This window comes from Ruegeria sp. CDSB113, from assembly GCF_059611045.1.
Genome location: NZ_JBXWOU010000020.1, coordinates 1 through 54501, shown reverse-complemented (window position 1 = coordinate 54501; position 54501 = coordinate 1). Strand labels below are relative to the sequence as shown.

Sequence of the window (54501 nt, the reverse complement as noted above, 5' to 3'; positions counted from 1 at the left end):
GCGTCCGGCTGTCTCTCCAACCCGTCCGGCCGTCTCTCCGACCCGTCAGCGCCGCCTCAGCAGCGCCGGTGAAGGGGTATTTACGGATTAGGTCTGGGACCTGCAACCCCCATTTTGAAAAAACTTCACATTTCTCTGCAGAAACTCGCCCATGTTAATTAAAACAATAAGTTAGCTTAATAATTTGGGTAAGAAACTCGGCTGGGCGCTGCGTGATACGGGGGTTAGTCAAGGCTTTGGGCGGAATCGTACCCAATGCTTGGTATGCCCGCGGGATCCGATCCAAAGAAAACGCCGCCCGAGTCCCCTCGGGCGGCGCTATCTCTGCGATGATCGCCGGTTTACTTCAGATCAAAACGATCCGCGTTCATCACCTTGTTCCAGGCCGAAACAAAGTCGCAGACAAATTTACCCTCGGCACCCGTCTGACCGTAGACCTCAGCGAGCGCCCGCAGTTGCGAGTTTGAACCGAAGACCAGATCGACGCGTGTACCGGTCCATTTGACCTCACCGCTGGCGCGGTCACGACCTTCATAGACGCCCTTGCCGGCAGGTTTCCATTCGGTGCCCATGTCCAGAATGTTGGTAAAGAAGTCATTGCTGAGTACACCCACACGATCCGTGAACACCCCATGCTTGGCGTCACCGAAGTTGGCGCCCAGAACACGCAGGCCACCGGCAAGTGCCGTCATCTCTGGTGCGGACAAGGTCAACAATTGTGCACGGTCGACCAGCAACTCTTCGGGCGAGACGGTGTAGTCGGCCTTTTGGTAGTTGCGGAATCCGTCTGCTGCGGGCTCCAGGACTGCGACGCTGTCCACATCAGTCTGCTCTTGCGATGCATCGGTGCGGCCCGGGGTGAACGGAACCTCGACATCCTGACCGCCAGCTTTAGCAGCCTGCTCGATGCCAACGGCACCAGCCAGAACGATCAGGTCGGCCAGCGACACTTTCTTGTTGCCTGACTGCGCGCCGTTGAACGCCTCTTGAACGCCTGTCAGCGCATCCAGCGCCTTGGACAGTTTCATTGGCTCGTTGACGTCCCAATCCTTCTGAGGCGCAAGACGGATACGGGCGCCGTTGGCACCGCCCCGCTTGTCCGACCCGCGGAAGGTCGAGGCCGAGGCCCATGCGGTCGAGATCAGCTCGGACACCGACAGACCGGATGCAGCGATCTTGGCTTTCAAATCCGCTACATCGGCATCATCAACCAGGTCGTGATCCACCGCAGGCACGTTGTCCTGCCAGATCAACTCCTCGGTCGGGGCTTCCGAACCGATATAGTTCGAACGCGGACCCATGTCGCGGTGAGTCAGCTTGAACCAGGCGCGCGCGAAGGCATCTGCGAACTCTTCCGGGTTCTCGTGGAAGCGTTTCGAGATCGGGCCATAGATCGGATCCATGCGCATCGCCATGTCGGCGGTGGTCATCATGGTTTTGACCTTCTTGGTCGGATCACCGGCCGCCGGGGCCATGTCCTCTTCCTTGACGCCGATCGGCTCCCATATCCATGCGCCTGCGGGGCTTTTGGTCAGGTTCCACTCGTATCCGAACAGCAGGTCAAAGTATCCATTGTCCCATTTGATCGGGTTTGCGGTCCATGCGCCCTCGATGCCCGAGGTCGTGGTATCGTCACCGACGCCCGAACCGAACTTGTTGATCCAGCCAAGGCCCATCTCTTCGATCGGTGCCGCTTCGGGTTCGGGGCCGACCAGATCAGGATCACCCGCGCCGTGCGCCTTACCAAAGGTGTGGCCACCAGCAACCAGTGCGACGGTTTCCTCGTCATTCATCGCCATCCGGCCAAAGGTGTCGCGGATATCCCGACCCGAGGCCAGTACGTTTGGTTCACCATCCGGGCCCTCGGGGTTCACATAGATCAGACCCATCTGAACGGCAGCCAGCGGGTTTTCCATGTCGCGCTCACCAGAGTACCGGCTGTGCGGGTTGTCGGTGGGGGCAAGCCACTCAGTTTCGGAACCCCAATAGATGTCTTCTTCAGGCGCCCAGATGTCCGCGCGACCACCAGCAAAGCCAAATGTCTTGCCGCCCATGGATTCAATGGCGCAATTGCCGGCAAGGATCATCAGGTCGGCCCAGGAAATCTGGTTGCCGTATTTCTGTTTGATCGGCCACAATAGACGGCGCGCTTTGTCGAGGTTGCCGTTATCCGGCCAGCTGTTCAGTGGCGCAAACCGCTGGTTCCCGGTCGAGGCACCGCCACGGCCATCCGCCGTGCGATATGTACCGGCGCTGTGCCAGGCCATGCGGATGAACAGACCGCCGTAATGACCATAGTCCGCAGGCCACCAGTCCTGAGAATCGGTCATCAGCGCGTACAGGTCTTCTTTCAGCGCCTTCATGTCCAGCTTCTTGAATTCTTCAGCGTAGTCGAAATCAGGCCCCAGCGGGTTCGACGCAGGCGAATTCTGATGCAGGATCGACAGGTTCAGCTGGTTCGGCCACCAATCCCGGTTTGACCGGGTTCCTGCGCCGTGCATTACAGGGCATCCGCCCGTTTTAGGGTTATCACTTCCGTCCATGTCGATCTCCAATCCTGGCTAAAATCCGGCTCGTTCGCGCGGTGAGAAACGCGGGCGATCAAGAACATATATAGATGACACTTTTACCTCTTTTAGATGCGCGGCTTGGATTGCGCGCATTCTGTCAAAGGTATCGGCGACTCTTGTCTTGTCGCCGCCAGACCTAGCAAATTCGAACCATGCAAATAAGTTTTCTTTATGGATGGTTCTGATAACCAAAAACTATCACTAAGCATCCGGGCGCATCACCGCAAATCAGGGCGATAGCTCAGTCACCGGTCATCAGCGACCGCAGCCCGACCCGATAGTTCGGATACATCAGGTTTACACCCAGCTCATCCTTGATCCGATCGTTCCTGACCCGCTTGTTCTCATTGTAAAAGCTGCGCGCCATAGGGGTCATGTCGGCCTCGTCAAACGGTACTTCGGGCGGCAATGGCAATCCCTGCAATTCGGCCGCATAGGCGATGACATCCTGCGGTGGAACGGGTTCATCATCACATACGTTGTAAATCGCCCCCGGATTAGGCGCAGACATGGACGCAGCAAGAACCTGGGCAATGTCGGCGACATGAATTCGGGAAAAGACCTGCCCCGGCTTGATGATACGTCGCATACCCACACGCTTGAGCTTGGAAAACGGCCCACGCCCGGGACCATAGATGCCCGCAAGGCGAAAGATGTGTGTCGGCAAGCCGGGGATGTTCTGCCACTGCTCTTCAGCCTGCACCCGCCATTTGCCGCGCTGCGCCGTTGGCGTCGCAGGGGTGGCCTCGTCGACCCAGTTGCCCTGATGATCGCCATACACGGCCGTGGTCGAAAGATAGCCAACCCATTTGAATTGCGCCGCCCGTTCCGCAATCTCATCCGCCAATGCAGCCAGAACCGGATCTCCGTCCGCGTTTGGCGCAGCCGAGATCAAAAGATGCGTCACCCCATCCAGCTGTGGCACTTGCCCCGGCCAAATCACCGGCTCTGCGCCGGACGCCTTGACCACCTGCGATTGGGCCGGATCACGCGTCGTGCCCGAGATACGCCAACCATGGGGTTGCAACTGACGGGACAAAGCCTGTGCCGAGTACCCGTGACCGAAGGAAAATAGTGTGCCTGTCATACGCTCTTAGATGATCCGCAATTTCGCCAGATGCAAGAACTCTGCCAAGGATACTTGATTCGAATCCCCCAATGCGCCTTTCTTTTGGGTATGAGTGACAAAACACCAGACCTGCATGCCGCCTACGCGCTGGATTCCCCGGAAGACCACAAGCGTCTCTATGCTGAATGGGCCGGGGATTACGACGAAGGCTTTGCCACGCGCGAGGACTATCAGCTGCACATCCATACCGCCCGCGCCTTTGTCGGCTCCGGCGGGCAAGGGCCTGTGCTTGATGTAGGTGCAGGCACGGGCCTGTGCGGCGCGGTTCTGGCCCGGCTGGGTGTGGGACCGATAGATGCCACCGATATCAGCGCCGAGATGCTGGATCAGGCCATGCGTAAGGATATCTACCGCGACGCCATTGAGGCCGATCTGAACGAAGGCATCCCGGTGCCGCGCGAAAGCTACTCCGGGATCGTTTCATCCGGTTCGTTCACCCATGGCCACCTCGGGCCAGAAGCTTTGACTGCACTGCTGCGTGTGGCCCGCCCCGGTGCTCAATTCGCGCTGTCGATCAATGCAAAACACTATGAGAAGCTTGGTTTTGCCGAAGCTCTGCACCGGTTGGCGCAAGACCAGATCCGCGATCTGGCCCTGCCCGAAGTGCGTATCTATGGCGACCTCGCGTCTGGCCCTAATAAAGATGACACTGCACTGATCGCTCTGTTCGAGCGCGTGTAGGCTGACTTACCGTCCTTTCCAAACCGGGTCACGTTTTTCGGCAAAAGCACGAGCCCCTTCCAGATTGTCTTCAGAGCCATAGAGGGTATCAACCGTCGGCAATTGCCGTCCGGTGATCCGATTCATGGCATCCTGAAACTTGGAATCCTCGGCGTCGCGCACGATTTCCTTGATCGCGGCATAAACCAAGGGCGGACCGCTGGCCAAAACACGCGCCAGTTCCCACGCCCGATCCATCAGTTGATCACCCGGAATGACCTCGTTCACCAACCCCCAGTTCTTTGCCTCATACGGATCGAACCAGCGCCCGGTCAGCAGCAGTTCCATTGCTACATGATACGGAATGCGTTTGGGCAGTTTGACGCTGGCGGCATCAGCCACCGTGCCGGACCGGATTTCCGGCAATGCAAAACTGGCGTGATCCGCGGCAAGGATCATGTCGGCGCTCAGGGCCAATTCTAACCCGCCGCCGCAAGCAATCCCGTTGACCGCAGCGATGACCGGCTTGTTCATGTCCCGCAGTTCCTGCAGCCCGCCAAAGCCACCAACGCCATAGTCACCGTCGACTGCGTCTCCGTCAGCGGCTGCTTTCAAATCCCAGCCGGGGCAAAAGAACTTCTCGCCACCCCCGGTCAGGATTGCGACGCGCAGATCAGGATCATCACGGAAGTCACGAAACACCTCGCCCATGACACGGCTGGTTGCCAAATCAATCGCGTTCGCTTTGGGACGGTCCAAAGTGACTTCCAGAATTGCGCCATCGCGCTTGGTTTTGACCGGGTTCATATACTTGCCTTTCGGATCAGAGCATCCACCGCTATGGCACGGTCCGGTGTGCAGATCAGTGGGTTTATTTCAACTTCGCTGACATGGGTTGCGTTGGCAATGACGTAGGCCTGCACCGCATCGACAGCGTCCAGGATGGCCTCAATCTCTGCCGCTGGTTTGCCGCGATATCCCGCCAGCAAGGGAGCGCAGTTCAATTTGCCCAGCGCCTCTTTCACCGCGTTGCGGGAGGATGGGATCAAAAGTGAAACCGTGTCGCGCAGGATTTCAGTCCACACACCCCCTGCACCCAGCGTAAGAACAAAGCCATGCGCCGGGTCTCGGGTCACGCCGACCAACAATTCTGCCACGCCGCCAACAGCCATTTCCTCAATAAGGACGTCATCGGTTCCGATATCCGCCGCGACTTCAGCCACGGCGTCAGCGTGAACCCCTAGGCGCACGGCCGCATGTTCCGACTTATGCACCAGCCCGACGCCCTTAATCGCAAAAGGACCAGTCAGCGCGGCAGAGGCTTGTTTCGCCAGATCCGCCGACACCACAACGTTGTGCGGCACACACACACCGAAATCCGCCAGCGCCCTCTTGGCTTCTGCTTCGGTCAAAACATGATCCGCAACGGTATCCGAGGGCAACAGGACCGGTTCGGCCTCCGTTGCTTGCGGTCGCGCGGCTGCCTCAATTGCCGCAAGCGCTTCGTGCAACCCGGCAAACGGGACAACACCGCCATCGAGTAATCGCTGCGCAACGTCTTCGGGTAAAAGCTCCGGCAGGGTCGCTGTTACTGCAAAGGGACGCCCCGTCTGAGCAACGCAATTCAAGGCAGCCTGCGTGGCGCATTCCCAATCGGTCGCGTCCGTGTGCGGATAGTCGAGAATAGCCATAGTCAGGGCCTGTTCAGGGCTCATCATTGCTGACCATGCCCGTGTCATGGCTGGCGTGTCCCGCCAGATATAGGTGTGATAATCCAGCGGGTTCGCCAGTGCTACCATCGGTCCCAAGGTATCGCGCAGGTCAGCTTTTTGTGCTTGCGACAACGGCGGGAAGTGCAGGTCGCGCCCCTCGGCCATGTCGGCAGCCAGACTTGCCTCACCACCCGAACAACTGATCGATCCCAAACCGTTCGTATCCAACCGCCCGGTCACATGCAGCAGCTTGAGGCATTCCAGGAAACTGGGAATGTCATCCAACCGCGCGATCCCGAGCCGATCCAGAAATGCCTGCGCGCCCGCATCACCACCCGCCAACGAGGCTGTATGGGAAATCGTCGCCGCCTGTGCATGGGCGGACCGGCCCACTTTCAGCGCAACAATCGGCACGTTACGATCCCGAGCCTTTTTGGCCAGCGCCTCCCATTTACGCAGGTCACCGAACCCCTCGATATGGACGCCAATCGCTGTGATCCGGTCATCATCCAACAGGGCCGAGGCGATGTCGGCCTGATGGGTCTGCGCCTGGTTCCCACTGGTCAGCATAAAGGCCAGCGGCAAGGCCCGGCGCTGCATCGTCATATTGATCGCTATGTTCGAACTTTGCGTCAGGATCGCCACACCGCGATCTACCGGTCGCATGCCGTGCTGATCGGGCCAAACAGCGGCACGGTCTAGCCCGTTGACGAAGCCATAACAGTTTGGCCCGAGGATCGGCATCTCGCCTGCGGCCTGCACCAAACGGACCTGCAAATCTGCACCCTGATCGTCCTCGGCATGCGCTTCGGTAAATCCCGAGGCAAAACACACTGCACCCCCGGCCCTCATGGCCGAAAGGATCGCGATCGTCTCGATCGTTGCATGACGGTTGATGCCAACAAAGGCTACGTCGGGGGCCGCTGGAAGGTCCTCAAGGCGTGCAAAGGCACTCAGACCCGCGATTTGACCGGCTTTTGGGTGGACCGGCCAGATGTCGCCCTGAAACCCGAATTTCCGGGCCTGTTCGATCACTGAGACGCACCAGGCGCCGCCGCCAATCACAGCGATGGATGTGGGGTGCAAAACGCGTGACAGGGAAGACATCAGGCGGCCCCCTCCATCACGCACCGAGTGCCCTTAGAAGATCGCGACTGATAATGTGGCGCTGAATTTCGCTGGTTCCGTCCCAGATACGTTCGACCCGCGCATCGCGCCAGAACCGCTCAAGCGGGTAATCGTCCATCAGACCCATGCCGCCGTGAATTTGGATGGCGGCATCGGTGACCCGCGCAAGCATTTCCGAGGCATAGAGCTTGGCCGAAGCAATTTCGCGGTTGGCAGGCAGGCCTTTGTCCAGGCGGTCGGCTGCGGCCAGCGTCAACAAGTCCGCCGCGTCAATCTCGGTGATCATATCCGCGATTTGGAAGGACACGCCCTGAAACTTGCCGATCTTCTGGCCGAACTGTTCGCGCGTGGCGGAATAATCCAGCGCATAGTCGAAAGCCCGGCGCGCCCGACCTACGGACATGGCGGCAACCGTGATACGGGTCGCATAGAGCCAGGTGTTCATCACCTCGAACCCGCCATCAACCTCACCCAGAACCTGGGCATCCGGCAGACGGCAATCGTCGAAATCAAGAACCATGTTCTTGTAGCCGCGATGGCTAACCGATTTGTACCCGTCCCGGATGGTGAAACCGGGCGTTCCGCGATCCACCAAGAATGCCGTTATCCGCTTTTTCGGACCTTTAGGCGTCTGGTCCTCTCCGGTCGCGATGAAAACGATGATGAAATCCGCGTGCTCGGCGCCCGAGATGAAGTGCTTGGTGCCATTGACCACCCAGTCACCGCCATCCCGCACCGCGGCGCACTTCATTCCACGAACATCTGACCCGGCACCGGGTTCGGTCATCGCCAGCGCGTCCATCCTTTCACCGCGAACGGCGGGCATCAGGTATCGTTCGACCTGCTCGCCCTCACACGCCATCAGGATGTTCTGAGGACGCCCGAAGAAGTGGTTCAGCGCCATGGATCCGCGGCCCAGCTCACGTTCGACCAACGCGAACTCCAGATGGTTCAACCCTGCACAACCGACGCTTTCGGGAAAATTACAGGCATAAAAACCCAGTTCAATCGTCTTGCGCTTGATCTCATCCGCGATCTCTTCCGGGACTTCGCCGGTGCGCTCGACCAGCGCCTCATGCGGGTAGATTTCGTTTTCCACAAAGCTGCGAACGGTAGAGACGATCATCTCTTGTTCGTCGGACAATCCATATTGCATCGGGCGTCTCCACATCTGGCGTTGCGGCATATTCTGACGCGGCTTGTCATTTGAAACGTGCAGAAATAGAAGTTTACCATGCAAGAATGGACTAAATCACCCTCTGCACCGCAGCAAATCGGGGTTCTTCTGTTCGACGGATTCTCGAACCATTGCCTGGCCAACACGGTCGAGCCGCTGCGCGCTGCAAACACTCTGGCCGGACGTATTTTGTACGATTGGCAGTTCCTTGCGTTGGAGGGTGGTCCGGTGACATCCTCATCCGGGCTGCAGGTCGCGCCGCATCGCCCACTCCAGATCGCCAGTGGGGACATGCTGATGGTCATGCCATCTTATGGATTCCGCGCGCATGGCGGGTGGCGCACCCTTTCAGGCCTGCGTTCTGCGGATCAGCGGTTCAAAGTGCTGGCGGGCCTCGACACTGGCAGCTGGCTTTTGGCTCAAGCAGGGCTGTTGGACGGGCATCGCGCCACGATACACTGGGAAGAGCTGACCGGATTTACAGAAAGGTTCCCCGATGTCGAAGCCCACCGCGAGCGCTATGTCATCGACCGCAATCGCATCACCTGTTCCGGGGCCATGGCGGCCTTTGATCTGGTGCTTCATCTGATTGCACGGGATCAGGGACAGGCCCTGGCGCTGGAAGTGTCGCAACTGTTCATGACCCGCGATTCAGCGCGCTCGCATGCGGGCGGTGCCGGCGCGACCAGCGGTTACGTGAACAAGGCGCTGGCCTTGATGCAGGAGCATCTTGAAAACCCCTTGCCCGTATCCGAAATCGCAAATCGGGTTGGCCGATCGCAGAAAGCCCTGTCCGTCCGCATGCAGTCCGAGCTGGGCGCTGGTCCGGCCCAGGTCTATCGCCGACTGCGCCTGAACCTTGCGCGCAAACTGGTGGCGGAAACCGACCTGAGCATTGGTGAGGTTGCCCTGCGCTCGGGCTATGACGACCCCAGCGCCCTGACCCGCGCCTTCAAAGCCGAATTCGGGGTCACGCCGCGCGCGCTTCGGGCCAGCTAGGTATACATCTGTTTCTTGTACGCCCTTGTCCTGGTCGTCGCCTCGGCCGATCCGTCATGATACGTGCCAAACCACTTGTCGAACGGGATTTCAGAGGTGCCGTAGTTGCATTCAAAATACCGGTGGTGAAGCTGGTGAAAGAAATCACCGGCACGGGCGGCGTCCGTATCCCCGGCCTTTAGTTTTTCAAAACCGGAATGAGACAACACGGGGCTGACCTGCTGAAAATATGCGTGGAACAGCACATGCAATGGGTGCGACGGCACGATCAGGTGGATAAAATAGGTCGTGAAATACAACAGGTTCTCAAACCAATGGTTTGATATCCCCGACCAGGGCCCGGTGTTCACATTGCGATGATGCACAGCATGCACGTATTTGTAGAGCTTCGGGTGATGTTCCAGCCGGTGCACCCAATAAAAGTGCAGACCAGACCACATTGGGATAAACACCATCCACACAACGAACCAGACAGGCGCGCCGGACCATGTGACGGTCGGCACATACCCATTGGCCATCGCCCAGTAGATGATCCACTGATAAACGGTCGCGACGGTCATCGCGCTGCCTAGCGTCCACCAGATATTGTCCAGAACCTGATTGCGGAATGTGAAGGCACCATTGTTGCGGGTCAGGTCGCGGCGGTCGAACTTTTTGTACATGCCCTGCCCTTTTCGCATGTACAGCCACCAGTGCAGCCCACCTGCGACGAGTATTTGGGGCACCATGTTCAGCAGCCAAATGCGAAACATCCAACCCGGTGCAAAATTTTGCATACTTTCCAAGGACGGGAAAAAGAAAGCATAGGCGGTAACCGCCAGCGCAAGGCACAAGGTTAATGCCGTGATCTGCAGCCACGCCCCGCTGTACCATTTCAGCACAGCTGACGGACGTGGTGGCCAATTGAACAAGGGGTTTAACCCCACCGGACCTTCAGGATGATAGTGCCAGCGGGCGGATTCCGGATCCTGTGTAGTGTCAGACATGGTCGTTACCCTGATAAGGTTGTCATGTGGCGTAATCAGAGCCGCCATCGTCCAATATGGCCTTGATCTCTCGCAGATGAGCCTGGGCCTGATCGGGATAGTCTTCCAATTCTTGCGCAGTCTTTTCGGCAATATCATCTGGCAGGACGCGCAATGGCTGGCCGGTCTGCAGCGCTCGGATGTAGGTTTCCGCTGCGCGTTCAAAATAATAAAGCCTGTTAAAGGCATCTGCCGGGTCACTGCCGATCACAAGAACACCGTGATTGCCCATGATCATGACCTTCTTCTTGGGGTCGGACAGCATGGATGCACAGCGCTCACCTTCGCTTTCAAAAGCGAGACCTCCGAATTCCTGATCGATGACATACCGGTTAAAAAACGTGGCCGTATTCTGGTCGATCGGCGGCAACGTACTGTCCGCCAGGGAGGCAAGGACCGTCGCAAAGATCGAATGCACGTGCATCACACAGCGCGCATGCGGACAGTGGCGGTGGATCGAGCCGTGCAGACCCCAGGCCGTCGGATCCGGTGCACCGGGATGGCTCATCACTTTGGCGTCATTTGCGTCCAGAAACAGCAGATTTGACGCTTTGACCCGTGCAAAGTGCATCTGGTTCGGGTTCATCAAAAATTGCGTACCTTCCGGGTTCACCGCAAGGCTGAAATGATTGGCAACGCCTTCGTGCATGTTCAATCGCTCGACCCAGCGAAAGGTTGCAGCCAGATCAACTCGTTCGGCCCAGTGGTCGATATTGGCGCGCAGGTTTGTAACAGTCATTCCGGGCTCCTTTGCGGATAGCTGAGAACTTTCGGAAATCGTGCCTGTAGCGTCAAAAATTGACCAACGAAAAAAACGCAACTATTCCATTAGCTGAACTAATGGCAAGGTTATACGCATGCAAAAACCACTTCCTCCGCTGGGTTGGCTCCGCACGTTTGAGGCGGCGGCGCGGCACTTGTCCTTTACCGGCGCAGCCCGGGATCTGAACATGACGCAAAGCGCGGTCAGCCAGCAGATCAAGTCCTTGGAAGGGTACCTTGGCCAGCCTTTGTTTTTGCGTCGACCACGCGCGTTGGAACTGACCGAAGCGGGCATCACGTATCTTCCGGTGGTGCGCGAGGCATTTCGGACACTGGTTCGCGGAACTCAGGCCGTGACCGGCGCCCAGCAGAACGCGGTTCAGGTTCAAAGCAACATCACCTTTGCCGTGAATTGGTTGGCGCCCAGACTGCCGAAATTTCGGGTACAGCATCCCGAGGTGCAGCTGAATATCTTTACCGAGCTTTGGGAGCCGCGCGAAATGGCCGAAGGGGCCGCCGTCGAAATCCGTTATTCACTACGGCCGTCAGATACGGTTAGGACCGAATTGCTGAGAACCGATCATTATTATCCAGTCTGTGCGCCGGGCTATCACGTGACGTTGGACAACCTGCAACAGCACCCGCTTTTTGACTGCTCAAACCTTCTGTCGAATTGGCTGGGTTGGGCCGAGGAACAGGGTCTAAACTGGGAAAATCCTGCAATTACTTATTCGACCACCTACTTGGTCAGCCTGTCCGTAGCCATGGCTGGCGGAGGGCTGTGTCTGGCGCATGACACCATTGCCAGTGACCTGATTGAACAGGGTCGTTTGGTTGCTCCGTTTGCTCGTCGCGCGCCTATGCCCGAAGCCTATTACTTGCTGCTGTCGCCGAGCGCCGAAGAAAGCCCCGGCGCCATAGCGTTTGCCAATTGGGTTCGCCGCGAGCTGGAGCATGATACACAGAAATAACCGAGGGTTGCTCCTGCCCATCATCGATGCCCTGCCGGGCGTCTCTTCTGGTTGGGCAGTGCAGCGCTGACGCGCTGCGTGACGGTTTGATGATACCTGTTCACAAGGGGTTGAACCTTCCTGCGCATTCGGGAAAGTTGGGCCATGGAACACACACCCTTCCCTAGTTGGCCCGATGTCGCCCTCCGTTTGATTGCCGTAGCCGCAGGTCGTGAAGCTGCAGATTCGGTCATTCGCGGCGGAATCTGGGTGAATGTGCACAGCCGCGAAAGCCTTCCTAACCATGACATTGCCATCGCTGATGGGCGCATCGCTTACGTCGGACCCGATGCATCACACTGCATCGGCCCAGAGACTCAGGTCATCGAGGCCAACGGGCGCTATATGATCCCTGGCCTATGTGATGCCCATATGCATATCGAATCGGGCATGCTGACACCGGCTGAATTTGCCCGCGCTGTCATTCCGCATGGAACCACCAGCATGTTCACCGACCCGCATGAGATCGCAAATGTCCTTGGCCTGGACGGCGTGCGCATGATGCATGACGAGGCGTTGATGCAACCGGTGAACATCTTTACCCAGATGCCATCCTGCGCCCCATCTGCACCGGGATTAGAAACGACGGGGTACGAAATCACCGCCGAAGACGTGGCCGAGGCGATGAATTGGCCGGGCATCATCGGTTTGGGCGAGATGATGAACTTTCCGGGTGTCATCAATGGCGACCCAAAGATGCTGGCGGAAATCGCCGCCACGCAACGCGCCGGGAAAACCGTAGGCGGGCATTACGCTTCGCCTGATTTAGGGTCTGATTTTGCGGCTTATGTTGCCGGGGGTCCGGCGGATGATCACGAAGGTACCTGCGAGGCGGACGCGATCGCGCGTGTTCGGCAGGGGATGCGGTCGATGATGCGGCTGGGCTCGGCCTGGTATGATGTGGAAAGTCAGATCACGGCTGTCACGGAAAAAGGTCTGGACCCGCGCAACTTTATCCTGTGCACCGACGACTGCCACTCAGGCACGCTGGTCAATGACGGCCATATGAATCGCGTGGTTCGGCACGCCATCGCTTGCGGATGTGATCCGCTGATTGCCCTGCAAATGGCAACGATCAACACGGCGACTCACTTCGGGCTGGAACGTGAGATCGGCTCGATTACACCAGGGCGGCGCGCGGATGTCATACTCAGCTCGGACCTGGAAGAACTGCCCATCGAGACCGTGATTGCGCGCGGTCAGATCGTGGCCGAAAACGGTAAAATCACCGTAGATTGCCCGCACCTCAACTGGCCTGATACCGCACGAAACACTGTGCATCTGGGGCATACGCTGACCGCTGCCGATTTCGAAATCCAAGCGCCTGCAGGGGCAAACCGCGTGCAAGCCAACGTGATCGGCGTGGTGGAAAACCAGGCTCCGACCAAAGCGTTGAAGTCTGAACTGCCGATCATCGAAGGATTGGTCGAGGGCGACGACGATGTCTGCCAGATCGCGCTGGTTGAACGGCACCGGGCAACTGGCGGCGTGACGAACGCTTTCGTTTCCGGATTCGGATATCAAGGCAAAATGGCCATGGCCTCGACCGTGGCACATGACAGTCATCACATGATCGTAGTCGGCACGGATCGCGAACAGATGGCACTGGCCGCAAATCGGCTGGCCGAGGTGGGTGGTGGCATCACCATCTTCCGCGATGGGGAAGAACTGGCGCTGGTCGAATTGCCCATTGCGGGCCTGATGTCTGACAGCCCTGCATCACAGGTTGCTGCCAAGGCCGACGACATGGTTGCCGCGATGGTGGCCTGCGGGTGCACCCTCAACAACGCATATATGCAGCACTCACTATTGGCACTTGTCGTGATTCCGGAATTGCGGATATCGGATCTGGGTCTGGTGGATGTGCGCACCTTTGAAAAAATCGATCTTCTGGAACCACTTGCATGACAATAATAAAAACACCCGACGCACCTAAACCGGAACAATTCACCGACCCCAAGGCAGCGGTCGCTCGGTTGGAAGCGCTGTATGAACAAGCAACCCGCTTTCTGTGCGACAGTTTCTCGGCAGCCATTGAACACGGCGCACCTACTGCACGTTTCAGAGCTTATTACCCGGAAATTCGTATCAGAACGTCGTCCTATGCGCATGTCGACAGCCGCCTGAGTTTTGGCCACGTCTCGGAACCCGGTATTCATGCCACGACCGTTACGCGACCGGATTTATTTCGGTCTTATTTGACCCAGCAGATCGCGTTGCTGATCAAAAACCACGACCAGCCGGTTACGATTGGGCCGTCCGACACGCCAATCCCGGTGCATTTCGCGGTTGCCAACAATCCCGATCTGCACGTTCCGCAACAGGGCGCGGCCGGGTTCACGTTGCGCGATGTCTTTGACGTTCCCGACCTGACCACGACCAACGATGATATCGTCAACGGGGTGTACGACCACGAAGATGAAGCCGGTCCGCTAGCCTTGTTTACTGCCCAACGCGTCGACTATTCGCTGGCCCGGCTTGCGCATTATACCGCGACGGATCCCAGCCATTTTCAGAACCATGTCCTGTTCACGAACTACCAGTTCTACGTCTCTGAGTTCGAGAATTACGCGCGCGCGCAATTGGCCGATCCGGACAGCGGTTACACCAGCTTCGTCTCGACCGGGAATGTCGAGATCAAGGGCTCCGAAGAAGAGTTGCTCCAACCACTGAAGCTGCCGCAAATGCCAACCTATCACCTGAAACGCGAGGATGGATCCGGGATCACGCTGGTCAATATCGGCGTTGGGCCTTCGAACGCAAAAACGGCCACTGACCATATCGCGGTGCTGCGACCTCATGCGTGGCTTATGGTCGGCCATTGCGCCGGGTTGCGCAACACGCAGGCACTGGGGGATTTCGTTCTGGCCCACGCCTATCTGCGTGAAGACAAGGTGCTGGACGATGACCTGCCGGTCTGGGTTCCGATCCCGCCACTGGCCGAGGTTCAGGTCGCGCTGGAAAGCGCCGTGGCCGAGGTCACCGAGTTGGAAGGATACGAGCTTAAGCGGATCATGCGCACAGGCACCGTCGCCTCGGTCGACAACCGCAACTGGGAACTGCGCGACCAATCCGGCCCTGTGCAAAGGCTCAGCCAATCCCGCGCCATTGCACTGGATATGGAAAGCGCAACCATCGCCGCAAATGGCTATCGGTTCCGGGTTCCCTACGGCACGTTGTTGTGTGTTTCTGACAAACCGCTGCACGGCGAATTAAAGCTTCCGGGCATGGCATCTGCCTTTTATACCACCCAGGTCAGTCGCCATCTTGCAATCGGAATTCGAGCGATGGAACATCTGCGCGGCATGCCGTTAGAGCGTCTGCACAGCCGGAAATTGCGTTCATTCGACGAAACAGCCTTTCTCTGACGCAAAAAAGCAACGATTTCCCCATATTTTTAGGGTTTTCGGCGCTACTATTCGTTGTGTTCGACCACAATATCCCGTTACAGTTACGCGGTGAGGCCCTATGTATCGGGCACGTTAAGGAGACCAAGAAATGGCAAAGCCTATGACAAAGACTCAGCTGGTGGCTGCTCTCGCTGAGGAAATGGGAACCGACAAGAAAGCTGCGAACGCAGCGTTGGAGGCCATGACCGGCCTGATCACCCGCGAAGTTTCCGCCGGCGGCGCAGTGACCCTGCCTGGCGTTGGCAAAATCTACTGCCGCGAGCGCCCCGAGCGCATGGTGCGCAACCCCGCCACCGGCGAGCAGTTCAAGAAAGAAGCGGACAAAGTGGTCAAGATGACCATCGCGAAAGCTCTGAAGGACAGCGTGAACGGCTGATCTCAGTCTTCACTACAAACGATTGAGGGCCGCCGTTTGGGGGCCCTTTTTCTTTGTTCGCCTGTTGGAACGAATTTTGGCACACCCGATGGATTTCGATGTACTTTGCGGGTTACCCGTCTAGTTGTTGAATAACAACATCTGAATTCATCGATCGGTTTGCAAAACGTGGCGCACTTCTTTCCCAAAATCTCGCCTCTCGCGATTGCCTTTTCTCTAACCTGGACAACTCAGTTGGCTGCGCAACCCGTTGGTTTGGGCTTTCAGGTTGATGGGCTTGCGGCGTATCAAGGCAGCGCATCCCTAAGCGGAGGTGGCAATTTCTCTGCAAGTCGTGCCTTTATTCGTGGCGGTTCGCTGTATAATACTGGCGATGGTACGTCATTTGGCCTGTCCATAAGCCTTGGGCAATTTGACTACGACTTCAGTCAGACTGACAATCAACCATGGACCGACATACGCGATATCCGGATCTCGTTTCCGGTACGCGCGCGCGTCGGTGAAACGGCACAACTGTTTATATCCCCACAAATCAGATGGGATTATCAAAGTGGCATAGACGCGTCTGATGGGCGGACTTACGGGGTTTTTGCCGGTCTGGCTTGGGAAGTCAGTAGCCGCTTAACGATTGGACCTGCATTCGGCGTTTTTTCCCAACTCGAGGAAGAAGGCGTGGACTTTTTTCCGGCTCTTCTGGTGGATTGGGACATCAATGACCGTTGGAATCTGAATACGGGATCAGGGATTGGCGCAACCAGAGGGCCGGGGCTGACACTGAGTTATGCCATGACTGACACAATAAACCTGTCTTTGGCTGCGCGCTCTGAACGCATCCGCTTTCGCCTGGATGACCAAGATCTTGCGCCGGATGGCGTCGGGGAAGACAAGAGCATCCCGGTTGTATTGGCCTTGGACTACAGCCCCAATCCAGGAGTTTCTCTAAACGTTTTTGCCGGAGCTGAATTCGATGGTCGGCTTACTCTGGATGACGAAAATGGAAATGAGATTAGCCGACAATCTTACGACACTGCACCGCTTGTCGGTTTTGCGTTCCGTTTTCGATTCTGACTTTTTCCAAGAAAGAGATTCAAGACCATGGAAAACGGGCGCCGGTTTAAGCGCCCGTCTGTTCTTTTTTTCCGTTCAGCAATTAGTGAACCGTCTCAACCTTGTGGAAGTCCAGATCACGACCTTCTGGCATTGAATCGATGCTCATCACCTCCTTGCGCTTGGTGATCAGGATATAGACCACGCAAGCCAGATAGAGGCCGACGACAACCGCGCCGATCCATTGAATCTGCAGCCACTGGCTCTGGAACAGCAGGGTTAGGACGAACAGAAGCGCGACGTTGCCTGCTACGTAGATCGCCTTGCCGAATCGCTCGACCGTCATGTTCAGGTTGTCGGTATAGAGGCGGATCAGCGAGTCCAGCGAGTTGATCACAAAGGTCACGCCCACGATCACCATCGCGATGTTGGTGATGCCCGCAGTGCTGATGCCGTTCAGGTGATAGTAGTAGAGAACGGTGAACCAGATCGCCAACGGGATCGACGGGAAGATCAGCAGCGCCGCCAGCAATTGCCAGGTTTTCAGCCCACCAACAAAGCGCGAGGTGAACTGGCCAATCATGATCGACCACGCAAACCACCAGAACAGGTAGAAGGCGTGATAATCAGTCAGCGGCAACACGAACTTGTGCAGATTGGCGAAATAGGCACCGATATTGCTGCCGGTTTCAACAATTCCGGTCATGCCCATGCCGGCGGCAATCCACATTCCGAGGATCAGCGTGAGGAACAGGATAGTCGAACCCACAGACAGGATACGGACGTATTTCAGGTCGGTTGACGAATAAGCCGCCGCCAGAATGACAACAAATACGATGACATAGAAAGTGGTGACCACGGATTCGCCGTCTCCGACCTCGGGCAGATAACCGGGCAGGTAGATCAGGAACAGGCTGGCGGTGAAGGCGCAGGTGCCAATGATGACCACGTTGTTGATCAGCTTGACCAGCGGGATCTCAAAGAACTTCACGCGGGGTTCGATGACGCAGAAATAGAACGCTGTCAGGAAGTAAAAGGCCCAGATTAGGAAACCCCAGAAGCCGAACTCGATGGCCAGCGGGTTAGCGAAGGCATAGGCGGGTTCCTCGGCATAGCCGCCAAACTCGGTCAGCGGAAACATGATCAGGCCGACATCCAGACCGGATGTGAACAGGATCGCGATGAAGGTGAACAGATGCACTGGCGTGACGCCCACACAACGCAGGTTCCACCATTTCACGACGAAGAAAGCGACCAGGCCCAATGCCAGCAGGACGCCGAAAGACAGAATATACTCCAAAAGCACCAACATTCCTCCCTTGGTTAGTCAGAGTGCGGATCGTATAGCTTTAATTGACTGGTCAATCAACAAAACTGCCAATGCTGAATGCAACAAGCGAAACCTGTGTTTATTTTGACGCGCGGCGCTTGCGCGTTTCAGATAATTCGGAAACAGTCGCGGCGTTTGGGAAAGGGTCACCATGGATTTGCGCGCCATAGCCGTGGGGCTGGCATTTGCCTTCATCTGGTCGTCAGCCTTTACCTCGGCGCGGATCATCGTCGCCGATGCGTCGCCCCTGTTTTCATTGGCGCTGCGGTTTCTGATTTCAGGGTTGCTGGGGGTCGCGATTGCGCGGGCGATGGGCCAAAGTTGGAGGCTGACCCGCGCGCAGTGGTACGCGACCATCCTGTTCGGAATATGCCAAAATGCCCTTTATTTGGGTCTGAACTTCTACGCAATGCAGACCGTGCAGGCATCCGTTGCGGCGATTATTGCATCAACAATGCCCCTGATCGTCGCGCTGGCCAGCTGGACCCTTTTCCACGAAAAACTTCGACCGCTGGGCGTGTTCGGGTTGCTGGCCGGTTTCGCGGGCGTCGCGTTGATCATGAGCAGCCGGATAAGCGCGGGCGCAGACCTGTTTGGCGTCATGTTGTGCGGGCTTGGGGCACTGGCGCTCAGCTTTGCGACCTTGGCTGTGCGCGGGGCAACCTCCGGCGGCAATTTCATGATGGTGGTCGGACTTCAGATGCTTGTGGGCGCGGCAATTCTGTTCCTCGCAGCCCCCGTATTCGAGACGATCTTCATCCATCCCAACGGTCCTTGGTTGCTGGCGTTTGCCTACACAACGCTGTTCCCCGGCCTGCTGGCGACGCTGATTTGGTTCATGCTGTTGAACCGAATCGGCGCGATCCGGGCTGCGACTTTTCACTTTCTGAACCCGGTGTTTGGTGTGGCCGTCGCCGCAGTTTTCCTGGGCGAAAAACTTGGGCCCATGGATGCAGTAGGTGTCGGTATCACAACGCTGGGTATTCTGGCGGTGCAGTTGTCCCGGCAAACCGATCAGCGGAGCAAGGCCTCAACCTGACGCAACAGTTTCGGTGAATCCGGATTGACGTTCGAACCATAGGTCGCAATCACTTCACCTGCTGGATCAATCAGGATCTTGTTGAAATTCCACTTGGGTACGAATCCCGTCTGCTGAGCAACCGCACGGTAGAACGGATGGGCCGCAACGCCCTTTACTGACGTGATGTCGGTCATGGGAAAGGTCAAGCCATAGTTAATCTCGCAGAACTGTTTGACCTCTGCCGCCGTGCCCAATTCCTGATTGAACGAATCCGAAGGGACGGCCAAAACCACGAGACCTCGATCAGCATAGGTGTCATGAATCTTTTGCAAGCCAGCATATTGCCCTGTGAATCCGCAATGGGATGCCGTGTTCACAACCAGTATCGGCTTGCCTCGCCAATCCTCAAGGGACAAAGTGCCGCCGTCGATCGAGACAAATTCACCAGTCAAAGGTGCTGCTTGAACCACGCGGGCAACCAGCAATAGGGCGAATAACAGAAGCAGTCTGAACATGGCGTCACCTCCTTTATTGTGAATTACGTACGCGTCTGGCATTCGGATCACCTGCACGAGAACGCGAGCCGGCTGAAATATGATTTTGATTTCCGCGCCACTGTGCCCAAATAGAAACCCAGATCGCATCAACACCGGAGAAGCCATGACCCGCTACACCAAAGACCCCGAGGCCATTGCCGCTCTCTCACCCGAAGAATACCACGTAACCCAACGCAGCGGCACCGAACGCCCTGGCACCGGAAAACTGCTGAATAACAAGGAACCAGGTATCTACGTCGATATCGTCTCGGGCGAACCGCTGTTTGCCTCAGCCCACAAATACGAATCCGGGTGCGGTTGGCCCAGCTTTACCAAACCCATCGTGCACGAGCATGTCGAAGAAATCGAAGATCGCACGCTTGGGATGATCCGGACCGAGGTCCGCTCGAAACATGGGGATAGTCATCTGGGGCATGTGTTTCCTGACGGTCCGCGCGAACACGGCGGGCTGCGTTACTGCATCAACTCTGCCTCATTGCGGTTCATTCATCGCGATGAGATGGAGGCCGAAGGGTATGGCGAATACCTGATCCATGTGGAGGACATCCAATGACCACTGAACGCGCTGTTCTTGCCGGAGGTTGCTTTTGGGGCATGCAGGACCTGATCCGCAAGCTACCCGGTGTGTCTGGCACCCGCGTCGGCTATACCGGCGGCGACGTACCCAACGCCACCTACCGCAACCACGGCACTCATGCCGAAGGGATCGAAATCATTTTCGACCCCTCGCGGATTACCTATCGCGACCTGCTCGAGTTCTTCTTTCAGATCCACGACCCGACAACTGTGAACCGTCAGGGCAATGACCGCGGGATGAGCTATCGCTCGGCCATTTACTATGTGAATGCCACCCAAAAACAGATGGCGGAAGACACGATTGCCGATGTGAATGCCAGCGGCATCTGGCCGGGCAAAGTCGTCACCGAGGTCGAACCCGTAGGCGATTTCTGGGAGGCCGAGCCCGAGCATCAAGATTATCTTGAGCGCATCCCCAACGGATATACCTGCCACTTCCCACGCCCCGATTGGGTTCTGCCCAAACGCGACGCAGCTGAGTAAAATGGCGGCGCGTGTCCGACGCGCCGCCAAACCTTTTACTCATAGACCGGTGCGCTGCCCGAACCCCTAACTAGTCTGATCCCATTTAGGGCGTCGGACTTGTTGCGATACCCTTCACCAGAATCCGCGATAGTAAGGTGGTTTGCAGCCTTGAGTGTCCAACGCCAATCGTTGGAAAGGTCTCGATATAGTTTAAAGTACATAACAGTACCTCCTAATTTGCGCGATTTCATGCCCGCACTTGATATAGAATACTGCTTTGCGCTTGACCGTTTACGCCAGACTATGTGAGTCTCGACGTGTGTTTGGAGACACAGCCCGTTGCTCAGCAGCGGTTTGCACCCGGGAATCCCCGGGTGCATTTATTTTATCCACAAGCCAAACACTGAGTCGAATCCAAATTTAGAACATCCTACCATAACTTGTGGATAGGGCGCTTGTTTTTGCTTTTTCTAGTAGCTTTTGGCCACCCTTGGGCGCCCGCTGGCTTCGACCGTGATCATCGCTTCGACAAACACGTCCTGCGCTTCGATGCGCGCGGTCCGGATGTCGCGATCGACAACCACCCGAATATCTGCCGCTCCGGCCTGTCGCACTGCGCCCTCGGCCTGATCCCTCAGAACCGTTTCCAGCAACGCCAAGGCCTTGTCGGATTCCGTGAAATCCTGCGGTCCTTCTTCCAGATGAACCCGGTAGCGCCCTTCGGACGGGGACGTCACCGTTCCCGATCTGCGCAGTGTAAGCCGGCCAACAACCGCCCCGATCGCGTTGGCCACGCCTGCGTGTTCCGGCAGGATCATCGCGCAATGCAAACGATCCCCGACAGCCGGGTAATAGCTTGAAGCCGAAGCGCCAAGACCTACCACATCCACGTTCAGAGATGCGTCCAGCGCCAGCAAACCGCGATGCCGCGCCAGCCCTTTCTGCATCAGGACATGCCGAGCCAGGTCAAAAGGCGGTAGACCAAATCCTTCGGTTTCTTCCGCAAAAGCGGTCTCTAACAAGGTCAAAGATGTTTGTTCGGTCAGTTGATCCACGATCATCTGCGCCAACTGTTCCGGGGTGGCGGCCAATCTGTCGCCAGTCCCCACCCGCTTGCGCGCAACCAGCTCCAACGCCTTGTGGGCTGCGTCCGCATCCCAGGCATCCAATCGGTCCAAAACATGGCTGGCATCCGATGGCGTCACACCCGAAACCTGAACGACACCGCGATCCACCAGACGCGACAAAGCTCCGTTCTCCATACGGGTGCGCAGCAGGTCACTTAGGGGCATGACGTTCTCGCCCAGCCTCTCCAACAGCGACTCTTCGCGCGCACCAAACCCGTCGGCGTTGATGCCGGGAACACGGCGGGCGAACCGCGTGTCATGCTCACCCACAGTCGTCGCCCTTAGTTGGGTATCCAAAACGGCGTGAACGACCTCAGGTGCCTCGGCGGCAATCAGGGAAACCGGCAGCACCCGTCGCGGCCCCAAAAACACGCCCCCACCCAGCCCTTCGGTGACCACATGCACCTGGCTGTCTCCACCCAATCCGTGGGTGCGCATCGCCACGGCCTCAACCATGGTACGAAACCCGCCGACCTGCGCGCCCGCTGGGTCAATCGCCGGCTTGCCGTCCCGGATCAGCGCGACATCGGTGGTCGTACCACCAATATCTGACACCAGCGCGTTTTGAACCCCTGTCAGCCAGCTTGCACCGACGATTGAGGCCGCAGGACCACTAAGGATGGTTTCAATCGGCCGCTCACGCGCCTGTTCTGCGCTCATCAGCGCGCCGTCACCACGCACAACCATCATCTGCGCTTTAATACCCAGATCAATCAACTGATCCTGCGCCCGCCCGATCAGACGGTCGATCATCCCGATCAGTCGCGCGTTCAGAACGGCAGTCACCGCCCGTTTCGGACCATTCAGCTTGGCCGAGAGTTGATGAGAGCACGTCACCGGAGCACCAGTTTTCTCAGCAACAATGCGCGCAGCCTGCAATTCATGTGCAGGATTCCGTGTGGCAAATTGCGCTGCAACCGCAAAACCGGAAACGTCCTGATGCGAGGCTAAAAAGGTTTCTAATGCATCTACATCCAACGGCGCTGCTTCGCCGCCAGCATGTGTATGCCCACCGCCGATCACAAGCGCCGGATCGCCCTTCAGCGCGTCCCGCAGCCCATGTTTCTCAAGGTCCGTATCCTTAAAGCCAATGTAAATCAGCGCAACGCGGCCACCCTGCCCTTCGACTAGGGCGTTGGTTGCCAACGTGGTCGACAAGGACGCCATCGAGATCTGGTCCGGCGATACTTGTGCCTGATCCAACACCGCCGAAATCGCTTGACCTACGCCAATGGCCAAATCGGACCGTGTGGTCAGGGATTTGGCCGAGGCGATCACCTCTTTCTCATCCCGGATCAGCACTGCGTCCGTATAGGTTCCACCCGTATCCACCCCCAAAGCCAACGCCATCGGGATCTCCTTCCTGTTCGCTGCCGATGGGTGTAGCGGTTTGGACCGACACGTCCAGCCTGTTTGCGTCACTTACGATAATCGTTTCACCGCCCAGCGCGCGGCGTCCGCCACCGTTGGGTCAGGATCATCGGCAAGCGACTGCGCCACCGGCATCAAATCCGACCGCTCCGAGTTGCCAATCGCGTAAAGCACATTGCGCACAAACCGATCCCGCCCGATCCGCTTGATCGGGGAACCCGAGAACTTTGCCCGAAACGCTGCGTCATCCAACACAGCCAATTCCGCCAAAGCGGGTGCCTTCAAATCGTCACGCGCTGCATACCGCACATCGCTCGCGGCAACGGCGAATTTGTTCCACGGACACGCGGCCAGACAATCGTCGCAACCGTATATCCGGTTGCCCAGTTTGGGGCGCAATTCTTCATCAACCGGCCCCTTGTGCTCGATTGTCAAATAGGAAATGCAGCGCCGCGCATCCAACTGGTAAGGCGCAGGAAACGCATCAGTCGGGCAGGAATCCAGACAGGCCCGGCACTTCCCGCAATGATCCGTTTCAGCCATGTCTGCGGGCAGGTCCAGGGTCGTAAAAACAGATCCTATAAAAGTCCAATTTCCCCAATCGCGACTCACAAGATTGGTGTGCTTCCCCTGCCAGCCTAAGCCAGCCGCGTGCCCCAATGCCTTTTCCGGCACAGGCGCAGTATCGACAAAGACCTTTACCTCTCCACCCGCTTCCGCAATCAGCCAGCGCGCCAGCCGTTTCAACCGCTTTTTGACCAGATCGTGGTAATCCTTGTTCTGCGCATAAACGGAGATCGCCGCCTTGTCCGAATGGTTCAGAATGTCGGTCGGATCATGCTCAGGCGTATAACTCTCGGCCAACATGATCACCGACCGCGCCTCGGGCCACAATTCAGCCGGATCGCCACGCCAATGGGTCCGTTCGTCCATCCACCCCATCTGCCCGTGGTACCCGGCATCCAAAAACGCCTGCAAGCGCGACGGCACCTCGGGCACGCCCCAAGGCCGGCAAATGCGACAGGATACAAACCCCTCGCTCAGCGCCTGTGCCACAAGCTTTTCTTTTAGACCTGATCCACTCTTCATCTGGCTGCAAATATCCTCGGGGGTGAATTGGCCCAACGGGCCAAGAGCGGGCAGACAGCCCCCTGAACCCTGACCCTATCAGAAATCCAGATCGGCGTAATGCGGCGGTGGCCGGAACCCGGGGACCTGATCCGCCAGAATCGAACGGAAAGCAGGCCGCGATTTAATCTTGGCGTACCAATCCTTGACCGCCTGAGATCGGTTCCAATCCACGTCTGAGATATAATCCAGCGCCGACAGGTGCGCAGCAGCGGCAAAATCGGCCAGTGTCATCTGATCCCCCGCCAGCCAGCGCCGATGATCCAGCAGCCATGCCATATAATCCAGATGATACTTGATCGCCTTTGCGCCTGCCTTGACGTTTTTGCTGTCGGGATAACCCTCGCCCGTCACCTTCTTGTTTACCCGTTCGTACAGCAGTCTCGATGTGACCTCGTGATGGAACTTGTCATCAAACCAACCCACCAAGCGCCGCACCTCGTAGCGTGCTTCGGGCTTTTTTGGCATCAGCGGTGGTTCCGGGCGGGTTTCCTCGATATACTCACAAATGGCGGCGCTCTCCGCCAAAACCTGCCCATCAAGACGCAATACCGGTACTTTTCCGGCAGGGTTGCGGCGCAGGAAATCCGGGTCTTGTTCCCAGTATCGTTCCTCGACCAGCTCAACTTCGATCTTCTTTTCCGCAAGCGACAGGCGCACCTTGCGGCAATACGGGGACAGGGGAACATGAAACAGACGCGCCATAATCTTCCAATCGAACCAGTGAATACCCCCCAGCTTTAGCCTTGAGGGGCATAGGGTTTCAATCCTCGAAACAATCCGCGCGACCATCTGCGCGGATGGTGGCCGCCCCATCCAGTATGGATGCCGCCCGTCTGCGGGTCCGAACCGATGGGTCTGTGACGGATCTGTTACGAGGGGACGGCAGGATCGCCGCAAGCCGTGCGGCCTGTACTGGGGACATCTTGGCCGCACTTGTTCCGTAATACCGCTGTGCCGCGGCTTCGACCCCGAATACCCCCTGTCCGGTCTCGGCAACGTTCAGATAGACCTCCAGAATCCGCTGTTTGCTCCAGAAGATTTCGACGACGGGCGTAATCGACGTTTCAAATGCTTTGCGCACCCAACTGCGCCCCTGCCACAGGAACACGTTCTTCACGACCTGCTGGGTAATGGTCGAGGCCCCCCGGCTGCCGCCATCCTCCAGCGCATCGCGGATTGCTTCAACGTCAAAGCCCCAATGCAGGCAGAAATTGGCATCTTCGGCAGCGACCGCAGATCTGCCCATAACCGGGGCGATATCCTCAATCGGCACCCAGTCACGCTCTACTTTTCCCAATCGTCGCCATTCGGACCAGATCGTATGAGTCACCGGCGGATTGACCACCGAGTACAGCAGAACCAACCCAACGATGAAGGCCACGACACCCAAAGCGGCGCGTGTGACCCAACGACGAATCCGCGGGATCAGTGGCTTTTTTGTTTTAGACGCCTTGCTTTTCTTTTTGCTCGACTTGCGCGCTGCTTTTCTTGCCATTGTGTTGCTATACGACGCTGTGGACGGGTTTGGAACGGTTTATGTTACGTGGCCTGAGCGTTGCGCGGCTAAGTAATCCGAGGCAAGTCCGGGACGTAAATTGAAAACCCCGCGTGTCCTTGGTGACACGCGGGGGTCTGATTTGGTCTAACTATTTCCGCTTACTCGGCGGGAACAGCAGTTGCCTCGGTTGTCAGAGGGTGGCTGAGCTTGTTCAGCATCTCTTTGGGGCAAACCTGCAGGAAGTTCGTCTTTTCGACCTCCCAGTGCTGCAGAATGTCGGCGGCCTTGCGACTGTTGGTTTCAGCCTGATGTGTTTCGATCAGCGATTTCAACTGATCTTCCCAATGGTCGACGGTCACCGGACAGGTCACCAGCGTTTCCATGTTCATCAGCTGCTGGGCCTTTCCTTCGGGGTCGTACAGATAAGCCATACCGCCCGTCATGCCTGCGCCAAAGTTGGCACCAATGCCACCCAGGATCACCGCAATACCACCGGTCATGTATTCACAGCCGTTCGAGCCACAGCCCTCGATCACCACAGTGGCGCCCGAGTTCCGTACCGCGAACCGCTCACCCGCGCGGCCAGCCGCAAACAGGTGACCATCGGTTGCCCCGTAAAGAACGGTGTTGCCAATAATGGTGTTCTCGTCCGCTTTCAGGGGGCTGACCTGCGGCGGACGCACGACGATTGTGCCCCCGGACAGGCCTTTACCGACATAGTCGTTGGCATCACCCGACACCTCAAGCTTCAGACCCGGGGCCGCGAAGGCCCCCAGCGACTGACCGGCCGAGCCTTGCAGTTTCACGTGCAAATGGTCCGGCTGGAACGTGTTCCGCATCCCGAAATTCTGCACGATATGGCTGGAGACTCGCGTGCCCACGGTCCGATGCGTGTTCTGAACCGCATAAGACAGCTGCATTTTCTCGCCGTCTTTCAGGAACCGTGCGGCATCGCGCACAATCTCCGCATCCAGCGTATCGGGCACCGCGTTCCGGTCTCTGTCACGGTTATATACGATGTTATGGGCACCATCGACCGTGATCAGCAGCGGGTTGAGGTCCAGATCATCCAGATGTGCCGAACCACGGCTGACCTGTGCCAGCAGATCTGCCCGTCCGATGATGTCGTCAATCGACCGCGCACCGAGGCTGGCCAGCAACTCGCGCACTTCCTGTGCGTAGAAGGTGATCAGGTTGACGACCTTATCGGCATTACCGGTGAACTTTGCCCGCAGGGATTCGTCCTGCGTACACACACCAACGGGGCAGGTGTTCGACTGACACTGACGCACCATGATACAGCCCATCGCGATCAGCGCTGCGGTGCCGATACCGTATTCCTCGGCCCCCATCATCGCAGCCATGACGATGTCACGACCGGTGCGCAAGCCACCATCGGTCCGCAGGGTCACACGGTCTCTCAGGTTGTTCATCGCCAGAACCTGATGCGCCTCGGTCAGGCCCATCTCCCACGGCAAACCGGCGTATTTGATGCTGGTCGCGGGCGAAGCCCCTGTGCCGCCATTGTGGCCCGATATCAGGATCACGTCCGCTTTGGCCTTGGCCACACCGGCGGCAATCGTGCCAACACCCGAAGACGCCACCAGTTTCACCGTGACCTTGCAGCGCGGATTGATCTGTTTCAGGTCATAGATCAGCTGCGCCAGATCCTCGATCGAGTAGATATCATGGTGCGGTGGTGGCGAGATCAGGGTCACGCCCTTGGTCGAATGACGCAGACGTGCAATCAGGTCGGTGACCTTCATGCCCGGCAGCTGACCGCCTTCACCGGGTTTTGCACCCTGGGCGACCTTAATCTCCAGCTCTTCACACTGGTTCAGGTATTCGACGGTCACCCCGAATCTGCCCGAAGCGACCTGTTTGATCTTGGCCGACGGGTTGTCACCGTTGGGCTCTGGCACGAAATGCGCCGGGTCTTCACCCCCTTCACCCGAGTCGGATTTCGCACCGATCCGGTTCATCGCAACGTTCAGCGTCTTGTGCGCCTCGGGCGACAGCGCGCCCAGCGACATGCCCGGCGTGACAAAGCGCTTGCGGATCGAAGTGATCGATTCCACTTCTTCAATCGGGATCGGCTTGCCCAGCGGTTTGAAATCCATCAGATCGCGCAGATGGATCGGCGGGTTCGACTGCATCTTGGCCGAGTATTGCTTCCACAGCTCATAGGACGCGCGGTTACAAGCCATTTGCATCATATGCATCGATGTCGCTTCCCACGCGTGGGTCTCACCCGATTTCCGTGCTTTGTAGAATCCACCGATGGGCAGCACGTCCAGACCATTGACCCATGCCTTGGCGTGGATCTCCTCGGCCTTGGTCTGAATACCGGTAACGCCGATACCGGAAATCCGGCTGGTCATTCCAGGGAAGTATTCGGCCACCATCGCACGGCTCAGGCCAACGGCCTCAAAGTTCAGGCCGCCGCGATAGGACGAGATTACCGAGATTCCCATCTTGGCCATGATCTTCAACAAGCCCTGATCAATCGCTTCGCGGAAGCGGGCGACATTTTCGGTCAGAGTCCCGTCCAGAAGGCCGCGATCAATACGGTCGGCCAGCGAATCCTCGGACAGATAGGCGTTCACAACGGTCGCACCACAGCCAATCAAAACCGCGAAATAGTGCGGGTCGACACATTCCGCCGAGCGTACGTTCAACGAACAGAATGTCCGCAGTCCCTGACGGGTCAGGTGCGAGTGCACCGCGCTTGTGGCCAGGATCATGGGCATCGCCACACGACCTTCGCCCGAGTTCATGTCAGACAGCACCAGGTGCCCAGCGCCGGACCGTACGGCCTCTTCTGCTTCGGCTCTAACACGGGCTAATGCGTCGCTTAGTGCGCCTTGGCCGGGCTCAAAGCTACAATCGATCTCGGCCAGCGGTGCATCAAAGCTTTCAACCAGCTTGTCCCATTGCGCATTGCCGACAAAGGGGCTTTCCAGAACTACAATCTCGGTCTGGCTGCTGTCCTCATCCAGCACGTTCTTGAGGTTCGCAAACCGCGTTTTCAACGACATCACGCGGTATTCGCGCAACGAATCGATCGGCGGGTTGGTCACCTGGCTGAAGTTCTGCCTAAAGAAATGGCTGAGCGGGCGGTATTGCTTAGACAAAACCGCCGAGGGCGTATCGTCACCCATCGAGGCCAGCGCCTCTTTGCCATCTTCCGCCATCGGGGCGAGGATCTGCTCCAGCTCCTCAACCGAATAACCAGCCGCGATCTGACGCTTGCGCAGTTCCTCTCCTGAAAAAATCGGGGTTTCGGTCACGCCTGCCAGCGTGGCATCCAGATCGTGAATCTTGCCGACCCATTCGCCAAATGGCAGCGCACGGGCCAGTTTGTTCTTGATCTGTGTGTCGCGGAACAACTTGCCCTTCTTCATGTCGACGGCCAGCATTTGACCCGGGCCAAGGGCGCCTTTTTCGGTTACGGTGGCCTCATCAATCGGCACCATCCCGGCCTCGGACCCTGCGATAACCAGACCATCGCCAGTTACGACATAGCGCATCGGGCGCAGCCCATTCCGGTCCAGTCCCGCACAGACCCAACGACCATCCGTCATCGCCAGTGCGGCAGGGCCATCCCACGGCTCCATCACCGAGTTGCAGTAGGAATACATATCGCGCCACGCCTGCGGCAGTTCGACTGCCTGTTTGGACCAGCTTTCCGGCACCAGCATGGTTTTCGCCATTGGGGCCGAACGACCCGCACGCACCAGAACCTCGAATACCGAGTCCAGAGCCGCCGAATCCGACGAACCACCTGCGATGATCGGCTTGATGTCCTCGGCATAGTCACCAAAGGTGCCGCTGGCCATGCGGATCTCATGGCTTTTCATCCAGTTGATGTTGCCCTTCAGCGTGTTGATCTCGCCGTTATGGGCCAGCATGCGGAAAGGCTGTGCCAGCCACCACTGCGGGAACGTATTGGTCGAATATCGCTGGTGGTAGATGGCAAAGGCACTTTCAAAGCGCTCGTCCATCAAATCGGGGTAGAACACCGCGACCTGCTCGGCCAGCATCATGCCCTTATAGATGATCGACCGGCAGCTGAGCGAGGCTAGATACAAATCTGAAATCCCGGCGGCCAGTGCCGCCTTTTCGATGCGGCGACGGATCACATAGAGCTCACGCTCAAACGTGTCTTCATCCACACCTTTTGAGTTCGAGATCAGGATCTGCTCGATCTCAGGGCGGGTGGCGTTGGCTTTTTCACCCAAGCAGGTCACATCGACCGGCACATGACGCCAGCCATAGATGTAATAGCCCATGCGCAGGACTTCGGTTTCCACGATGGTCCGGCATTGTTCCTGCGCACCGAAATCGGTGCGTGGCAAAAAGACCTGACCAACCGCAATCAGTTGATCCAGTCGCGGCTCATGTCCGGTGCGGCGGATCTGGTCATAGAAGAACGGAACCGGGATCTGCACGTGGATACCCGCGCCGTCACCCGTCTTGCCGTCTGCGTCCACCGCGCCCCGGTGCCAGATTGCCTTAAGCGCGTCGATCCCGGCATCCACCACCTTACGCGACGCTTTGCCGTCAATCGAAACCACAAGACCTACGCCGCAAGAAGAATGCTCTTCATCTTCGGAATAGAGACCATTTTCGGCCATCCATTTGCGCTTGGCTTCTTCGGCCCGCACCCAATCGGCATCATATTTGGTCATTGGCTGTCTCCTTCTTCCGGCTGGGCATACATGGCTTCGACCTCGGCTTTGGTCATCTGCCGGCGCTCTCCTGCGAACGCGTAGCCCTCGGGCTTTTTATCTATGTAAAGTTCAAGTTTCAGCGGGTTGCCGGTGTCGTCGAAAAGACCGGCAGCCATTTGGGTTTGTCCGTGCATCTCGCCCGGCAAAGTGATCCGGTACCACAACGCCGAACCACAGTCCGAGCAAAACGCCCGCTCGGCCCATTCCGACGAGGTGTAGGTCTTGACCGGTCCCAAGGCGGCATAGCCGGGCTCGGCCGCGAAGGTTACCAGCATCGAACTGGTCCAGCGACGGCATTGATCACAATGGCAGGCTCCCAGCGAATCCCGCGCCGGGGTTGCGGTCACCGTGACCGCGCCGCACATGCATTGACCTTGCAATTCGGGCATCAGACCCTCCTGTCGCTGGGCTAGGGTTATTCGGCTGCGATGGCAGCCTTGGCGTTGAAGCGATCAATAATCGCATCGGCGCAGTCGCGACCATCACGAATGGCCCAGACCACCAAAGAGGCTCCGCGCACGATGTCACCAATGGCAAAGACGCCGTCCATCTCGGTCGCGCCAGTCTCGAACGCTGCCTTGACGGTGCCCCAACGGGTGACGGGCAGGTCGGGCTGGCCGAACAGGGTGGGCAGATCCTCGGGCTCAAAGCCCAGCGCCTTAATCACCAGATCGGCATCTTCGACATAATCCGCGCCTTCGATCACCTCTGGTGCCTGACGGCCGGTCGCATCGGGCTGGCCCAGACGCATCTTCTGCACCATCACGCCTGCGACGGTGTCGTCGCCGGTAAAGCCCTTGGGTGCGCTCAGCCATTCGAACACCACGCCTTCTTCCTCAGCGTTTTGGGTTTCACGCTGCGAACCCGGCATGTTCGCCCGGTCACGGCGATAGAGGCATTTGACCGACGTGGCACCTTGCCGGATCGAGGTCCGCACACAATCCATCGCGGTATCACCGCCACCAATAACGACCACATTCTTGCCTTCGGCATTCAGGCGGCCATTGTCGAAATCTTCGACGTCATCGCCAAAACTTTTGCGGTTCGAGGCGGTCAGGAAATCGATGGCTTTTTCGATTCCAGCCAGACCGCTGCCGGGCATGGACAGATCGCGCGATTTGTACACGCCTGTCGCAATGATCACCGCATCATGCTTGGAGCGAATTTCTTCGAACTTGGCGGCGTCCACATCGCAGTTCAGCACAAACTCGACCCCGCCATCGGCCAGCAGGTCATTTCGACGCTGAACGATGTCTTTTTCCAGCTTAAAGCCGGGAATACCGTACATCAGCAGACCACCTGCGCGATCATAACGATCATAGACGGTGACCTGAATGCCCGTCCGACGCAGCATGTCCGCCGCAGCCAGGCCGCCGGGGCCGCCACCGATGATGCCAACGCTTTCGCTGCGCTCGGCACCCGGAGCGGTGGGTTTCACCCAGCCTTTGTCCCACGCGGTGTCGGTGATGTATTTCTCAATCGTGCCAATGGTGACCGTGCCGTGGCCCGATTGCTCGATCACGCAGTTGCCCTCGCACAGGCGGTCCTGCGGGCAGATTCGGCCACAAATCTCGGGGAATGTGTTGGTGGCCTGACTGGTTTGATAAGCTTCTTCCAGACGACCTGTCGCGGTCAGGTGCAACCAGTCAGGGATATTGTTGTGCAGCGGGCAATGCGACTGACAATATGGAACGCCGCACTGACTGCATCGGCTGGCTTGCTCCTTGGCCTTCTCTGCTGCGAATTCGGCGTAGATTTCATCAAAATCTTCTCTGCGGTCATCGGCGGCACGCTTTTCGGGCATGACGCGGTCGATCTGCACAAATTTCAGCATCGGTTGCTTGGCCACGGGTCAAACTCCATGAATTGGCTTGGTCACGTCTCTTTAAGAGATGCAGGATCGGATGAAAAGTCAACTGTACTGACCTAATTTCGAAATTTGGTGAGAAATTTGGTGGCGATTTGAAATTTAACATGATTTTTAGTTCCGATTCGGACCTATATGCATGCTTTCCTTTTCCACAGCGCACTTATACCCATTGAGCAAACAAGGACGTGACCACAACACGGCGGGGCAGATGGGTCTTTTTCAATTGATTCTCGCGGCGATTATTCAGGGTATCACTGAGTTTTTGCCGATCTCTTCATCTGGCCATTTGATACTGCTACCCAGCCTGACCGGGCTGGACGATCAAGGTCTGGCCATCGACGTGGCCGTGCATGTGGGCACTTTGGGCGCTGTGATTCTGTATTTCTGGTCCGATGTGAAACAGGCCGTCTCCGGACTGCCGCGGGCGTTGATCGGACAGGTCGACACACCACAGGCGCAGCTGGCCATGGGTCTGATCATCGCCACGATTCCCACCGTGATTGTCGGGGCTATCCTGTTCAATACAGGTCTGATCGAGGCGTTTCGGTCAATGGCGGTCATCGGCTGGACAATGCTGGTATTTGGCCTCGTTCTGTATTGGGCCGATCAAAAAGGACCGCAAACCAAACAAGCAAGCGAATGGGGCCTGCGTGATGCGCTGATCATGGGGCTGTGGCAGGTTCTCGCCCTGATACCCGGAACTTCCCGATCAGGCATCACCATCACCGGAGCGCGCCAACTGGGCTACACGCGCGAGGATGGCGCGCGGATCGCGATGTTGATGTCGATCCCGACCATTCTTGCCTCAGGCGTTTTGCTATCGGTCGATGTGATCCGCGAAGCAGACGCCCAATTGGCCCGAGACGGGGCAATAGCGGCATTCTTTGCGTTTATTTCAGCTCTGCTGGCTCTGACCCTGATGATGCGCCTGCTGCGCAGTGTCAGCTTTACACCTTATGTCATCTACCGCGTGATCCTGGGCGCCATCCTGCTTGTAATCGCCTATAGCTGATCAGGTCCGCAGATTGTTGGCCGAGTTCTGGATGTCGTCGTACTGACCCGAAGGGCGGAACTTCCACAGGTAATCCGGCAGCACGGATTCCAGCGTCGCTGGCTCAATCCCAAGATCGGCGAACCCTTTGGCCCCGTCGGACACAACATTGTCGCGACGCAGGTTCTTCAGCTGATCGCGCGTCAGGATGTGGTTCGGGAACAGTTGGAAGCTGACGAACTTCAAGATGTCCAACACGCCCGCCATGATCCGGGCCACAAAGAAGGGCATTCCGATGATCACTCGGCGTCGGTAAATCACATCAAGCATCTGCTGCATCAACGCGCGGAAAGTTTTTACCTCTGGCCCGCCCAGCTCATACACACCGGCTTCAGCTTGGCCCAGGACACCTTGAACTGCGGCCTTGGCCACGTCATCCACATAGACCGGTTGGAACTTGGTTTCAGCTCCGACCAGCGGCAGGAAAGGTCCCATCCGGGTCATCCCGGCAAACCGGTTGAAGAACTGGTCCTCGGTTCCGAAAATGACGGACGGACGCAGGATCGTTGCGTTGGGCATATGGGTCAGTACACCGGCCTCTCCATGCGCCTTGGTTCGCGAATACTGACTGTCGGACTCAGCGTCCGCGCCGATGGCCGAGATATGAACCATCCGAGAAATGCCCTGTTCGGCCGCCAATCGTGCGATCCGCTCGGCCCCATCGGCCTGCACGGCGTCAAAGGCGTTTTTGCCCAACTCGTTCAGAACACCGACGCAATTCACAACCGCGTCTGACCCGTGCATTGCAGCAGCGACCGAGGCATCATCACGGATGTTGCACAAAATGGGTTCGACCTGGCCGACCACACCATAGGGTCTGACAAACATCGCCTCATTCGGACGCCGAACCGCCACACGGACACGCCACCCTTCATTCGCCATGCGCCGCGTAATATACCGGCCGACAAATCCCGATCCGCCATAAATCGTGACCATTTTCGACATGAGAGGGCTCCTGCTTGTGGGTCCTCTATCGATCTAGCGCCCTGAGCCTTGTCAAACAAGGCGCAATAACGCCGCGCGTCAGTGAAAAGACCAACCAATTCAAGCTGAATTTGAATGCGCGAAAAAAACTTTCAAAAATCTTCCCGAATCTGGTTGACCCTCCCTGCCAGTGGGCTTAAACGCCCCTCCAAGACACCTGCCCAGGTGGCGGAATGGTAGACGCGCTAGCTTCAGGTGCTAGTGTCCGTATGGACGTGGAGGTTCGAGTCCTCTCCTGGGCACCAAATTCCTTTAAAATTAAAGCCTTGATGTTCTCTCACCGGAATTGCATTTTCGTGGGATGTGATCTGACGCGGGCCGGTCCATTCACCGGCCCTGTCACGCGCCTTAAGTAACGGATTGTTCTGAAACAACTTCGCCAAAACGGGTAAAGAACTTGCCCGACAGCTTTTTCGCCGTACCAGCGATTAGGCGGCTGCCCAGTTGCGCGATTTTTCCACCAACCTCGACCTTGGCAGTATAAGCCAAAACAGTTTCGTCCCCATCTTCGGTTAGCGTCACGTCTGCACCGCCCTTAGCAAATCCGGCGGCGCCGCCCTTGCCTTCCCCGGTCAAGGAAAACCCGTCCGGTGCATTGGCGGTGTCTAGCGTCACAGCGCCCGCAAACCGGGCTTTGACGGGGCCGATTTTCAAGACCACCTTGGCTTCCAGATCTTCTGGTGAATTTTGGATCAGCTCTTCGCACCCTGGGATGCACTCCTGCAGGATTTTGGGGTTATTCAGAGCCTTGTATACCACATCCCGCGGCGCAGAAATGCGGACTTCGTCACTCAGTTCCATTCAACTTTCCTTTGTTCAACAACATCTTGGATAAACCAGAAGTGCGGTCTCTGTCGCCTCTTCCGGAGTTTGTTCGGGACGCGCGGGCCACAGGGACCTCAGGCGTTTAAGCACGTTTCTCATCATGGGACTCCGTTTTGGATTTGTCACTGTTTCGCCAAAGCACAATTTCTGCCAGGATCGACACGGCGATCTCATGCGGGTCGATCGCGTGGATGTTCAGACCCGCTGGCGATTTAAGGCGAGCAGCTCGTATCGGGTCCAAACCTTGCGCTATCAGTTTGGCCACCAGCGTTTCGGCTTTGCGATGGCTGGCCACCATCGATACACGTTTGGCGTCCGTTTGCAGCGCCGCGGCCAGCGCGGCGGCATCCCTCTGTCCTTGCGAGGCCACGACAACGAAATCCCGCGGCTCGACCCCTAGGTCCTGGACGGAATCCAGAGTGAACCGTTGAAAGTCACCTTCTGTCTCTGACGCATCGCTGAGACACACGCGAAACCCGGCCAGTGCCCCATGGGCTGCCAGTGCCACTGCAATCAGAGACTCGCCAAAAATCACCAATCGCGGTGCATGCTGATACGGCTCGACAAGCAGATCGACAGTACCGCCGGACGGGCAGCCGCTTTTGAACGTCTGAATGCCATCAGGATCGGCCATGTTCACCACCTTTTCCGAAGGTTTGACCCGGATCATTTGCGGCGAACCACTGGCCAACGCCTGCTGGGCCGAGGCCCGGACCGCGCGTTGAACGCAAGCGCCACCCAAATGCCCCAGGATACGCCCGTCTTTCGCAATTGCAGCTTTGCCTCCGGCTTTGGCCGAGGTTGCATCCGCAGTCCGCAACACCGTGGCCACGCAAAAGGCTTCATCAGTTTTGCGCAGCTGCTCAATCGTGTCGAATATGTCGAAGCTTGCCATGTGGGCTCCTTTCACAGCTTACGGAATTGCGGCTCTAGCGCCGCCAGCGCCTCAAGCGTGTTTGCGGGCAGGTGCGCGTCCAGATACGGCTCAGCGGCCTGCATTGCGGCCGCGATAGGCTGGTAGTCGCGCCAGCCCTTCAGCGGGTTCAGCCAGACGATCCGCCGGGCCTTGCGTCGAATCCGGGCCAATACAACGCCCAGCGCTTGCGGGTCCGAGCTGCAATACCCGTCAGACAGGATCAGTACGATGGTCCGACCGTTCAGTGCGCGCGCGCCATATCCATTTAGAAAATGCTCAAGACTGCCTGAGATATCCGTGCCTCCGCCAAACCCTTCAGCCATCAACGACAACCGCCCTGCTGCGCGCAGCGAATCGTGGTCGCGCAACGCATCCGTGACGCGCATCAAGCGCGTATGGAACAGATATGCGTCCGCTTCGGTTCCTGTGCCAATCAAGCCTTTCAGGAAGGCCAGAAAGACGCGCGAATATACCGTCATCGAACCGCTTACATCGCACAGTGCAACGATCCGCATCGGACGCGGTGGGCGGGCGCGACGATACAGGTCCATCGGTTCGCCGCCTCGTGCAAGGCTGGCGCGCTGTATACGGCGCATGTCCAAAGCAGGCCCCCTTAGCGCTTTTTTCCGTCGGCGCGAGCGGCGGTCGCGGATGGCGCGCGCCAGCGCTGTCGCCGCTTGTTCGGCCTGCTTCAGTGCGTCTTCATCCATCAGTTCACGCAAATCCCGACGCGACAGGTTGGCGGTACGGGTCGCAATCAGCTTACCGTCTCTCCCCACGGCCTCCCCGTCGCCCGGATCAGGGGTTGCGTCCTGATCTGAATCGGAACTGGTTTCCTGAATGTCATGGCTTTCTTGCTGCCAGATCATCGGCTTAGCGGATTGCACCCGAACATGCGCGGTTTGCGCCACTCCGATCCGTTGTTTCCCGGCATTTAGCCAATATGCATCGAAAAGATCATCAAACCGTCGCCAGTCTTCCGCATCACCGGCCAGCAAGACACACAGCGCTTGTCTGGCCTGCGGCAAATCCGTCGCCTCGACTTCCGCCAGCACCGCCAATGCATCCCCGGTCTCTGCCGGTCCGACGCGCATCCCGTTCATCCGCAAATGTGCAATGAAACCAAACATGCGATCCGCCAGACCAGAGGCACGAGAAGGGAACCGGGTGACCTGCATCACGCCACCTTTCCAATCAGGCGATCCATCACTTCAGGCGGGGCCGCGTCATAATCGGCTGCGGTTTTCAGAAGACAGACAAGAGTCGCCTGAACCTCTTCGCGGGACTGCGCCATGTCGTTGACACCCAATCCTGAAAGGGCTGCCGCCCAATCCAGCATCTCGGCAATGCCGGGAGTCTTCTCCAAGTCTTCTTTGCGCAAAGCCTGCACGACGCCAACAATCTGGCGCGCCAGCTGCCCTTCAACTTGGGGCATGCGGGCTTTCAGGATCGCCATTTCGGTTTCACGCGATGGGTAGTCGAGGAAACTGTACAGACATCGGCGGCGCAGCGCATCGGACAAATCCCGCGTGCCATTCGCCGTCAGAATAACGATCGGCTTTGAACGCGCCGGGATTGTACCCAGTTCGGGAATTGTGATTTGAAAATCCGAGAGGATTTCCAACAGATACGCCTCGAATTCTTCGTCGGCCCGGTCAATTTCATCAATCAGCAGAACCGGAGGGACATCTTGCGAAATGGCCTCTAACAAAGGTCGTTTCAGCAGATATTCATCTGAGAAAAGCTGCGCTTCGCTCGTTCCACCCTGCGCCTCGCTCGCTCGGATCGCAAGAAGCTGACGCTGATAGTTCCATTCATAAATGGCATGACTGGCATCGAGCCCTTCATAACATTGCAGCCGGATCAACCGGGCGTCCTGCCACGCGGCCAGGGCCTTGGCCACTTCAGTCTTTCCAACGCCAGCAGGACCTTCCAACAACAATGGCCGCCCAAGGTGCTGTGCCAAATGCAGCGCCATCGACAACCGGTCATCGGAAACATAACCCTGCGCAGCCAATCCGTTCTGAACATCACTCAAAGTCAAAACCAGGATCCAATCTTCATCTGGCCAAAAATATCCTGGGGGAGGTTCGGAGGGGGTAGAACCCCCTCCGTTCGGTCGGACCGGCAAAAGCCGGTTCGAAACCGTTTACCCGTGCATCCCCAACCCGTTGGCGATCTTCCAGATCCGCCAATGATCATGCGGCATATGGCTTTGCACCAACCCAAAGGGCCGGAACGCATCATGCACCGCGTTCGAGAACGCGGGCACACCGCCCACATTCGGGCTTTCACCCACACCTTTTGCACCGATCGGGTGGTGCGGAGATGGCGTGACCGTGTGATCGGTGGTGTAGTTCGGAGTCTCCCATGCGGTCGGCAGGAAGAAATCCATCAGCGTCGCGGTCTTCATATTGCCCATCTCATCATAGGCAATCTCCTGCCCCATCGCGATGGCCAGCGCTTCGGTCACCCCACCATGGACCTGCCCTTCGATGATCATCGGGTTGATCCGCGTGCCGCAATCGTCCAACGCATAGAACTGCCGAACATCCCATTCACCGGTATCCACATCGATCTCCATGACACAGATATAGGCCCCGAACGGGTAAGTCATATTTGGCGGGTCATAGTAGCTGACGGCCTCCAGACCGGGCTCCAGCCCCGGAATCGCCTGGTTGTAGGCGGCAAAAGCGATCTCTTTCATGGTCTTGAACCGCTCAGGCGCGCCTTTGACGGCAAACCGATCGACATCCCACTCGACATCATTGTCATGGACCTCGAGCAGATAGGCCGCGATCATCTGCGCCTTGGCGCGGATTTTGCGCGCGGCCATGGCTGTCGCAGCCCCGGCAACCGGCGTCGACCGAGACCCATAGGTGCCAAGCCCGTACGGTGCAGTATCAGTATCGCCTTCTTCCAACGTGATATCGTCCGCAGGAAGCCCGATCTCACTGGCTATGATTTGGGCAAAGGTCGTTGCGTGGCCCTGACCCTGACTGATCGTCCCCAGCCGCGCGATGGCAGAGCCAGTCGGGTGGATGCGAATCTCGCACGAGTCGAACATACCCAGCCCGAGGATATCGCAGTTCTTGACCGGTCCGGCGCCGACGATTTCGGTGAAATGCGTCAGACCTATCCCCAACAATTTGCGAGTTTTTCCAGCCTTGAAATCCTCGATCCGTTGCGCCTGCTCGGCCCGCAGGCCTTCATAGTCGACGGCCTTCAGCGCCTTGTCCCACGCGGTGTGATAATCGCCCGAGTCATACTCCCAGCCCAGCGCGGACTGATACGGGAACTGATCTTTGCGGATAAAGTTGATCCGACGCAGTTCGGCCGCGTCCATGTTCAGCTTGATGGCCAGAACCTCGATCATACGTTCGATGAAATAGGCAGCCTCGGTCACCCGGAAGGAACACCGATAGGCCACACCGCCCGGGGCCTTATTAGTATAGACCCCGTCCACAGCCAGATAAGCAGTGGGGATGTCATAAGACCCGGTGCAGATGTTCATGAACCCTGCCGGGAATTTGGTCGGATCGGCACAGGCATCAAACCCGCCGTGATCCGCTGTCGTATGGCACCACAAGCCGGTGATCTTGCCGTCTTTCGTGGCAGCTATCTTGCCTTGCATCCAGTAGTCGCGGGCAAAGGCGGTGGACATCAAATTTTCCATCCGGTTCTCGACCCATTTCACTGGCTGGCCGGTGACAATCGAGGCGACAACCGAGCAGACATAGCCCGCATAGGCGCCAACCTTATTGCCAAAGCCACCACCGATATCAGGACTGATCACCCGGATATTGTGCTCGGCCAGACCCGAGATCAGCGATACAACGGTGCGGATCGCGTGCGGGGCCTGGAACGTGCCATAGAGCGTCAGTTTGCCGGTCACCTTATCCATCGAGGCAACACAGCCGCATGTCTCCAGCGGGCATGGGTGGGTCCGATGGTAATAAACCATCTCCTCGGCCACGACATCTGCCTCACCCAGAACAGCCTCGGTCGCGTCCTTGTCGCCCTGTTCCCAAGTGAAGATATGGTTGTGATGCTTGCGCGGCCCATGTGCGCCCTCTGTCTGACCCGCAAGGTCTTCGCGCAGGACAACATCTGATTTCAGCGCCTTGAACGGGTCGGTCAGAACGGGCAGCTCTTCATAGTCAACTTCGACCAGCTCGGCCGCATCCGCCGCGATATACCGATTTTCAGCGACGACATAAGCAACTTCCTGGCCCTGGAACAGAACCTTGCCATCGGCCAGCACCATTTGCTTGTCGCCCGCCAACGTCGGCATCCAATGCAACCCCAATGGCGCAAGGTCTTCGGCGGTCAGAACGGCAACAACGCCAGGTATCGCCAGCGCAGCCTCTTTGTTCACGCTGACGACGCGGGCATGGGCATAGGGAGAGCGGACAAAGGCGCCAAACAGCATCCCGTCCATCTTGATGTCATCGACGTAGTTGCCCTTGCCTTGGGTAAAGCGCACATCTTCGACGCGCTTGCGCGAACTGCCCATCCCTTTGAGGTTGGCGACGCGTTCTTCGGGGGTCAGAGTCTGGTCGTTCATTCCGCAGCCTCCTTCTGAGCGTTTAGCATGTCGGCAGATGCCGCGATCGCCTTGACGATGTTCTGATATCCGGTGCAGCGGCACAGGTTGCCGGACATGCCAAAGCGGATGTCTTCCTCGGTCGGGTTCGGGTTTTCTTGCAGAAGACGATGCGCGCGGGTGATCATGCCCGGCGTGCAAAAGCCGCATTGCAGCCCGTGATGTTCGCGGAACATCTCTTGCAGAACCCCGAGACTGCCGTCGTCATTGGTCAGCCCTTCGACAGTAGTGATATCGGCCCCGTTCACCTGTGCCACAAAGGTCGTACAGGACTTGACGGACTTGCCGTCGATATCCACGGTACAGGCCCCGCAATGGCTGGTTTCGCACCCGATATGCGGGCCTGTGATTTTCAAATCTTCCCGCAGGAAATGGATCAACAGCGTGCGCGGCTCGGCCAGGCCTTCGACCTGCTTGCCGTTCACGGTGAGTTTTACGTGCATTTTTGACATCGTTGTTCCTCCCCTCAACCCGCGCGGCTTTGCGCGCGTTCGATGGCGCGGCGCAGCATCACAGCGGCCACGTGTTTCTTGAATTCGACGGGGCCACGATTGTCGGCCACCGGGTCGATGGCTTCGAGCATCGCGGCGACACAACCGCTGACATCCCCATCCGCCAGCGCATTGCTTGCGCTTTCAGACCAGACGGGTGTGTCCGCCAGATTGGTCATCGCGACCGAGGCCTGACCATTGCCAACCATCACCGCAGCTGCCGCTGTCGCATAATCACCGATCTTGCGTTTCTGCTTTTCATAGGCCTGACCCACACCCGCGCCCGGCACCGGGATCGAAATCCGGGTCAGGATTTCCTCATCGTCACGCGCAGTGAAGTAAGCGGCCTCATAAAACTCACGCGCAGCGACACTGCGGCGACCATCGGGACCAGACAGTTCGAACGTCGCGTTCAGGCATTGCATCAACCCCGGCATATCATTGCCCGGATCACCATTGGCGACATTCCCACCAACAGTTCCCACATATCGCACCTGAGGATCCGCAATCTGCAGCGCGGCTTCTCGGATCAACGGAATGGCTGTAGCCAAGCCGTCATGAGTGATCAGCTCATGCTGGGTCACCATTGCGCCCAGCGAAACCGTGTCGGCACCAACCTCGATGCCTTTCAGCTCCTCGATAGCTTGCAGATCGACTAGGTGGCCCATTTCGGCCATGCGCAGCTTCATCATCGGGATCAGGCTGTGCCCGCCCGCGATCACGCGCGCCTCATCTCCGTGTTCCTGCAAAATGCCAATGGCCGAGGCGATATCGCCTGGCCGGTGATACTCAAAACCGGCTGGTATCATGTTTTTCCTCCCTGGGTCCAAGCGGTATGCCTTGGGGGACCTGCGGTAAGGAAAGAACGCTGAAGCCATCCGTTCCAGCCAGTGGAAACGGAGAGCGCAGCTTATTTCACGAAATGCGAATGCGCTGCACGAGCTGCGATCAAAGGCCCAGCGCCTCGCGAATGTCCGTCAGGCGGGATCGACTAACCGGCACCTTGGCTAGCGCATCGACACCATCGAAATAGCAGGTGCCGTTGTCCTTGTGCCTCTCGAACCGCGAGACCTGTTTGGGGTTCACCAGATAACTGCGATGAGCCCGCAAAAACCCGTCAGGCGCCAGGCGCGATTCAGCTTCGGTAATGGACCACGGGCAAAACAGTTTCTCGGCGTTCATATAGAGAACGGTGTAGTGCCCTTCGGCCCGGATGGCTGCGATATTGGAAGGCTGGGCGAAAAAGGTTTGTCCTTCCCGCTCAAATGGAACCCCGGCCCGCAATGTGGGCTCTGGCTCCCGGGCAGGCTCCGGCGCGCTGGGCGATATCTCTGCTGCCGCAGGTTCGATGAAGGTGATGCCCGTTAGCAGGAATGCACCACAGATCAGGAACACGGAAACCGTGACCCCCATCGCCAGCACCTGATTGTTTAGCGCAGGTCCGGCGCGACCGGCGGTATCGCTTGCGACAAAATCAGTCAGGCCGGTGGCGACGAAATGCATGGTGAAGACCGCCAACCCGAAACACACCGTTCCCAGCAGAATATTGCGCTGCGTTCGGTTGTCATAGGCAACCCAGATTGCCAGCACCGACAAAACGACCGAGGCCAGGGTCGAAATCACCACGTCCCAAAGATTGTAAACGGGGCGGCACAGCTCCATCCCGGCCATGCCGACGTAGTGCATAACAACAATCCCCAGACCCACGATCACGCCCGCACCGACAATTGTTCCCATCGTGCGGGGGCGGAAATGCAGTATCAGCAGCGCAAGGCCAACCATCAGGATCGCGACCAGCGCTGAGATCAGAGTGATCAAAGCATCGTAGTAAAACAGGATCGGCAGTTGCAGGCCCAGCATGGCCACGAAATGCATCGACCAGATGCCACCGCCCAGAATGATCGCAGCCAACGCCACGACCAGTTTGCGTTTCTGATCGTCCAGTTTTGAGGCCCCATGCGTCAGATAAAGCCCGGTGAATCCGGCCATCATCGCAACAGCCAGAGACGCCGCCACAAGCCAAGCGTTATGAGAATAGTCCAACATTTGGATTTACACGCCCTCCCCGACGCGTGGGTGACGTTAGCAAACGGAATTGATTGCGACAATTGATGTTGGAAAGGAATTCCAACAGCATCGGTGCCGGTTTCGGTTTCTACCGACCCGGCAGGCTTAGGTGGCGGTCTTATTACTGAATAACGGCATCTTCCCAAGCGGAAAGGAACTTTGTTCGTTTCAACCCGTCAAGAAAGGTCAGTAACGCAGGATCAAGACCGATTGTCTCGCGCCCGTCAGAACCATCACTCGGCTGCAAAAGAGGAAGCGGGCTGGCCTCTTCGGCCACTGCTGGCCGCTCAGTTACGAGGTAACGTAGCAGCAACTCGGCTGCTTTGGGTTCTGGCGTGGCTTTCGAAACCATCGCTGTGCGCATCATAATTGTTTGAAAATCAGACGGTAACACGACCTCAAGGGCGTCTTTGCCCTCGGTGCGGACGGCGGCGTAACTGCCCAGAACATTGTAAGCAACCAGGATCGAGCCATCCGCTAGGTCATTGATCATTTCGCCCGAGCAGCAATAGAGCCGCACATCCAGGCCGCCCATAACCTCCATCAAGCGCCAATACGTCTCAGACGCGCGCGCATCCTGGGTTGCAAACAGATATCCCAGACCAGATTGGCGCACGTCATAGGTGCCAACTTTGCCCCGAAATTCTTCAGGTCGTTTGCGCAATGCCTCGATCAGGCTTTGCCGGGTCTGGGGGATGGGCTGCCCTTCAAACGCGGTTCGGTTTATCACGATTGTCGCGGGTTCCGAGGTGAATGCGAAAAGGCTGTGGTGCCATTGCGCCCAGTGCGGGACGGGCACATCGTCGATAGACAGGGCAAAGCCGTCATTTGCCAGTTTCAACTGCAGGTCCATCGCGCTGGAGATGATCACGTCGAAGGCATCGGGCGTTGCGCGGACACGACGGTTGATGTCGGCGGTTCCCGAAACGAGGTATTCGACACTAATCCGGGGGTTCTCCGCAACAAACCCCTCGATCACCGGCGCGAACAAAACAGTATCGGTGCTGGAAATCACCCGAAGGCGCGGACCTTCGGCGCTTTCATTAAAGACCAGACGGTCTTCCCAATCGTCGGCCCATCCGAGGCAGGGAGCCACCAACAAAACTAGAGCGATAAGATAACGCATGCGCCCCCCTTTGACCGGTTCTTTAGGATCAATGCGCCCCCATGCGCCGTTGCCACATCCTGTGCGATCGTCAACCCCAGACCGGACCCGATGGTCCCAACCGCGTTCTGTCCGCGTTCGAACCGTCGCGTCAGCGTGTCGATTTCATCAGGCGGAAAGCCTGGACCCGAGTCGCGCACCTGAATCTGGGGTTCGGGATGTGCAATGATCGTGATCTCAACAGCGCTGTCAGATGGTGCGTATTTCATCGCGTTATCGACCATATTTCGCACAGCATTTTGGATCAGGATCGAGTCGCCCGAGTAAGGAACCGAGGGCTCACCCGACAATGAAAGCGTCAGCTCCTTCATTTCGGCAATCGGGATCAGGCGCTGCACCAGATCGCGGATCAGTACGACCAAATCAATCTCTTCCCGTTCCAGATGATCCGCTCGGAAGGTGATCATCGCGTGATCCAGCAACTGCCCTGCCGCGCGCGAGCTTTCGTCGATGGCACGTACCATGGCCTTCAAGGCTTCGCGGTTGTCTTCCCGTTCCACGCGGTGAAGGGTCGCCTCGGCATAAGACCTGACGGTGGCAAGCGGCGTTCGCACCCGGTGCGCGGCTTCGGCGATAAAGTCCTCGGATTGGCTAAGCGATTGGTCCAGACGACCCATGAGCGAATTCAGCGACGTCACCAGCGGCGCCATCTCTTTTGGCACGGGTTTCTTGAACGGGCTTAGATCCTGCGGACCTCTGCGTGTGACCGAGGTCGTCAGTTTGTTCAACTGGCCGATCGTTGATGATGTCACCCAGAATGACAGCGCGGCGGTCAGCAGAAAGAACCCGATCCCCAAATACGCTGCATTGCGTGAAATCTGATCCAGCGTGTCGGATAACGCGTCCTGCGTTTGCCCCAACGCGACCTCAATCTCGGTCTGGCGGCCCAAACCGACCAGCGTTCGGCTGGCGCTGACCTGTCGGACACGCTCGCCGCGGACCTGACCGGTTTGAAAGGCCCACCTGCCTTCAATCGGGCCGTCTGCGAGGCTCAGATCCTCATATCCGGACAAGAATTCTCCATCCTGATAAATGGCATAGAACACCCGGTCATCCGACGGCGTGCTGAGCATGGAAAACGCGGCATAGGGGATGTCCACCTCTAGGTGACCATCCCTAAGCGCTGCGGCATCAAGGATCGACGAGACGGACGCCCCCAATATATCGTCCTGTCCCTGTTGGGCGACTTTTGCGGCATAACTGCGCACCGTCAGGAACAATAGGATCGCCAGGACCGCCGCTCCGCCGATCAGCGTCAACACCAGCCTATTTCTTAGTGATCCCGAAACAGTTGGGCTAGTCGTCATGATCCAACCTGTATCCCAGCCCGCGCAACGTAGTGATTTTCATGCCGGATTTTTCAAGATGCTTGCGCAGGCGTCCGACATAGACCTCAATCGCGTTGTCCGACACGTTGTCATCATAAGAAAACAACCTGTCCGCCAGCTTCTGCTTGGAAAACACCTGACCCGGCGCGTTTATGAACAGCTCGATCATTCTCAACTCGCGATTGCGTAGGGAGAGCGTGACACCATCGACGGTCAAATGACCAGCAACTGGATCAAAGATAATTCCACCAACTTCAATCGTCGACTTCGCGCTTCCGGACTTCCGACGCAGAACGGCGCGGCAGCGGGCCTCAAGTTCAGCATGATCGAAAGGCTTGGTGACGTAGTCATCCGCCCCCAGATCAAGCGAACCGATTCGATCCGAAACCTGACTGCGCGCGGTCAGAACGATCACCGGCGTGTCCAAACGGCTTGCGCGGTGTTGCCTTAGGAACTCGCGGCCATCCCCATCGGGCAACATGATATCCAGCAGGATAAGGTCGTATTCTTCGGTCGCAACAAAGGCGCGCGCATCCTCTAAATTTGCTGCGTGATCAACGACATGGCCATCCAGCTGCATGCGGGACCTGATCGCATTCGCGAGGTCGAGATTGTCTTCGACAAGCAGAAATTTCATGGGCGGCAGACAGTTTCTCTTCACATGACAGGTTGATGTCAGGTTGGCGTGTTTAGGTGCAGGATAATCTGTGCCGCTGAGCGGCCAGTTGTCAAATGGGAGGACATAATGACAACATTTAACCTGGGCCGTCGGGCCCTGATCGCAGCTGTTGCAGCAATTGGTCTGGTTGGACCTGCCGCATCCGAAGAAGTCGTCGACAGCATCCACTTTCTGATCCCCGGCGGCGCCGGCGGTGGCTGGGACGGTACCGCCCGCGGAACTGGCGAGGCCCTGACCAATGCTGGTCTGGTCGGTACAGCGTCTTATGAGAACATGTCGGGCGGCGGCGGCGGTAAAGCCATCGGCTTCCTGATTGAAAACGCCGACAGCAACCACGGCACGCTGATGGTCAACTCAACGCCTATCGTGATCCGCTCGCTGACCGGTGTGTTCCCGCATAACTTCCGTGACCTGACACTGGTCTCGGGCACAATCGGCGACTACGCAGCGATTGTTGTAGGCAAAGATAGCCCGATCAACTCGATGGCGGACCTGCTGGCGGCTTATGACGCGGATCCGGGCGCAACCGCGATCGGTGGCGGCTCGGTTCCTGGCGGCATGGACCATCTGGTTGCCGCAATGGTCATGGAAGCTGCAGGCAAGGATGCGTTGGGCGTGAAGTACATCCCTTATGACGCGGGCGGTAAAGCTATGGCTGCCTTGCTGTCGGGTGAGATCGCCGCACTGTCGACCGGTTTCTCCGAAGCCGTCGATCTGGCCAACGCGGGTGAGGTTAAAATCATCGGTGTGACCGCAGAGGAACGCGTTGATGCAGCACCTGACGCACAGACCATGAAAGAACAGGGCATCGACACCACTTTCGTGAACTGGCGTGGATTCTTTGCTGCCCCCGGCCTGCCCGAGGACAAGCTGGCTGCCTATCAGCAAGCCATCGCCAAGATGTACGACACGCCCGAATGGGAAGAGGTTCGTGCCCGTAACGGTTGGGTCAACATCCACAACTCGGGTGCCGATTTCGAAGCGTTTCTGGAAGGCCAGGAACAGCAGATCAGCGACCTGATGAAGAAGCTGGGCTTTCTCTAAAGCAATCTACGGCAGAGCGTTTGGTCGCTCTGCCGTCCCAAAAAACCAAGATACAGGGGAGGGGACGTTATGGCGCTGGATCGCTGGATCGCGCTTATTTTATTGGGTGTTTGCCTAACGTATGGGTACACCGCCTGGTTCACGATGGACGGAAGTCTTCCTCCTTTCATGCAGAGAAATCCGATCTGGCCCAGCACATTTCCAAAGGTGCTGTCTATTCTAGGCGTGGTCGCGTGTTCGATCATCCTGCTTGGCTTTGAAAAGAGCGAGGTCAAAGAGGCCGATATCGATTACCGCAGACTTGGGGAATATCATCTGGGTCAGGCAATTTCTCTTCTGGTGCTCATGGTTGTCTATGCCCTGTGCCTGCGCCCGGTCGGTTTTCTGATCGCGACATCCAGTTTTTTGATCCTTGGGTCTTTCATTCTGGGTGAACGCAAGTGGCACATCATGCTGCCCGTGGCGTTCGTTGCTACCGGATCCGTCTGGTATCTGGTTCAGGAAGTTCTTGGAATTTACATGCGCCCCCTGCCGGGCGTGTTCGGAGGCTGACATGCTAGAAGGACTTCTGATCGGCCTGCAAACGGCATTCTCAATTCAAAACCTGCTGATGGTCGTAGCCGGATGCCTGATCGGCACGTTTATCGGCATGCTTCCGGGTCTGGGCCCGATGTCGATCATCGCGATCATGATCCCGGTTGCGATCTCGATGGGCGATCCATCCGCCGCACTGATCCTTTTGGCGGGTGTTTACTATGGTGCGATCTTCGGCGGCTCGACCTCGTCCATTCTGCTGAATGCGCCGGGGGTCGCGGGGACCGTGGCCTCAAGCTTTGACGGTTACCCAATGGCCCGGCAGGGCAAGGCGGGCAAGGCCCTGACCATCGCCGCAATTGCCAGTTTCGCAGGCGGTACGATCGGTGCCATTTTGCTGATGGTCTTTGCTCCGGCACTGTCTTCGGTCGCTTTGCTGTTCCATTCAGCCGAATACTTCGCACTGATGGTGGTAGGTCTTTCGGCCATCGCAGCCTTTGCCGGTTCGGGGCAAGTGGCCAAGGCCATCATCATGACGACCATGGGATTGATCATGGCCACCGTCGGAGAGGGGGCGCTGTTCAATCTTCCGCGTTTCACAATGGGCATCATGGACCTGCAATCCGGGTTTGGCTTCATCACCCTGGCTATGGCGATGTTCGCCTTGCCCGAGGCGTTGTTCCTGGTGCTTAAACCCAAAGACCTGAAAGGGGATGACGGCAAGATCAAGGATCTGCGCATTACCAAGGCCGAGGCAAAGGCCATCACCCCGGTCATCGGCCGTCAATCGGTGCAGGGCTTCTTTATCGGCGTCCTGCCCGGCGCGGGCGCGACCATTGCAAGTTTCCTCGGCTATGCGGTGGAACGGAACATTGCCCCCAAGGATGAGCAGGAGGAATTCGGCAAAGGCTCGATCAAAGGTCTGGCCGCGCCTGAATCAGCGAATAATGCGGCTTGCACCGGATCTTTCGTGCCGCTGCTGACACTGGGCATTCCCGGTTCCGGAACGACCGCGATCCTGCTGGGTGCCTTGATTGCCCTGAACGTCACCCCGGGCCCGCGTCTTATGCTGGATGAACCTCAGATCTTCTGGGCGGTGATCATGTCGATGTTCATCGGTAACCTCGTCCTGCTGATCCTGAACCTGCCGCTGATCCCCTACATCGCCAAGGTGCTGGCCGTTCCGCGCAACTATTTGATCCCGTTCATTTTGTTCTTCACACTGATGGGGGCCTATATCGGGCAGAACAATGCCACCGAATTGCTGATCCTGGTGGGTTTCGGCGTATGCGCAACGGCCTTGAAGTTCGCTGACTATCCGCTGGCACCCCTGCTGATCGGGTTCATCCTTGGCGGCATGATGGAGGATAACTTTTCGCGCTCGATGCAGCTGTATGATGGCATCGCGTTTATCTGGGAACGTCCGATGACCTTGGGACTGCTTGCCATTGCGGTCCTGCTGGTTCTGCTGCCCAGCTACCGCGCACGTCGTGCACGGGCACGGGCCGCTGGTGTGGCTGATGGGGACTGAACCACTCAGGGGTGTTCGGGTTCTTGATCTGACAAACGTGCTTGCTGGCCCGTATTGTTGTTACCAACTGGCCCTTATGGGGGCCGAGGTGATCAAGGTCGAACGCCCCAATAGCGGTGATCTGGCCCGTGTATTGGGGGCTGACCCTGACCGGAACAAGGCCGGTATGGGGGTCAGTTTTCTGGCGCAGAACGCGCAGAAGAAATCGGTCACGCTGGATATGAAATCCAGTCGGGGCAAGGCTCTGCTAAAGCAGCTTGTGAAAACGGCGGATGTTCTGGTTGAAAACTTCCGGCCCGGCGTGATGGATCGGTTGGGTCTGGGGTATGACGTTCTGCGTAACGAAAACTCTACCTTGATCTATTGTGCAATAAGCGGGTTCGGGCAGGACGGTCCGCGCCGCGATGACCCTGCCTATGACCAGATCGTTCAGGGGATCAGCGGGGTCATGTCGATCACCGGCGCACCAGACACCGCACCCTATCGCGTTGGCTATCCGTTGGCTGATACGGTTGGGGGGCTGACAGCCGCCTTCGCAATCGGCGCTGCGTTGAACGCAAAGCCGCGCGGTGCGTTTCTGGATATTGCCATGTCCGAGGCCGTGATCTCGACCATGGGCTGGGTTGTGTCCAACTACCTTGTCGGTGGTGTGATGCCCGGCGCGCATGGCAATGAAAACACAACCTCGGCGCCGTCCGGTACCTTCGCCACATCCGACAGCCCGATCAACATCGCCGCCAATCGTGATGAACAATGGCAAGCCCTCACCCGGCATCTTGGCCGCGAGGACTTGCTGGATGACCCCGATTACGCGACGCGCGAAGATCGCAAACGAAACCGCCACGCTTTGCGGGATGTGCTCGAGAAGTCCCTGAAATTGCGCCCCGCGAGCGAGTGGGTCAGCGAATTGAATGGCTTGGGCGTACCCACGGGGCAAGTGCTGACAGTCCCCGAGGCGTTGGCGGACGAACAACTCTCTGACCGGGGGCTGATTGGATCTCTGCACGTGCATGGTGAGGACATGCAGCTGGCAGGCAGCCCCGTGGTGATGGACGGGCAGCGAAATATGCCAAAAGTCTCACCGCCGGAATTGGGCGCGGACAACGATTCAATCTGGTCCGAACTTGGCTTGTCACCGGATGAGATCAAGGAGCTGGCCAAGGATGGTGTGATATGAGCGATGTTTCCGACTGGTGGAGCACATCCATCATTGACATGGAACCCGGGCGCATCGCCCTGCGCGGTGAACCCATCGAGGACCTGATCGGCAACCTCAGTTTCGCTGAAATGATCTGGTTTCTGGTTCGCGGCAGCCGCCCGTTACCCGCGCAGGCAAATCTGTTCGAAGCGGCCCTGGTCGCCGCCGTGGACCATGGACCGCAGGCACCTTCTATTGCGACGGCCCGGATGGCTGTGACCTGCGGTTTGCCTTTAAACAACGCAATGGCCAGCGCGGTGAACATGCTGGGCGACATCCACGGCGGCGCCGGTGAGCAGGCGGTTGAGCTGTATCACTTTGCCGGGTCCCACTCGGGCGGGATCGGTGCAGCGATTGACGACTGGATCGACGACCACGGAAAGATACTGCCGGGTTTCGGCCACCGGTTTCACACACCGACCGACCCACGCGCACCGCGACTGATGGCTCTGGTCGCTGAGGCAGTAGAACGCGGCGCGTGTGACGGACGTTTCAGGAAAATCGCATTGGATATCGAGGCAGAGCTTGCACGCCGCAAAGGCAAACCCGTCCCGATGAACATCGACGGGGCCACGGCTGTCATCTACGCAGAGCTTGGGTTCGAACCACCGCTTGCGCGTGGTTTGTTTTGCCTGTCCCGGTCAGTCGGCATACTGGCACATGCGTGGGAGCAAATGCAGCAAGGTGGCCGCAACAAAGGCCCCACACCTCCGACGTACCGCTGGACTTATGTCAGGAACTCGCCTGAGGAATAGCGAGCGCGTCAGGCCTGTTTCTCGACCACGGGTTCGACGTCGGGGCGGACTGGTTCCACATCCAATTCGATGATCTCGGGATCAACCGGTTCCTCGACGTCTTCCACTTCAACCTTGACCTCAGCTTCCGGCTCGCTGCTGTCTTCCAACGCACCAACGATCAGAGGCAGCATATGAACACCCGTCGCGCTTGCGATTTCCGGCGTTTGCGGTGTTTGCCAGCTGAGCGTGTCAAAGCTGCTGCAGTTCTGACAGACCGGAGCCCACTCCGGCTGGATGTCATGACAATTGTCGCAGACCCATTGTGGCCCGCGCGGTGCAGTCAGCGCCTTGGCCAGCCAACCCTGTACCACCGCGTCCGAGGACCCCTCGCCCCGTTCAATGGCGGCCATCAACGTGTAACCGCGCGCATCCGCCTGCTTTTCGACCACATCGCCCAGTGCGCGACGCGCCTCGGGGAAGTCTTCGGCCACGATGTTCAGCTCCGCCAAAATCAGACGGGTTTCCATATTCTCAGGGTGAATGCGGGTCAGCGCAGTAAAGCGTTTGATCCGTTCATGTGGCGTTTCATCCGGCGCAATCTCGGCAAAGACATGGGCCAGGTCGGGGTGCGGCTGCACCTCCCACGCCTTTTTCACGATTTTGGTCGCATTGCGCGGTTTGCCTTTTTCGATGTAAGCGCGCGCTGCCATTGCGGCCGCAGGCACCAGATCAGGAGACAGGCGGTTCGCCTCAATCGCGCGCTCTTGCTGTTCGACCGTGGCGTTCTCGTCCAGAATTCCCTTTGCCTCGGACAGGGCCAGCACAGCATCGCGGCGCTTGAACACGTCGCGCGGCAGGTGGCCGGATTTCAACTTGGCAGTCAATGTCGACCGCGCGCCTGCCCAATCTTGCGCCTTGGTCTGCAGACCCAGCAGAATGTCCTGTGTTTCCAGATGGCGCGGCTTCATGGCCAAGGCTTTTTCGGCCAGTTTGCGGGCGGTTTCGTCATCCCCTTCGGCCAGTTTCTGTTTCATGATACCGCGCACACCGACAAAGCGGGTTGCATTGTCCGTCACCAGCTTTTTGTAGGTGTCAGCCGCCTTTTGGGTATCGCCGTTCATCTCGGCGGCCTGGGCCACCAGCAGGTTGGTCAGCTCGGGTTTGTTCAAAAGCCGTTCCGCCTTGGTGGCCTTGTTCAAAGCCACGCGCCCTTCACCCGAGGCCAGCGCCATCAGACCATCGGACAATGCTTGATACCCGCGCTGCTCGCGACTGCGGTCGAAATAGCGCGACAGGGCGGTTTCGTCTCCGTTGAGGAACTTCAGCGTGGCGATCAATAGGGTCAGCAGCTTGAACAAAAGCCAAACTGCAAAAACCAGAACACCCAGCGCGATGACCGATTGCAACGGCCCTAGAGTATACTCCGTCCCGCCGGCTGTGATCTGTACACCACCGCTGGTTTCCATAAGGGAACCCGCACCCACGGCCAGAAGACCGATAATCGCAACAAAAACTAAAATCTTAAACAGTGACCACAGCATGGCAGGTCCTTCAGTTCGAGTTCACGCTAGGCTGAAGCGCATTGGCGGCATCCACTGCGGAAACCCGCGCCTGGGCTGCCTGCTCCCAATCAGCCATAGCTGCCTGCGCCGCTTCGGGCAGGGATTTAAGTTCGGTCAGGGCCGCCGAGACGTCGCCACTGGACAGAGCCGACTCGGCGCGCGACAGGATCGCATCCGGGCCATCGCCATCTTGTGGGGTGACCGAACGTGCCCCGGTCTGTCGCTGCAGGAACGCCACCAGCCCGGTGGCTTTGTCCGCATCCCGTGCCTCGGCCAACGCGGCTCGCGCAGCGGGTGAGAACGATGCCCGCAAGGCCGACACGCTTGCAACGCCCTTGTCCGCAGTACCGGCAAGCGCCTCTGACACCTCAACGCCGCCAGCCTTCAATTCCGCAACAAGGTCTGCGTAAGGCTGACCAGCATCCAGTTGACCGTGTAGGCGTGAGAGGATCGCCGCGTTTGTCGCCGCCAGAGCCTCAGCCGAGGCTTTCGCCTCTAGCGCTTGTGCGTCCGACACCATCTTTTCCACTTCGGCCCGCTGCGCCGCCAGTGAGTCCTGCAGTTTTTTCAGTTCGGCCTCAAAGGCTGCCGAGGCCTCGGGGGACGCGCCTTGGGTCAGCGCGTCGCTTTCAATTTTACTTAGGCGGCTGGCCAAAGGATCAATCTTGCCCGCCAGCTCATCGACACTGGATTTGAGCGTATCTAGGTCGGAGGTGATCGGTGTCACCTGATCGGTCAGCGCTGCAATCTTGCTGTCGACGCCAGATGTGTCGGACAGGGATTTGGTCAGCGCCTCGATCTGAGTGGACTGATCGTTGAGCTTCGCCTCAAGCGTCGTAAGCGCATCTGTATCACCAGATCCGAACAAGCCCGCGCTGCCAGCTGCAAATCCGATTCCCGCCGCGATCACACCGCCGAGCAAAGCGGGGACGAATCCACTGCGTTTTTCTTCCTGCTGCGGCTCTTCACGATGCGCTTCTTTCGGCGGCGCGGAGTTCTCTTCCTGGGTCAGTTCCACAGCCGCTTCGGCTTCGGCTTCGGCTTCGGCTTCGGCTTCGGCTTCGGCTTCGGCTTCGGCTTCGGCTTCGGCTTCGGCTTC

The 54501-nt window shown here is 57.9% G+C and carries 47 protein-coding genes and 1 tRNA gene; 17 read left to right on the top strand and 31 right to left on the bottom strand.

From position 1 onward, the window contains the following. Positions 1–341 precede the first annotated feature (341 nt). Positions 342–2543, bottom strand: a complete 2202-nt coding sequence (katG, locus tag AC2FIS_RS22270; protein ID WP_496775489.1) for a catalase/peroxidase HPI — start codon at positions 2541–2543, stop codon at positions 342–344. Positions 2544–2811: 268 nt separating this feature from the next. Further along, positions 2812–3657, bottom strand: coding sequence for an SDR family oxidoreductase (locus AC2FIS_RS22265; RefSeq protein ID WP_496775488.1), 846 nt, complete (start codon positions 3655–3657; stop codon positions 2812–2814). Positions 3658–3747: 90 nt separating this feature from the next. On the opposite strand from AC2FIS_RS22265, the gene AC2FIS_RS22260 reads away from it, so the two are divergent. Continuing rightward, the gene (locus AC2FIS_RS22260) at positions 3748–4380 is read left to right on the top strand and encodes a class I SAM-dependent DNA methyltransferase (protein WP_496775486.1); all 633 of its coding nucleotides are present in this window, start codon (positions 3748–3750) and stop codon (positions 4378–4380) included. Positions 4381–4386: 6 nt separating this feature from the next. Here the strand turns inward: AC2FIS_RS22260 and AC2FIS_RS22255 are convergent, their stop codons facing one another. From AC2FIS_RS22255 to AC2FIS_RS22245, 3 genes are read right to left on the bottom strand one after another with little or no spacing between them, the layout of a single operon-like run. Further along, on the bottom strand, positions 4387–5166 hold the full coding sequence (locus AC2FIS_RS22255) for a carnitinyl-CoA dehydratase (protein ID WP_496775483.1): 780 nt from the start codon (positions 5164–5166) through the stop codon (positions 4387–4389). Next, on the bottom strand, positions 5163–7178 hold the full coding sequence (locus AC2FIS_RS22250; RefSeq protein ID WP_496775481.1) for an acetate--CoA ligase family protein: 2016 nt from the start codon (positions 7176–7178) through the stop codon (positions 5163–5165). The genes AC2FIS_RS22255 and AC2FIS_RS22250 overlap by 4 nt, the downstream gene beginning before the upstream one ends. Positions 7179–7194: 16 nt before the next feature. Further along, positions 7195–8355, bottom strand: coding sequence for an acyl-CoA dehydrogenase family protein (locus tag AC2FIS_RS22245; protein WP_109313076.1), 1161 nt, complete (start codon positions 8353–8355; stop codon positions 7195–7197). A 78-nt stretch (positions 8356–8433) separates the two neighbouring features. Between AC2FIS_RS22245 and AC2FIS_RS22240 the strand changes: the two genes are divergently transcribed. Beyond that, a complete protein-coding gene (locus AC2FIS_RS22240) occupies positions 8434–9375 on the top strand; it encodes a GlxA family transcriptional regulator (protein WP_496775477.1) in 942 nt (313 codons plus the stop codon). On the opposite strand, the gene AC2FIS_RS22235 is transcribed toward AC2FIS_RS22240, so the two are convergent. Further along, positions 9372–10361 carry a sterol desaturase family protein gene (locus AC2FIS_RS22235; protein ID WP_496775475.1) on the bottom strand — a complete coding sequence of 330 codons (990 nt, stop codon included), beginning with the start codon at positions 10359–10361 and terminating at the stop codon, positions 9372–9374. The two genes, AC2FIS_RS22240 and AC2FIS_RS22235, sit on opposite strands and share 4 nt — an antisense overlap. Before the next feature lie 22 nt (positions 10362–10383). Continuing rightward, entirely contained in the window at positions 10384–11139 is a 756-nt protein-coding gene (locus tag AC2FIS_RS22230) for a class II aldolase and adducin N-terminal domain-containing protein (RefSeq protein ID WP_496775472.1), read from the bottom strand. A 118-nt stretch (positions 11140–11257) separates the two neighbouring features. On the opposite strand from AC2FIS_RS22230, the gene AC2FIS_RS22225 reads away from it, so the two are divergent. The 5 genes from AC2FIS_RS22225 (at position 11258) to AC2FIS_RS22205 (ending at position 17026) form a co-directional block, all read left to right on the top strand. Then, positions 11258–12133, top strand: coding sequence for a LysR family transcriptional regulator (locus tag AC2FIS_RS22225; protein WP_496775470.1), 876 nt, complete (start codon positions 11258–11260; stop codon positions 12131–12133). Positions 12134–12277: 144 nt separating this feature from the next. After that, positions 12278–14080, top strand: coding sequence for an adenine deaminase (gene ade, locus AC2FIS_RS22220; RefSeq protein WP_496775467.1), 1803 nt, complete (start codon positions 12278–12280; stop codon positions 14078–14080). Then, positions 14077–15540 carry an AMP nucleosidase gene (locus AC2FIS_RS22215; RefSeq protein WP_108860451.1) on the top strand — a complete coding sequence of 488 codons (1464 nt, stop codon included), beginning with the start codon at positions 14077–14079 and terminating at the stop codon, positions 15538–15540. The genes ade and AC2FIS_RS22215 overlap by 4 nt, the downstream gene beginning before the upstream one ends. 130 nt (positions 15541–15670) lie before the next feature. Then, positions 15671–15958, top strand: a complete 288-nt coding sequence (locus AC2FIS_RS22210; protein WP_039533371.1) for an HU family DNA-binding protein — start codon at positions 15671–15673, stop codon at positions 15956–15958. A gap of 234 nt (positions 15959–16192) precedes the next feature. Beyond that, complete coding sequence (locus tag AC2FIS_RS22205) at positions 16193–17026, top strand: hypothetical protein (protein WP_496775464.1); 834 nt, start codon at positions 16193–16195, stop codon at positions 17024–17026. A gap of 82 nt (positions 17027–17108) precedes the next feature. Here the strand turns inward: AC2FIS_RS22205 and AC2FIS_RS22200 are convergent, their stop codons facing one another. Next, positions 17109–18305 carry a BCCT family transporter gene (locus AC2FIS_RS22200; protein ID WP_496775490.1) on the bottom strand — a complete coding sequence of 399 codons (1197 nt, stop codon included), beginning with the start codon at positions 18303–18305 and terminating at the stop codon, positions 17109–17111. Between the two features lie 181 nt (positions 18306–18486). On the opposite strand from AC2FIS_RS22200, the gene AC2FIS_RS22195 reads away from it, so the two are divergent. Next, entirely contained in the window at positions 18487–19374 is an 888-nt protein-coding gene (locus AC2FIS_RS22195; RefSeq protein ID WP_496775462.1) for a DMT family transporter, read from the top strand. Here AC2FIS_RS22195 and AC2FIS_RS22190 read toward each other — a convergent pair. After that, positions 19350–19871, bottom strand: coding sequence for a glutathione peroxidase (locus tag AC2FIS_RS22190; RefSeq protein WP_496775461.1), 522 nt, complete (start codon positions 19869–19871; stop codon positions 19350–19352). The genes AC2FIS_RS22195 and AC2FIS_RS22190 overlap by 25 nt on opposite strands. A 145-nt stretch (positions 19872–20016) precedes the next feature. On the opposite strand from AC2FIS_RS22190, the gene msrB reads away from it, so the two are divergent. Further along, positions 20017–20466 (top strand): peptide-methionine (R)-S-oxide reductase MsrB, encoded by a 450-nt coding sequence (gene msrB, locus AC2FIS_RS22185; RefSeq protein WP_058279328.1) that lies wholly within the window; start codon positions 20017–20019, stop codon positions 20464–20466. Then, on the top strand, positions 20463–20972 hold the full coding sequence (gene msrA, locus AC2FIS_RS22180) for a peptide-methionine (S)-S-oxide reductase MsrA (RefSeq protein ID WP_496724389.1): 510 nt from the start codon (positions 20463–20465) through the stop codon (positions 20970–20972). Before msrB ends, msrA begins: the two co-directional genes overlap by 4 nt. A gap of 35 nt (positions 20973–21007) precedes the next feature. Here msrA and AC2FIS_RS22175 read toward each other — a convergent pair whose 3' ends face one another. The 8 genes from AC2FIS_RS22175 to AC2FIS_RS22140 form a co-directional block, all read right to left on the bottom strand. Next, positions 21008–21175 carry a YegP family protein gene (locus AC2FIS_RS22175; protein ID WP_496724388.1) on the bottom strand — a complete coding sequence of 56 codons (168 nt, stop codon included), beginning with the start codon at positions 21173–21175 and terminating at the stop codon, positions 21008–21010. A 249-nt stretch (positions 21176–21424) separates the two neighbouring features. Beyond that, complete coding sequence (locus AC2FIS_RS22170; RefSeq protein WP_496775458.1) at positions 21425–23431, bottom strand: hydantoinase/oxoprolinase N-terminal domain-containing protein; 2007 nt, start codon at positions 23429–23431, stop codon at positions 21425–21427. Positions 23432–23503: 72 nt separating this feature from the next. Further along, entirely contained in the window at positions 23504–24541 is a 1038-nt protein-coding gene (queG, locus tag AC2FIS_RS22165) for a tRNA epoxyqueuosine(34) reductase QueG (RefSeq protein ID WP_496775454.1), read from the bottom strand. A gap of 78 nt (positions 24542–24619) precedes the next feature. Continuing rightward, a complete protein-coding gene (gene fzlA / locus AC2FIS_RS22160) occupies positions 24620–25285 on the bottom strand; it encodes an FtsZ-binding protein FzlA (RefSeq protein ID WP_496724382.1) in 666 nt (221 codons plus the stop codon). Positions 25286–25343: 58 nt separating this feature from the next. Further along, a complete protein-coding gene (gene mtgA / locus AC2FIS_RS22155) occupies positions 25344–26078 on the bottom strand; it encodes a monofunctional biosynthetic peptidoglycan transglycosylase (RefSeq protein WP_496775453.1) in 735 nt (244 codons plus the stop codon). Between the two features lie 161 nt (positions 26079–26239). Further along, a complete protein-coding gene (gene gltB / locus AC2FIS_RS22150) occupies positions 26240–30772 on the bottom strand; it encodes a glutamate synthase large subunit (RefSeq protein ID WP_496775451.1) in 4533 nt (1510 codons plus the stop codon). Continuing rightward, the gene (locus AC2FIS_RS22145) at positions 30769–31203 is read right to left on the bottom strand and encodes a GFA family protein (protein WP_496775448.1); all 435 of its coding nucleotides are present in this window, start codon (positions 31201–31203) and stop codon (positions 30769–30771) included. The genes gltB and AC2FIS_RS22145 overlap by 4 nt, the downstream gene beginning before the upstream one ends. 26 nt (positions 31204–31229) lie before the next feature. Beyond that, positions 31230–32663 carry an NAD(P)-dependent oxidoreductase gene (locus AC2FIS_RS22140; RefSeq protein ID WP_496775446.1) on the bottom strand — a complete coding sequence of 478 codons (1434 nt, stop codon included), beginning with the start codon at positions 32661–32663 and terminating at the stop codon, positions 31230–31232. Positions 32664–32892: 229 nt separating this feature from the next. On the opposite strand from AC2FIS_RS22140, the gene AC2FIS_RS22135 reads away from it, so the two are divergent. Beyond that, positions 32893–33696: an undecaprenyl-diphosphate phosphatase gene (locus AC2FIS_RS22135; RefSeq protein WP_496775443.1), complete on the top strand. Its 804-nt coding sequence runs from the start codon at positions 32893–32895 to the stop codon at positions 33694–33696. Here the strand turns inward: AC2FIS_RS22135 and AC2FIS_RS22130 are convergent, their stop codons facing one another. Then, a complete protein-coding gene (locus AC2FIS_RS22130; RefSeq protein WP_496775441.1) occupies positions 33697–34680 on the bottom strand; it encodes a complex I NDUFA9 subunit family protein in 984 nt (327 codons plus the stop codon). It lies immediately after the preceding gene. Between the two features lie 198 nt (positions 34681–34878). Between AC2FIS_RS22130 and AC2FIS_RS22125 the strand changes: the two genes are divergently transcribed. Further along, positions 34879–34964, top strand: a tRNA-Leu gene (locus tag AC2FIS_RS22125). A gap of 103 nt (positions 34965–35067) precedes the next feature. Here AC2FIS_RS22125 and AC2FIS_RS22120 read toward each other — a convergent pair. From AC2FIS_RS22120 to AC2FIS_RS22070, 11 genes are all read right to left on the bottom strand, one after another. Further along, positions 35068–35520 (bottom strand): SRPBCC family protein, encoded by a 453-nt coding sequence (locus AC2FIS_RS22120; RefSeq protein WP_496775440.1) that lies wholly within the window; start codon positions 35518–35520, stop codon positions 35068–35070. A gap of 106 nt (positions 35521–35626) precedes the next feature. After that, positions 35627–36439, bottom strand: a complete 813-nt coding sequence (locus AC2FIS_RS22115) for an XdhC family protein (protein ID WP_496775438.1) — start codon at positions 36437–36439, stop codon at positions 35627–35629. A gap of 11 nt (positions 36440–36450) precedes the next feature. Continuing rightward, positions 36451–37638, bottom strand: a complete 1188-nt coding sequence (locus AC2FIS_RS22110; protein ID WP_496775436.1) for a vWA domain-containing protein — start codon at positions 37636–37638, stop codon at positions 36451–36453. Next, positions 37638–38504, bottom strand: coding sequence for an AAA family ATPase (locus tag AC2FIS_RS22105; protein ID WP_496775434.1), 867 nt, complete (start codon positions 38502–38504; stop codon positions 37638–37640). Before AC2FIS_RS22105 ends, AC2FIS_RS22110 begins: the two co-directional genes overlap by 1 nt. A gap of 105 nt (positions 38505–38609) precedes the next feature. Beyond that, complete coding sequence (locus tag AC2FIS_RS22100) at positions 38610–41027, bottom strand: aerobic carbon-monoxide dehydrogenase large subunit (protein WP_496775432.1); 2418 nt, start codon at positions 41025–41027, stop codon at positions 38610–38612. Beyond that, positions 41024–41518 (bottom strand): (2Fe-2S)-binding protein, encoded by a 495-nt coding sequence (locus tag AC2FIS_RS22095; protein WP_109313028.1) that lies wholly within the window; start codon positions 41516–41518, stop codon positions 41024–41026. The genes AC2FIS_RS22100 and AC2FIS_RS22095 overlap by 4 nt, the downstream gene beginning before the upstream one ends. 14 nt (positions 41519–41532) lie before the next feature. Then, entirely contained in the window at positions 41533–42366 is an 834-nt protein-coding gene (locus tag AC2FIS_RS22090) for an FAD binding domain-containing protein (protein WP_282171100.1), read from the bottom strand. A gap of 139 nt (positions 42367–42505) precedes the next feature. Beyond that, positions 42506–43603 (bottom strand): MHYT domain-containing protein, encoded by a 1098-nt coding sequence (locus AC2FIS_RS22085; protein WP_496775427.1) that lies wholly within the window; start codon positions 43601–43603, stop codon positions 42506–42508. A 142-nt stretch (positions 43604–43745) separates the two neighbouring features. After that, positions 43746–44750 carry an ABC transporter substrate-binding protein gene (locus tag AC2FIS_RS22080; RefSeq protein WP_496775425.1) on the bottom strand — a complete coding sequence of 335 codons (1005 nt, stop codon included), beginning with the start codon at positions 44748–44750 and terminating at the stop codon, positions 43746–43748. Continuing rightward, the gene (locus tag AC2FIS_RS22075) at positions 44729–46096 is read right to left on the bottom strand and encodes a sensor histidine kinase (RefSeq protein WP_058275187.1); all 1368 of its coding nucleotides are present in this window, start codon (positions 46094–46096) and stop codon (positions 44729–44731) included. The genes AC2FIS_RS22080 and AC2FIS_RS22075 overlap by 22 nt, the downstream gene beginning before the upstream one ends. After that, positions 46086–46754, bottom strand: coding sequence for a response regulator transcription factor (locus AC2FIS_RS22070; protein ID WP_496775422.1), 669 nt, complete (start codon positions 46752–46754; stop codon positions 46086–46088). The genes AC2FIS_RS22075 and AC2FIS_RS22070 overlap by 11 nt, the downstream gene beginning before the upstream one ends. A 108-nt stretch (positions 46755–46862) precedes the next feature. Between AC2FIS_RS22070 and AC2FIS_RS22065 the strand changes: the two genes are divergently transcribed. The 5 genes from AC2FIS_RS22065 (at position 46863) to AC2FIS_RS22045 (ending at position 51858) form a co-directional block, all read left to right on the top strand. After that, positions 46863–47840, top strand: a complete 978-nt coding sequence (locus tag AC2FIS_RS22065) for a tripartite tricarboxylate transporter substrate binding protein (protein ID WP_058275185.1) — start codon at positions 46863–46865, stop codon at positions 47838–47840. A gap of 69 nt (positions 47841–47909) precedes the next feature. Next, positions 47910–48392: a tripartite tricarboxylate transporter TctB family protein gene (locus AC2FIS_RS22060; RefSeq protein ID WP_058275184.1), complete on the top strand. Its 483-nt coding sequence runs from the start codon at positions 47910–47912 to the stop codon at positions 48390–48392. Between the two features lies 1 nt (position 48393). Continuing rightward, positions 48394–49905 (top strand): tripartite tricarboxylate transporter permease, encoded by a 1512-nt coding sequence (locus AC2FIS_RS22055; RefSeq protein WP_058275183.1) that lies wholly within the window; start codon positions 48394–48396, stop codon positions 49903–49905. Then, positions 49895–51082, top strand: coding sequence for a CaiB/BaiF CoA transferase family protein (locus tag AC2FIS_RS22050; protein ID WP_496775421.1), 1188 nt, complete (start codon positions 49895–49897; stop codon positions 51080–51082). Before AC2FIS_RS22055 ends, AC2FIS_RS22050 begins: the two co-directional genes overlap by 11 nt. Further along, complete coding sequence (locus AC2FIS_RS22045) at positions 51079–51858, top strand: citryl-CoA lyase (RefSeq protein ID WP_496775419.1); 780 nt, start codon at positions 51079–51081, stop codon at positions 51856–51858. Before AC2FIS_RS22050 ends, AC2FIS_RS22045 begins: the two co-directional genes overlap by 4 nt. An 8-nt stretch (positions 51859–51866) precedes the next feature. Here AC2FIS_RS22045 and AC2FIS_RS22040 read toward each other — a convergent pair whose 3' ends face one another. Together AC2FIS_RS22040 and AC2FIS_RS22035 are read right to left on the bottom strand one after the other, a co-directional pair. Beyond that, the gene (locus AC2FIS_RS22040) at positions 51867–53381 is read right to left on the bottom strand and encodes a heme biosynthesis protein HemY (protein ID WP_496775418.1); all 1515 of its coding nucleotides are present in this window, start codon (positions 53379–53381) and stop codon (positions 51867–51869) included. Between the two features lie 10 nt (positions 53382–53391). After that, positions 53392–54501 (bottom strand): COG4223 family protein (locus tag AC2FIS_RS22035; protein ID WP_496775416.1); only part of this gene is annotated, 1110 nt, incomplete at its 5' end.

Bases quoted from the DNA above. Each gene is read 5' to 3' on its own strand.
- katG (WP_496775489.1), bottom strand. From the start codon at position 2,543: ATGGACGGAAGTGATAACCCTAAAACGGGCGGATGCCCTGTAATGCAC.
- AC2FIS_RS22265 (WP_496775488.1), bottom strand. From the start codon at position 3,657: ATGACAGGCACACTATTTTCCTTCGGTCACGGGTACTCGGCACAGGCT.
- AC2FIS_RS22260 (WP_496775486.1), top strand. From the start codon at position 3,748: ATGAGTGACAAAACACCAGACCTGCATGCCGCCTACGCGCTGGATTCC.
- AC2FIS_RS22255 (WP_496775483.1), bottom strand. From the start codon at position 5,166: ATGAACCCGGTCAAAACCAAGCGCGATGGCGCAATTCTGGAAGTCACT.
- AC2FIS_RS22250 (WP_496775481.1), bottom strand. From the start codon at position 7,178: ATGTCTTCCCTGTCACGCGTTTTGCACCCCACATCCATCGCTGTGATT.
- AC2FIS_RS22245 (WP_109313076.1), bottom strand. From the start codon at position 8,355: ATGCAATATGGATTGTCCGACGAACAAGAGATGATCGTCTCTACCGTT.
- AC2FIS_RS22240 (WP_496775477.1), top strand. From the start codon at position 8,434: ATGCAAGAATGGACTAAATCACCCTCTGCACCGCAGCAAATCGGGGTT.
- AC2FIS_RS22235 (WP_496775475.1), bottom strand. From the start codon at position 10,361: ATGTCTGACACTACACAGGATCCGGAATCCGCCCGCTGGCACTATCAT.
- AC2FIS_RS22230 (WP_496775472.1), bottom strand. From the start codon at position 11,139: ATGACTGTTACAAACCTGCGCGCCAATATCGACCACTGGGCCGAACGA.
- AC2FIS_RS22225 (WP_496775470.1), top strand. From the start codon at position 11,258: ATGCAAAAACCACTTCCTCCGCTGGGTTGGCTCCGCACGTTTGAGGCG.
- ade (WP_496775467.1), top strand. From the start codon at position 12,278: ATGGAACACACACCCTTCCCTAGTTGGCCCGATGTCGCCCTCCGTTTG.
- AC2FIS_RS22215 (WP_108860451.1), top strand. From the start codon at position 14,077: ATGACAATAATAAAAACACCCGACGCACCTAAACCGGAACAATTCACC.
- AC2FIS_RS22210 (WP_039533371.1), top strand. From the start codon at position 15,671: ATGGCAAAGCCTATGACAAAGACTCAGCTGGTGGCTGCTCTCGCTGAG.
- AC2FIS_RS22195 (WP_496775462.1), top strand. From the start codon at position 18,487: ATGGATTTGCGCGCCATAGCCGTGGGGCTGGCATTTGCCTTCATCTGG.
- AC2FIS_RS22190 (WP_496775461.1), bottom strand. From the start codon at position 19,871: ATGTTCAGACTGCTTCTGTTATTCGCCCTATTGCTGGTTGCCCGCGTG.
- msrB (WP_058279328.1), top strand. From the start codon at position 20,017: ATGACCCGCTACACCAAAGACCCCGAGGCCATTGCCGCTCTCTCACCC.
- msrA (WP_496724389.1), top strand. From the start codon at position 20,463: ATGACCACTGAACGCGCTGTTCTTGCCGGAGGTTGCTTTTGGGGCATG.
- AC2FIS_RS22175 (WP_496724388.1), bottom strand. From the start codon at position 21,175: ATGTACTTTAAACTATATCGAGACCTTTCCAACGATTGGCGTTGGACA.
- AC2FIS_RS22170 (WP_496775458.1), bottom strand. From the start codon at position 23,431: ATGGCGTTGGCTTTGGGGGTGGATACGGGTGGAACCTATACGGACGCA.
- queG (WP_496775454.1), bottom strand. From the start codon at position 24,541: ATGAAGAGTGGATCAGGTCTAAAAGAAAAGCTTGTGGCACAGGCGCTG.
- fzlA (WP_496724382.1), bottom strand. From the start codon at position 25,285: ATGGCGCGTCTGTTTCATGTTCCCCTGTCCCCGTATTGCCGCAAGGTG.
- mtgA (WP_496775453.1), bottom strand. From the start codon at position 26,078: ATGGCAAGAAAAGCAGCGCGCAAGTCGAGCAAAAAGAAAAGCAAGGCG.
- gltB (WP_496775451.1), bottom strand. From the start codon at position 30,772: ATGACCAAATATGATGCCGATTGGGTGCGGGCCGAAGAAGCCAAGCGC.
- AC2FIS_RS22145 (WP_496775448.1), bottom strand. From the start codon at position 31,203: ATGCCCGAATTGCAAGGTCAATGCATGTGCGGCGCGGTCACGGTGACC.
- AC2FIS_RS22135 (WP_496775443.1), top strand. From the start codon at position 32,893: ATGGGTCTTTTTCAATTGATTCTCGCGGCGATTATTCAGGGTATCACT.
- AC2FIS_RS22130 (WP_496775441.1), bottom strand. From the start codon at position 34,680: ATGTCGAAAATGGTCACGATTTATGGCGGATCGGGATTTGTCGGCCGG.
- AC2FIS_RS22120 (WP_496775440.1), bottom strand. From the start codon at position 35,520: ATGGAACTGAGTGACGAAGTCCGCATTTCTGCGCCGCGGGATGTGGTA.
- AC2FIS_RS22115 (WP_496775438.1), bottom strand. From the start codon at position 36,439: ATGGCAAGCTTCGACATATTCGACACGATTGAGCAGCTGCGCAAAACT.
- AC2FIS_RS22110 (WP_496775436.1), bottom strand. From the start codon at position 37,638: ATGCAGGTCACCCGGTTCCCTTCTCGTGCCTCTGGTCTGGCGGATCGC.
- AC2FIS_RS22100 (WP_496775432.1), bottom strand. From the start codon at position 41,027: ATGAACGACCAGACTCTGACCCCCGAAGAACGCGTCGCCAACCTCAAA.
- AC2FIS_RS22095 (WP_109313028.1), bottom strand. From the start codon at position 41,518: ATGTCAAAAATGCACGTAAAACTCACCGTGAACGGCAAGCAGGTCGAA.
- AC2FIS_RS22090 (WP_282171100.1), bottom strand. From the start codon at position 42,366: ATGATACCAGCCGGTTTTGAGTATCACCGGCCAGGCGATATCGCCTCG.
- AC2FIS_RS22085 (WP_496775427.1), bottom strand. From the start codon at position 43,603: ATGTTGGACTATTCTCATAACGCTTGGCTTGTGGCGGCGTCTCTGGCT.
- AC2FIS_RS22080 (WP_496775425.1), bottom strand. From the start codon at position 44,750: ATGCGTTATCTTATCGCTCTAGTTTTGTTGGTGGCTCCCTGCCTCGGA.
- AC2FIS_RS22075 (WP_058275187.1), bottom strand. From the start codon at position 46,096: ATGACGACTAGCCCAACTGTTTCGGGATCACTAAGAAATAGGCTGGTG.
- AC2FIS_RS22070 (WP_496775422.1), bottom strand. From the start codon at position 46,754: ATGAAATTTCTGCTTGTCGAAGACAATCTCGACCTCGCGAATGCGATC.
- AC2FIS_RS22065 (WP_058275185.1), top strand. From the start codon at position 46,863: ATGACAACATTTAACCTGGGCCGTCGGGCCCTGATCGCAGCTGTTGCA.
- AC2FIS_RS22060 (WP_058275184.1), top strand. From the start codon at position 47,910: ATGGCGCTGGATCGCTGGATCGCGCTTATTTTATTGGGTGTTTGCCTA.
- AC2FIS_RS22055 (WP_058275183.1), top strand. From the start codon at position 48,394: ATGCTAGAAGGACTTCTGATCGGCCTGCAAACGGCATTCTCAATTCAA.
- AC2FIS_RS22050 (WP_496775421.1), top strand. From the start codon at position 49,895: ATGGGGACTGAACCACTCAGGGGTGTTCGGGTTCTTGATCTGACAAAC.
- AC2FIS_RS22045 (WP_496775419.1), top strand. From the start codon at position 51,079: ATGAGCGATGTTTCCGACTGGTGGAGCACATCCATCATTGACATGGAA.
- AC2FIS_RS22040 (WP_496775418.1), bottom strand. From the start codon at position 53,381: ATGCTGTGGTCACTGTTTAAGATTTTAGTTTTTGTTGCGATTATCGGT.